The organism is Baaleninema sp. (assembly GCF_049974805.1).
Taxonomy (GTDB): Bacteria; Cyanobacteriota; Cyanobacteriia; order Cyanobacteriales; family Geitlerinemataceae; genus Baaleninema.
Window position 1 is genome coordinate 1 of sequence record NZ_JBNGCO010000012.1, and the last position, 57,671, is coordinate 57,671.

General features: G+C 52.7%; 50 protein-coding genes and 1 tRNA gene (1 of these 51 running past the window's edge). 28 read left to right on the forward strand and 23 right to left on the reverse strand.

Translation table 11 applies throughout. The features are described 5' to 3' along the window. Nucleotides 1–289 precede the first annotated feature (289 nt). The 3 genes from ACP5D4_RS04190 to ACP5D4_RS04200 all read right to left on the reverse strand — a co-directional run bounded on the left by ACP5D4_RS04190 (nucleotide 290) and on the right by ACP5D4_RS04200 (nucleotide 2,059). Nucleotides 290–703, reverse strand: a complete 414-nt coding sequence (locus tag ACP5D4_RS04190; protein ID WP_428010372.1) for an ExbD/TolR family protein — start codon at nucleotides 701–703, stop codon at nucleotides 290–292. Nucleotides 704–735: 32 nt separating this feature from the next. Then, on the reverse strand, nucleotides 736–1,359 hold the full coding sequence (locus ACP5D4_RS04195) for a MotA/TolQ/ExbB proton channel family protein (RefSeq protein ID WP_428010373.1): 624 nt from the start codon (nucleotides 1,357–1,359) through the stop codon (nucleotides 736–738). Nucleotides 1,360–1,435: 76 nt separating this feature from the next. Then, complete coding sequence (locus ACP5D4_RS04200; protein ID WP_428010374.1) at nucleotides 1,436–2,059, reverse strand: TenA family protein; 624 nt, start codon at nucleotides 2,057–2,059, stop codon at nucleotides 1,436–1,438. 253 nt (nucleotides 2,060–2,312) lie between these two features. On the opposite strand from ACP5D4_RS04200, the gene ACP5D4_RS04205 reads away from it, so the two are divergent. Next, nucleotides 2,313–2,849, forward strand: coding sequence for a hypothetical protein (locus tag ACP5D4_RS04205; RefSeq protein ID WP_428010375.1), 537 nt, complete (start codon nucleotides 2,313–2,315; stop codon nucleotides 2,847–2,849). A 25-nt stretch (nucleotides 2,850–2,874) separates the two neighbouring features. Here the strand turns inward: ACP5D4_RS04205 and ACP5D4_RS04210 are convergent, their stop codons facing one another. Next, complete coding sequence (locus ACP5D4_RS04210) at nucleotides 2,875–3,867, reverse strand: Gfo/Idh/MocA family protein (protein WP_428010376.1); 993 nt, start codon at nucleotides 3,865–3,867, stop codon at nucleotides 2,875–2,877. Nucleotides 3,868–3,979: 112 nt separating this feature from the next. On the opposite strand from ACP5D4_RS04210, the gene ACP5D4_RS04215 reads away from it, so the two are divergent. Then, a complete protein-coding gene (locus tag ACP5D4_RS04215; protein ID WP_428010377.1) occupies nucleotides 3,980–4,645 on the forward strand; it encodes a type IV pilin-like G/H family protein in 666 nt (221 codons plus the stop codon). Nucleotides 4,646–4,840: 195 nt separating this feature from the next. On the opposite strand, the gene ACP5D4_RS04220 is transcribed toward ACP5D4_RS04215, so the two are convergent. Continuing rightward, nucleotides 4,841–6,766, reverse strand: a complete 1,926-nt coding sequence (locus ACP5D4_RS04220; protein ID WP_428010378.1) for a protein kinase domain-containing protein — start codon at nucleotides 6,764–6,766, stop codon at nucleotides 4,841–4,843. Between the two features lie 42 nt (nucleotides 6,767–6,808). Between ACP5D4_RS04220 and ACP5D4_RS04225 the strand changes: the two genes are divergently transcribed. Both ACP5D4_RS04225 and ACP5D4_RS04230 read left to right on the forward strand, forming a co-directional pair. After that, nucleotides 6,809–7,084, forward strand: a complete 276-nt coding sequence (locus ACP5D4_RS04225; protein WP_428010379.1) for a DUF6464 family protein — start codon at nucleotides 6,809–6,811, stop codon at nucleotides 7,082–7,084. A 168-nt stretch (nucleotides 7,085–7,252) separates the two neighbouring features. Continuing rightward, nucleotides 7,253–7,840 carry a Crp/Fnr family transcriptional regulator gene (locus ACP5D4_RS04230; protein ID WP_428010380.1) on the forward strand — a complete coding sequence of 196 codons (588 nt, stop codon included), beginning with the start codon at nucleotides 7,253–7,255 and terminating at the stop codon, nucleotides 7,838–7,840. A gap of 129 nt (nucleotides 7,841–7,969) precedes the next feature. On the opposite strand, the gene ACP5D4_RS04235 is transcribed toward ACP5D4_RS04230, so the two are convergent. After that, nucleotides 7,970–9,295 (reverse strand): hypothetical protein, encoded by a 1,326-nt coding sequence (locus ACP5D4_RS04235; protein ID WP_428010381.1) that lies wholly within the window; start codon nucleotides 9,293–9,295, stop codon nucleotides 7,970–7,972. 566 nt (nucleotides 9,296–9,861) lie between these two features. Here ACP5D4_RS04235 and ACP5D4_RS04240 point away from each other — a divergent pair. From ACP5D4_RS04240 to ACP5D4_RS04250, 3 genes are all read left to right on the forward strand, one after another. Continuing rightward, entirely contained in the window at nucleotides 9,862–10,797 is a 936-nt protein-coding gene (locus ACP5D4_RS04240; RefSeq protein WP_428010382.1) for a pentapeptide repeat-containing protein, read from the forward strand. Nucleotides 10,798–10,980: 183 nt separating this feature from the next. Next, on the forward strand, nucleotides 10,981–11,121 hold the full coding sequence (locus ACP5D4_RS04245) for a hypothetical protein (RefSeq protein ID WP_428010383.1): 141 nt from the start codon (nucleotides 10,981–10,983) through the stop codon (nucleotides 11,119–11,121). A gap of 40 nt (nucleotides 11,122–11,161) precedes the next feature. Continuing rightward, nucleotides 11,162–11,347 carry a DUF4278 domain-containing protein gene (locus tag ACP5D4_RS04250; protein ID WP_428010384.1) on the forward strand — a complete coding sequence of 62 codons (186 nt, stop codon included), beginning with the start codon at nucleotides 11,162–11,164 and terminating at the stop codon, nucleotides 11,345–11,347. A 6-nt stretch (nucleotides 11,348–11,353) separates the two neighbouring features. Here ACP5D4_RS04250 and ACP5D4_RS04255 read toward each other — a convergent pair whose 3' ends face one another. From ACP5D4_RS04255 to ACP5D4_RS04265, 3 genes are all read right to left on the reverse strand, one after another. Then, nucleotides 11,354–12,331, reverse strand: a complete 978-nt coding sequence (locus tag ACP5D4_RS04255) for an NAD-dependent epimerase/dehydratase family protein (RefSeq protein WP_428010385.1) — start codon at nucleotides 12,329–12,331, stop codon at nucleotides 11,354–11,356. 121 nt (nucleotides 12,332–12,452) lie between these two features. Beyond that, nucleotides 12,453–15,131, reverse strand: a complete 2,679-nt coding sequence (locus tag ACP5D4_RS04260) for a chloride channel protein (RefSeq protein WP_428010386.1) — start codon at nucleotides 15,129–15,131, stop codon at nucleotides 12,453–12,455. Nucleotides 15,132–15,222: 91 nt separating this feature from the next. Then, a complete protein-coding gene (locus ACP5D4_RS04265; RefSeq protein ID WP_428010387.1) occupies nucleotides 15,223–16,215 on the reverse strand; it encodes a pentapeptide repeat-containing protein in 993 nt (330 codons plus the stop codon). A 397-nt stretch (nucleotides 16,216–16,612) separates the two neighbouring features. Here ACP5D4_RS04265 and ACP5D4_RS04270 point away from each other — a divergent pair, with 397 nt between their 5' ends. The 3 genes from ACP5D4_RS04270 (at nucleotide 16,613) to ACP5D4_RS04280 (ending at nucleotide 18,873) form a co-directional block, all read left to right on the forward strand. Continuing rightward, nucleotides 16,613–17,224: a CP12 domain-containing protein gene (locus tag ACP5D4_RS04270; RefSeq protein ID WP_428010388.1), complete on the forward strand. Its 612-nt coding sequence runs from the start codon at nucleotides 16,613–16,615 to the stop codon at nucleotides 17,222–17,224. A 265-nt stretch (nucleotides 17,225–17,489) separates the two neighbouring features. Further along, the gene (locus ACP5D4_RS04275; protein ID WP_428010389.1) at nucleotides 17,490–18,230 is read left to right on the forward strand and encodes a calcium-binding protein; all 741 of its coding nucleotides are present in this window, start codon (nucleotides 17,490–17,492) and stop codon (nucleotides 18,228–18,230) included. Next, nucleotides 18,223–18,873 (forward strand): SanA/YdcF family protein, encoded by a 651-nt coding sequence (locus ACP5D4_RS04280; protein WP_428010390.1) that lies wholly within the window; start codon nucleotides 18,223–18,225, stop codon nucleotides 18,871–18,873. The genes ACP5D4_RS04275 and ACP5D4_RS04280 overlap by 8 nt, the downstream gene beginning before the upstream one ends. On the opposite strand, the gene ACP5D4_RS04285 is transcribed toward ACP5D4_RS04280, so the two are convergent. Beyond that, nucleotides 18,825–19,103 carry an NfeD family protein gene (locus ACP5D4_RS04285; protein WP_428010391.1) on the reverse strand — a complete coding sequence of 93 codons (279 nt, stop codon included), beginning with the start codon at nucleotides 19,101–19,103 and terminating at the stop codon, nucleotides 18,825–18,827. The two genes, ACP5D4_RS04280 and ACP5D4_RS04285, sit on opposite strands and share 49 nt — an antisense overlap. 379 nt (nucleotides 19,104–19,482) lie before the next feature. On the opposite strand from ACP5D4_RS04285, the gene ACP5D4_RS04290 reads away from it, so the two are divergent. The 4 genes from ACP5D4_RS04290 (at nucleotide 19,483) to ACP5D4_RS04305 (ending at nucleotide 25,000) form a co-directional block, all read left to right on the forward strand. Continuing rightward, nucleotides 19,483–20,487, forward strand: coding sequence for an endonuclease/exonuclease/phosphatase family protein (locus tag ACP5D4_RS04290; RefSeq protein WP_428010392.1), 1,005 nt, complete (start codon nucleotides 19,483–19,485; stop codon nucleotides 20,485–20,487). 94 nt (nucleotides 20,488–20,581) lie between these two features. Then, nucleotides 20,582–22,903: a DNA helicase PcrA gene (gene pcrA / locus ACP5D4_RS04295; RefSeq protein ID WP_428010393.1), complete on the forward strand. Its 2,322-nt coding sequence runs from the start codon at nucleotides 20,582–20,584 to the stop codon at nucleotides 22,901–22,903. Nucleotides 22,904–23,108: 205 nt separating this feature from the next. After that, nucleotides 23,109–24,497: a glycosyltransferase family 39 protein gene (locus tag ACP5D4_RS04300; RefSeq protein WP_428010394.1), complete on the forward strand. Its 1,389-nt coding sequence runs from the start codon at nucleotides 23,109–23,111 to the stop codon at nucleotides 24,495–24,497. 430 nt (nucleotides 24,498–24,927) lie between these two features. Beyond that, nucleotides 24,928–25,000 (forward strand) — tRNA-Glu (locus ACP5D4_RS04305). Between the two features lie 51 nt (nucleotides 25,001–25,051). On the opposite strand, the gene ACP5D4_RS04310 is transcribed toward ACP5D4_RS04305, so the two are convergent. Continuing rightward, nucleotides 25,052–25,654 carry a DUF3611 family protein gene (locus tag ACP5D4_RS04310; RefSeq protein ID WP_428010395.1) on the reverse strand — a complete coding sequence of 201 codons (603 nt, stop codon included), beginning with the start codon at nucleotides 25,652–25,654 and terminating at the stop codon, nucleotides 25,052–25,054. Between the two features lie 510 nt (nucleotides 25,655–26,164). On the opposite strand from ACP5D4_RS04310, the gene urtA reads away from it, so the two are divergent. The 5 genes from urtA (at nucleotide 26,165) to urtE (ending at nucleotide 31,772) form a co-directional block, all read left to right on the forward strand. Beyond that, nucleotides 26,165–27,475 (forward strand): urea ABC transporter substrate-binding protein, encoded by a 1,311-nt coding sequence (urtA, locus tag ACP5D4_RS04315; RefSeq protein WP_428010396.1) that lies wholly within the window; start codon nucleotides 26,165–26,167, stop codon nucleotides 27,473–27,475. Between the two features lie 329 nt (nucleotides 27,476–27,804). Next, entirely contained in the window at nucleotides 27,805–28,971 is a 1,167-nt protein-coding gene (gene urtB, locus ACP5D4_RS04320) for an urea ABC transporter permease subunit UrtB (RefSeq protein ID WP_428010397.1), read from the forward strand. 98 nt (nucleotides 28,972–29,069) lie between these two features. Beyond that, nucleotides 29,070–30,233, forward strand: coding sequence for an urea ABC transporter permease subunit UrtC (urtC, locus tag ACP5D4_RS04325; protein ID WP_428010398.1), 1,164 nt, complete (start codon nucleotides 29,070–29,072; stop codon nucleotides 30,231–30,233). A gap of 31 nt (nucleotides 30,234–30,264) precedes the next feature. Further along, nucleotides 30,265–31,032 carry an urea ABC transporter ATP-binding protein UrtD gene (urtD, locus tag ACP5D4_RS04330; protein ID WP_428010399.1) on the forward strand — a complete coding sequence of 256 codons (768 nt, stop codon included), beginning with the start codon at nucleotides 30,265–30,267 and terminating at the stop codon, nucleotides 31,030–31,032. A 41-nt stretch (nucleotides 31,033–31,073) separates the two neighbouring features. Next, nucleotides 31,074–31,772, forward strand: a complete 699-nt coding sequence (urtE, locus tag ACP5D4_RS04335) for an urea ABC transporter ATP-binding subunit UrtE (RefSeq protein ID WP_428010426.1) — start codon at nucleotides 31,074–31,076, stop codon at nucleotides 31,770–31,772. A 189-nt stretch (nucleotides 31,773–31,961) separates the two neighbouring features. Here the strand turns inward: urtE and ACP5D4_RS04340 are convergent, their stop codons facing one another. Beyond that, nucleotides 31,962–32,549: a (2Fe-2S) ferredoxin domain-containing protein gene (locus ACP5D4_RS04340; protein ID WP_428010400.1), complete on the reverse strand. Its 588-nt coding sequence runs from the start codon at nucleotides 32,547–32,549 to the stop codon at nucleotides 31,962–31,964. A gap of 137 nt (nucleotides 32,550–32,686) precedes the next feature. On the opposite strand from ACP5D4_RS04340, the gene ACP5D4_RS04345 reads away from it, so the two are divergent. Beyond that, nucleotides 32,687–32,899, forward strand: coding sequence for a hypothetical protein (locus ACP5D4_RS04345; RefSeq protein ID WP_428010401.1), 213 nt, complete (start codon nucleotides 32,687–32,689; stop codon nucleotides 32,897–32,899). Nucleotides 32,900–32,901: 2 nt separating this feature from the next. On the opposite strand, the gene aroA is transcribed toward ACP5D4_RS04345, so the two are convergent. Next, nucleotides 32,902–34,257 (reverse strand): 3-phosphoshikimate 1-carboxyvinyltransferase, encoded by a 1,356-nt coding sequence (gene aroA / locus ACP5D4_RS04350; RefSeq protein ID WP_428010402.1) that lies wholly within the window; start codon nucleotides 34,255–34,257, stop codon nucleotides 32,902–32,904. Between the two features lie 97 nt (nucleotides 34,258–34,354). Here aroA and ACP5D4_RS04355 point away from each other — a divergent pair, with 97 nt between their 5' ends. Further along, nucleotides 34,355–34,837 (forward strand): hypothetical protein, encoded by a 483-nt coding sequence (locus ACP5D4_RS04355; RefSeq protein ID WP_428010427.1) that lies wholly within the window; start codon nucleotides 34,355–34,357, stop codon nucleotides 34,835–34,837. 184 nt (nucleotides 34,838–35,021) lie between these two features. On the opposite strand, the gene ACP5D4_RS04360 is transcribed toward ACP5D4_RS04355, so the two are convergent. Together ACP5D4_RS04360 and ACP5D4_RS04365 are read right to left on the reverse strand one after the other, a co-directional pair. Beyond that, nucleotides 35,022–35,735, reverse strand: coding sequence for a DUF928 domain-containing protein (locus tag ACP5D4_RS04360; RefSeq protein ID WP_428010403.1), 714 nt, complete (start codon nucleotides 35,733–35,735; stop codon nucleotides 35,022–35,024). Between the two features lie 187 nt (nucleotides 35,736–35,922). After that, entirely contained in the window at nucleotides 35,923–37,968 is a 2,046-nt protein-coding gene (locus tag ACP5D4_RS04365; RefSeq protein ID WP_428010404.1) for a CHASE2 domain-containing protein, read from the reverse strand. A gap of 154 nt (nucleotides 37,969–38,122) precedes the next feature. On the opposite strand from ACP5D4_RS04365, the gene ACP5D4_RS04370 reads away from it, so the two are divergent. The 3 genes from ACP5D4_RS04370 (at nucleotide 38,123) to ACP5D4_RS04380 (ending at nucleotide 39,952) form a co-directional block, all read left to right on the forward strand. Next, a complete protein-coding gene (locus tag ACP5D4_RS04370; protein WP_428010405.1) occupies nucleotides 38,123–38,878 on the forward strand; it encodes a MotA/TolQ/ExbB proton channel family protein in 756 nt (251 codons plus the stop codon). 42 nt (nucleotides 38,879–38,920) lie between these two features. Next, nucleotides 38,921–39,625, forward strand: coding sequence for an ExbD/TolR family protein (locus tag ACP5D4_RS04375; RefSeq protein ID WP_428010406.1), 705 nt, complete (start codon nucleotides 38,921–38,923; stop codon nucleotides 39,623–39,625). A gap of 105 nt (nucleotides 39,626–39,730) precedes the next feature. Beyond that, entirely contained in the window at nucleotides 39,731–39,952 is a 222-nt protein-coding gene (locus tag ACP5D4_RS04380; RefSeq protein WP_428010407.1) for a DUF4327 family protein, read from the forward strand. A 543-nt stretch (nucleotides 39,953–40,495) separates the two neighbouring features. Here ACP5D4_RS04380 and ACP5D4_RS04385 read toward each other — a convergent pair. Then, complete coding sequence (locus ACP5D4_RS04385) at nucleotides 40,496–41,164, reverse strand: phosphoribosyltransferase (RefSeq protein ID WP_428010408.1); 669 nt, start codon at nucleotides 41,162–41,164, stop codon at nucleotides 40,496–40,498. A 371-nt stretch (nucleotides 41,165–41,535) separates the two neighbouring features. Between ACP5D4_RS04385 and ACP5D4_RS04390 the strand changes: the two genes are divergently transcribed. Next, complete coding sequence (locus ACP5D4_RS04390) at nucleotides 41,536–42,921, forward strand: ankyrin repeat domain-containing protein (protein ID WP_428010409.1); 1,386 nt, start codon at nucleotides 41,536–41,538, stop codon at nucleotides 42,919–42,921. 134 nt (nucleotides 42,922–43,055) lie between these two features. Then, on the forward strand, nucleotides 43,056–44,165 hold the full coding sequence (locus ACP5D4_RS04395) for an AI-2E family transporter (RefSeq protein WP_428010410.1): 1,110 nt from the start codon (nucleotides 43,056–43,058) through the stop codon (nucleotides 44,163–44,165). 32 nt (nucleotides 44,166–44,197) lie between these two features. Here ACP5D4_RS04395 and ACP5D4_RS04400 read toward each other — a convergent pair whose 3' ends face one another. From ACP5D4_RS04400 to ACP5D4_RS04425, 6 genes are all read right to left on the reverse strand, one after another. Beyond that, nucleotides 44,198–45,298, reverse strand: a complete 1,101-nt coding sequence (locus ACP5D4_RS04400; RefSeq protein ID WP_428010411.1) for a TRAP transporter substrate-binding protein — start codon at nucleotides 45,296–45,298, stop codon at nucleotides 44,198–44,200. Nucleotides 45,299–45,381: 83 nt separating this feature from the next. After that, nucleotides 45,382–46,650, reverse strand: a complete 1,269-nt coding sequence (locus tag ACP5D4_RS04405) for a methyltransferase domain-containing protein (RefSeq protein WP_428010412.1) — start codon at nucleotides 46,648–46,650, stop codon at nucleotides 45,382–45,384. 44 nt (nucleotides 46,651–46,694) lie between these two features. After that, nucleotides 46,695–50,657 (reverse strand): glycosyltransferase, encoded by a 3,963-nt coding sequence (locus ACP5D4_RS04410; RefSeq protein WP_428010413.1) that lies wholly within the window; start codon nucleotides 50,655–50,657, stop codon nucleotides 46,695–46,697. A gap of 499 nt (nucleotides 50,658–51,156) precedes the next feature. Continuing rightward, entirely contained in the window at nucleotides 51,157–51,954 is a 798-nt protein-coding gene (locus tag ACP5D4_RS04415; protein ID WP_428010414.1) for a class I SAM-dependent methyltransferase, read from the reverse strand. Between the two features lie 52 nt (nucleotides 51,955–52,006). Further along, a complete protein-coding gene (locus ACP5D4_RS04420; RefSeq protein ID WP_428010415.1) occupies nucleotides 52,007–53,413 on the reverse strand; it encodes an ABC transporter ATP-binding protein in 1,407 nt (468 codons plus the stop codon). Nucleotides 53,414–53,483: 70 nt separating this feature from the next. Further along, nucleotides 53,484–54,332, reverse strand: coding sequence for an ABC transporter permease (locus ACP5D4_RS04425; protein ID WP_428010428.1), 849 nt, complete (start codon nucleotides 54,330–54,332; stop codon nucleotides 53,484–53,486). Between the two features lie 445 nt (nucleotides 54,333–54,777). Between ACP5D4_RS04425 and ACP5D4_RS04430 the strand changes: the two genes are divergently transcribed. Both ACP5D4_RS04430 and ruvB read left to right on the forward strand, forming a co-directional pair. Then, nucleotides 54,778–56,331, forward strand: a complete 1,554-nt coding sequence (locus ACP5D4_RS04430) for a hypothetical protein (protein ID WP_428010416.1) — start codon at nucleotides 54,778–54,780, stop codon at nucleotides 56,329–56,331. Between the two features lie 96 nt (nucleotides 56,332–56,427). Then, on the forward strand, nucleotides 56,428–57,498 hold the full coding sequence (gene ruvB / locus ACP5D4_RS04435) for a Holliday junction branch migration DNA helicase RuvB (RefSeq protein WP_428010417.1): 1,071 nt from the start codon (nucleotides 56,428–56,430) through the stop codon (nucleotides 57,496–57,498). Nucleotides 57,499–57,511: 13 nt separating this feature from the next. Here the strand turns inward: ruvB and ACP5D4_RS04440 are convergent, their stop codons facing one another. Beyond that, nucleotides 57,512–57,671: the 3' portion of a DUF937 domain-containing protein gene (locus ACP5D4_RS04440; protein WP_428010418.1), read on the reverse strand. 365 nt of this gene lie beyond the right edge of the window; only the last 160 of its 525 coding nucleotides appear in the window; its start codon lies beyond the right edge, outside the window; it ends in the stop codon at nucleotides 57,512–57,514.

Below are 57,671 nucleotides of genomic sequence, written 5' to 3' on the forward strand. Positions count from 1 at the left end.
TCCACCCCGCGCTAAAGCGACGGGGCTACCAAGCTCCCGGACTTTTTACGTGTTCTTCGTGGAGGCGATCGCGTGTCATGCGTTCGCGGGCGCGTTCTCGAGGGTTCATAGTTAATTATCCTGATTTGCTATCACGTCTGGGATCGATCGTACTGCGACTTCACAAAGTCTTTCTCAAATCCGTAACAAAAGTTACAGATTTTTTTTAGAATTGCGGTGTGGGCGAAGATGCGAAAACGAGAACCCCAGTATCTCAGCCATACCGGGGTTCTAAGCCGTTGGAAGTCGGTTAAGGTTCTTCGCGATCGTCGGTGAGAATGGCTAACTGAAGCCCCTGAATTTGGCGTAATTCGTCGATAACTTCGATAAAACGCCCGTGAGACACCGCCATATCGGCGTTTACGGCGACGAGCGCCATGTTTTCTGTTTCCATCCGTTGGCGAACCTGGGCTTGTAACTGCGAGAGATCGATCGAATCCTCCCCCAAAAACACCTCGTTATTCTCCGCAATCGTCACCACCAACTGAGTTTCTTGCTGAGATTCTCCCGTTTCAGCAGAGGGTAAATTCACCGAAAACCCTTCTGTTTTCGTGAGATACAAACTCGAAATCACGAAAAAGGTCAAAATTGCCAAAATAACATCAATCGCAGAAACGATATTAATCTGAGGTGGAATATCGCGATCGTCGTCGGGAAAATTCATAGAAACCTACCTAAAACAGAAGTTTCAAATAATCAATAAAACTCGCGATGTTTGCGACGATAAATCAACTCGAGCCGTCCGCCGTACTCGCGAATTAACGCCGATTGACGGCGGTAAAAACTGCGAAATGTATTAGAAAACAACAGCGTGACGATCGCCACCACCAACCCCAACACCGTCGAAGATAACGCCTCGCTAATTCCGCCCGTAACGCCGACTGCATCGCTTTGTCCGATATCCCCGAGGGTGAGGGACGAAAACGACGCCATCAATCCCAACACCGTCCCCAACAGCCCCAACAGCGGCGAAACAGCGACGATCGAATCCAGCACTGTCGAAAAGCGTCGCAGCATGGGAAGTTCCGCCTGGGCTGCACTTTCGAGAGCGAGGCGAAACTCTTCCGGTGTCGGTTGTTGGAGTTCCAAGGCTTCTAAAAAAATGCGAGGAACCGGTAAATCCGTCTGTTTTTGTAACAGCTTCATCGCTGCATCTTCGTTGGTTTGCAACAAACGCAACGCCTTTTGAATCACTGTATCTTGTCGCCGCCACAGGCGAAACCAAAAATAACAGCGTTCGCCGATAAGCGTCAGCGACAAGACTGAAAATACCAGCAGAGGAACCGCCACAATTCCCGCCGAAGCAATCAAATTGCCCATACCTATTTACCTATTAATTGTCCCTTCTTCCAAAATCTGGCTCTGTTCTCCCCATCTTCCTCTCTCCCTTACCTCTTTACCGAGCTTGCCATGCCGACTCAAAAAAGTCTAACTCACACTGCATGGCGTAGCGATAGGTGTCGCGAAGGGCTGGGGTATCGATACCGTAGCGATCGACCAAAGCTTCCAAGCGCGTCGCCAGCGGTTCAAACTCGTCGCTTCCGTAAGTGCTAATCCACTCCGAATACTGATGGTCGGGAATGCCGTCTTTCGATAGCTCCCGTCCTAAAAATAGATACAATCGCATACAGGGAGACATGGCCGCTGCGGTAGTTCCCACATCGGCAGTCCAAGCCGTGGCGGAGAGGAAATCGATATAATGGCGCGTCGCCAGTGTCGGTTCGATCGCCTCCAAATCGACGCCCCACTTTTCAGCATAACTCCGATGGAGCGTCATCTCCTCTAAAACCCCTTCCGCGAGGCGGTGGAACGTCTGGAACCCCGTCCAGTCAGGAGATTTTGCGGCTGCGACGCTGTAGGCGCGAGCAAAGGCTTTCAGGAAAAAGGTATCTTGTCCGGTGTAGGTGGCGAACTTTTCCGGCGGTAGCGTTCCGGAGGCTAACCCCTGGACGAAGGGATGTTCGAGACAGGCTTGGGCGAGGTCGCGATTGGCATTCCAAAGGAGATCGGAGAGGGTCATAATTGAGAATTGAGAGGCGATCGCATCACACACAGGCGTTACACAGAAACGGCGCGAACCCTGGCGCGTTCCGGATGCCGTCGGGTTCGGCAGAATACTTAATGTAACACTTCGCCCAAACCGCTCTCTAGAAAGAGTTCAAAGAGGTCTCAACGGGAAATTGTCAAAACCCGTTGACAGGGCTTTCAGGGAAAAACGACAATTCGATCGACCCCTTCGATCGACCCCTTGCGATGATATCGAGGAGAACCGCGTGATTACTTGTAAAGCGATCGACGTTCGGAAATTAGTCGAAGCGGACGAACCGCGCTTCGTCGTCACCGTAAACGACGTATTAATGGCGGTGACAGATCGCCGTAAAATCTCGAAAGACTTCCCCTGGGCTGTGCAAATCTGGGGGGAAGAGTTGCCGGAACTGGACTATCGCAGCGATCGCTGTCTGGTGACTTGCAGCCAAAAAATCCCCGCCCCCCTCGCCCACGCTTACGGAAACGCCGCTGTCGACACTTGCAAAGCCTTTCTCGAGGAGTTCGGTAGCGATAGCATTCCTGAAATTTTCAACTTTATCGCCAGTATCGGCCGCGACAGCAGCTTTTACACCGACGAACTGCGATCGCGCTATCCCATTCCTTCCCAACAACCGCCGCTAGAATTGCGAAAATATCTAGTTCGGGCTTACGAACAGGGTCAAGTGTGGCAAGACAAACCCTCTCCCGTGTCTCCCGACGAACCTTGGGAATGTCAGCTTCCGACGAAGTTGGAAAAGATGACGGCGGCGGTTTCGGTGTAATTGAATCGAGCGAATCGAGTTGAGTTCACACCAAATCGATCGATTCTCCCGTTTCCGTCGCCCGTCGCACCGCATCGGCGACGGTTAACGCATATATACTGTCTTCGGGCGTGACGTACAGGGGTTTGTTCTCCGTCAGGCGATCGAGTACCATTTGCGTATCTCGGGCGAACAAGCCCCGTCGCGACGGAACCTCAACAGGCGTTACCTCATCGCCGCGAATCAACTGACCGCTGCCGTTTTCCAAGATTAACGTTCCCCCTTCGCCGCAGACTTCCAAAACCCTGGCTTGGTGGGCAAAGCGATCGCCCTTAGCGTACACCACATCCGCCAAAACGCCGCTGCAAAATTCCAGTTGAGCTTTACACAAACAGGCGGTGTAATATCCCGGTTCTTCGCTGTCCCAAAACCGCGCCTGTCCGCTAACGCGGCGCACCCGTCCGAAGGCTGAAATTAAGCGGTTGAGGCGAGAGAGCGCCCCCACCAGCGGGAAGCCGAACAGTTCCCGATGATACGTCCAGTTGAGAGAAACGGGCTGTTTGCCGTTCGTCGTGGCGTAGCGCACATAAGAGACGGGTTCGAGTTGGGGGAGACGTTGCAAAAACGTCTGATGTAAGCCGCTCAACAGTTCGATATGTTCGATGTGAAGCAGTGTTCCCCGCTGGCGGGAGCGTTCCCACAGCGTTTCGGCTTCCGTGGGATGGAGACAGGGGGGGTATTCAGCGACGACGTGCTTACCGCTATCGATCGCCGCGCCAGCGATCTGGCCGCGATCGCGGTTAATTCCGCAGAGAAATACCACGTCGATATCCGATCGATCGATTAAATCTTGCCAAGTTTCGAGGTGTTCGGCACCGTGGCGTCGGGCGAATTCCTGAGTTTGTTGGGGAGAATGTCCGACGACGGCTTTAAGCTGCGATCGCCGATCGTCGGTGAGGGTTTCCGCCCGCAAATTCGCCACAAAACCCGTTCCGACGAGTCCGACAGCGATAGTAGAAGCAGGGTTGTCAGTTGACATAGCGATCGAAACAGAAGAGAACTCGAACGAAAGAGAAATTGCGTATACTGGAGGTCGTCTCGTGGATTGCCGAGGGCGATCGCGAGTTTCACTCCATTCAAGCAACAGCATCATGGCTTCAAACTTAGCGAAACCGAAATTCTGGCTGGCTTCAACGGCAAGCCTGTTACTTGCTGCAGGATGTTCGGGAACGCAAGGAGGCTCGAACTGGGCGGGAACCTGGGAAATTCAAGATCCTGGAACCCAGGATAGCGTGACCATCGTATTGACGGAAGACGGAAAAGCTTACGTTAACTCTCCCTTAGCCGCCCCAGACGCGCCAGAATATCTCGAACTGCCGCTGACTCGAGTTTCCGACGAGTCGGCACTTCCGGAAAACGCCCAAGTGGTGACGCTGGAAGAAGCGATGGCGCAGTCGATGGAGGCAGCCCGAGAAAGCGAAGGTCAAACCTATGTGGGAGCGTTGGCCCGGGCGCAACAGGCGTATTATTTAGAAAACGAACGCTTTGCCGAGTCCCTTGAAGAGCTGCAACTGGGATTGCAATCGGAAACGGAAAATTATCAATACGAGATTTCTTCCGTGGAAGGAGATACGGCTTATATGACTGCCACGGCGAAACAGGACGATTTGAAGAGTTTCGGTTCGTTTGTGTACGTTGAAGACAGCGGTACGAAAATGGTCTTGTGCGGCACGGACGATTCGTCGAAAACTGCGCCGGACAAACCGGAAATCACCGATTCTGGTATGGCTTGCCCCGCTGGTTCTTCGCAAATGTAGCGGTTCGATCGCCCCTCGGTTTGGGTTAAAGAAACCCCGTAGCGTCGTTGTTATGGGGTTTTTTATTATATTTTTGCTTATTTGTCAAGCTGTATTCAAAAAAATTTACAAGTATTCACCACAGGGGGGATAGGGGGCGAAGGTGGGATAGGGGGCGAAGGGGGTGGAAAAACTGCTGTTCGAGAGGTGGATTCTCTATCGATCCAAATACGCCGCATCGTCGTAAACCCATCGATCGTTATAGCGATCCCAAATCCAACGAATTCGCAAAGCGTCCGTACTCGTCTCCCCGGATTTCATAAAATATTGCAAGTGAACGTCCACTCGGGCTGTGTCTTCTCCCGCTTCCACCAATCGCAAATCCTCCACCCGCACGGCGTTGACCGTATCCCACCAAGCTTTATAGTCGCGAAATCCGTTGGGGTGCAACTCGTCATCCTGCTGCAACTCCCGAGAAAGAGTGTTCCAAGCCAGGACGATATTGTTGTCGTTAATCGCGGCGTAATAATCCCTGGCCGCATCCACGGGAGAGGGTCGATCGCTGGGAACTTGGGGCGGGTTTTGGGGGGTTTGCGCCACCACCACCTCGGAGGCGGCGATGCGTTCGTTAGGGGCGTTCGGGTTAGTACTGGCGAGGGCGCAGTACGCATCGGGAGTGTCAAGTCCATACTCTCGCAACTGTTCGATACAGGCGTCGCGAGACTCGAAGCGATCGACATAGACTTGTCGGTAGGGTTTGTTCGATAAATTGGGATAATCCGGCACCCAAAAAGACCCGGCGTCGTTGTAACCTTGACGGCGCAAGGTCGCGAGGCGCTTGTCCGCGTTGTCTAGCTGGGCGTAAGCCGAATCCGCCAGAAAATAAAATTGACGCACTTCTGGCGTTGGCGTCGCCGTGGGTGCGGGGGTGGGCGTCGGCGTTGGGGTGGGCGTCGGCGTCGGGGTGGGAACTTCCGTAACCTGCGATTGCTGAGACTGTCTCACCGCCAATATCGCCACCACCGACCCCCCTACAATTCCCGCCAAGATCGCCCCCGCCAGTAACAGAGTGGCGTTTGAGGATTTCCTCGAAGGTTGGGGGGTGGCGGGAGTCGCCGCAACGGTAGAAGGGGGAGGAGCTGCTACAGTGGGAGGGGTCGATCGATCCCATCCTGGCGCCACGGCGACTGTGGCTTCCGTCGTCGGCGTTGTAGGAGTTGGTAACAGGGTTTCGGGCGATCGCAACGCCGCCAACATCTCCGGTACGGAGGCGAATCGATCGCGCGGATGGGGTTCAATGGCTTTCTCGAGAACCCGTCTCAACCCCTCCTCCACCGTCCCGTCGCGATTCCACAGCAGTTTTCCCGTGCGAGGATCGGTGGGGATTTCTTGCGGGTATTGCCCCGTCAGGGCGAAAATCGCCGTCAAACCCAAGCTGTAGAGGTCGCTGGAATAGGTCGCCCGTCCCGCCGCCTGTTCCCCGGACATAAATCCCGGCGTTCCGATAACGATGCTGCTGGTAGGATGTCCCGAAGAACTCATCACCGTTCCCATGATTTCCCGTACCGCCCCGAAATCGATGGGAACCGGGAGACCGTCGCGATCGCGAACGATAATGTTATCGGGTTTGATATCCCGGTGAACGATACCTCGACTGTGAACGAACTCGAGGACGGGTAAGAGGTGGAGGAGAAGTTGGCGCACCTCCGTATCGGGGAGTTTACCGCGCGATCGCACCCGTTCGGAGAGAGTTTGTCCCTCAATCCATTCCTGAACCAAATAAAACTGGTCGTCTTCGTTGAAATAAGCGTACAGCGTGGGAATTTGCGGGTGTGCTTCGCCGAGAGATTCCAAGGTGGCGGCTTCCCGTGCAAACCGTTCTCGTACTAACTGTGTCGTTTGAGGATCGGTCGTCGTGGGTTTGAGTTGCTTGAGAACGCAACGACGCCCCGATGGCATTTGAGTATCTTCGACGAGAAACGTTTCGCCAAACCCGCCCCGTCCGATGGAGTGGAGAATGCGATAGCGTTGGTTTACGAGGCTCATGGCAGCAGGAGAGGGAAAACAACCGTCCGGCTTTAATTGTACGAAACCGCCGCCAAGAAGGGGATCGATCGCAGGAGAACAGTCGATTTCTGCCAATCTTGTTAGATTGAAATTCGAGCTGTTCGGTATGTCTTGGCGATGTGGTTAGAAATCCTAGTCGTTCTTGGTTTGGGCTTAACCCCTCCGATGTTGTCCCTGTGGTATGCCCGCAAAGCACAGCGGGAATTTGCCGATCGCGCGCGATCGTCCCGAGAAACCGTTCCTCGGTCTCGAGTCGTTCCTCCCGTCGAACCGATTCCCCTGGAGCTTCTCGGCGATCGCACCTGTCGCTACAACGCGCGATCGCCCTACATCCGTTGCGCCGTCAATCCCGAAGGTCCCTGTCAAGGTTGCCGCCATTACGAAAAACGGTGAAGACCGTTGAGCGTCGATCGTTTCACCTCATCTTATCCTCTCCCCATCCCATCGTCACCTGACCTCCTAACCGTGACTTAACGTTGAGTCGTTACGGTTGAGAGAGGAGCCGTATTGTGAGTTCGTCGCATCCGGCTCGTCCTTGCGAACCTCACACCTTCAATCATTATGCAATCTACAATCGCCCTTCACCGTCCTTGTCGGTTCGTCGAACGGGGTGGCGCAATTCCCGTTTCGGGAACGGGAGTTTGGCAAGTATGCCAAGGCTGGGTACAACTGAGTACTTGGATGGCTATGGGTGAAGAACGAGTTCTCGGTTGGGTTGGACCTTCGATGTGGTTCGGTTCTGGCTTGACGACTCGCGCTCACCATCAAGCTCGCGCCCTTTCTGATGTGATGGTCATTTGGTATCCTCAGCCAGAGATTGAAAAGACTCCCGAACTGGGGTTGAAACTGTTGCAACAAAAAGCGCGACGGCTATGTCAGTTAGAGGAATTACTCGCGATCGCTTCTCAACGACGGGCCCTCGATCGACTCTCTCATTTGTTTCGATTGTTAATTGCTGAAATGGGACAGTCTACCCATGACGGTGTAAGGTTGGGAGCGCGGCTCACTCACCAAGAAATCGCCAGTGCGATCGGCACCAACCGCGTCACCGTTACGAGAATGTTAGGGGAACTCAAGCGTCAAGGAATTGTTGCGCTCGACTCACAGAAACATTGGGTAGTCGTACAAGCGGATTTTTTTAAAAATTGAGCCAGTCCAACTGATACGGAATCCGTTAAGCTAGATTTCAAGAAGCCTTCACCAAATCCGCTTATTACCTCAAATTCAGAAGACCCATGATGTTTCTCAACACTTTCTTCTCAAAAATCCGTTTTAAGCTTATACTTTCTGTCCTTTTATTCGAGTAAAAATCTGACAACCCTCTAAATCTTCTGTTCGGTGAATTTCCACATATTCCCGACCTTTAACCAGGCTGTATTCTACATCTCCGGAACAAACCGCTAGGGCAATTTTTAGAATTTCAAAGAGAGGAATAACTCGCTCGACCATCAAGGGAGGCTGTTCTTCGTAATATTCAATCAGGGCGGCGATACAGCGATCGAGATGAGCGATCGAAGCTGGGGAGATGGCAACGAGTTTCATCAGAATTGCCACCAGCGTTAAAAATTTACCGCGCTCGACGACCATCTCGAAAAGTGGTGAGGGAATCCTGCGGTCTTCTGTCGTTAACAAACCGATGGTGCGATCGCAAGCTGTCAATCGTAAAACATCGCTGGAAAAACTTTCGTCTTGTGAGGGATAGAGATGCGATAGCATTTCCGACAAACTGGATTTAAAAGCTCTGACGAAATCGCTATTTCCTTTAGAAGACAGGGCGTAAGCTTTCAGCAGTTTTTTATACTCTTTGTAATTGAGGTTGTGGCTGGAAAACTTAAACACCCGCGCTTGACGTTGGTGTTTGACGCTCATAGCGCTGGCGACAATTGTTTTTAATACCCGCAACACCTCTTCTCCAAAGATAGTTGGATTGTGGGGCAACGCACAACTAGAGGCTTGAGAACGCGCGACATACAAGGCTAAGTCAATTTTAAATTGATATTTGATGAGATTGGCAATTTCAAACGCAAGTTGTCGTTTTTCAACAAGCTGGTTGCAATCGAGATAAATTGATATTAACCAGGTATCGAGGTAGCGATCGCTCCAATTGCGGGGTTCGGTTTTGGTTTCAAAACTGACGTAAGCTTCGACAATGCGATTGAAATCCCAATACTCTTGCGTGTGATAGAGCGTATTGCACCAGTTTTGTAGGTAACAGGGGGAACGAGAAAACAGAGGTAAACTCTGAGAAGGGAAATCTACAGTTGAAGAGCGTTGAAGTTTGTCTTTGAGTTGCTGTTGGAAGTGTTGGAACGCCTGGATATCTCGCTGAGCCGTCCAAGTTTCTAGCAAAATGTAAACTGATTTCCAAAACGGCGGTTGCAATGCTTCAAAGTTTTGTTGGCGAAGGGTATCGCGAACGATTCGGTTCGCCGGGATTTCCGGCGAATTTGGCGCTGGAAACCACAAGGTTTCAAACGCTTCGAGGGTGGTTTCAGATGATTGTGCGTTCGACAAGTCTCGGAAATATTGGATAACCGCCTCGGATGCTGAGTATTGGCGAGACGGGTTGGGATTTCCGTCGCTAAAGTCAGTGAATTGATTCATACGGAGTCCTGAGAACTCGATTTCGGCGAACTCGATTTCGGCGAACTCGATTCCGGGCGATCGCACCGATCGACGATTTCGAGTCGTTCTCGCCAATAGGGTGTCTACTTAAATGTTCGCCCCTGACTACGTAAAAATATTGATAAAGTAATCTTTGCTCATAAAAATTTACATAATTTTGCGAAAGCCATCGATCTCTAATTTTCCGAATTTTACGTGAAAATATTGAGATTTGAACCCAGTTTGCCCGATCTTTGACCGAACGCCGACGATCGATCTTCCGTAGAATCTTCTATCCAACGAGGAACGGCTTGAGATTTCTTCACGCCCCGAGTTGAGTAAAATTACGCAGAAACCGCGCGATCGCCCGAAACGAGATAGGGCGATTTCAGGGAAGGAACAAACCCCTCAGTCTGCTCGGCGACGGCTCGTCGATTTTTGAGGTGAAGTTGGCAGAAGCAACCGTCAAAACCGACAGAAAACCCGGATTTGGCGATCGCTCTCGGTGATTTTACAGGTCATCGCGCGTAGAATAATCGGCAGCAGCATCTATCCGACGCCCCTCGATGGCAACCACTCAACCTCTCACGCCAACTGAACTGATCGAACGCGGTGTCCACGCCTGGAATCAGTGGCGCGAGAACCAACCCAAGAGTTGCCCGATCTTGCAGGGAGCAAACCTCACGCAGCAACACTTGCGCGAAATCGACTTTAGCTATTGCAATTTAAGCGATACCCAACTCGCCAAAGCGGACTTATGCTTGGCTAACCTCGAATACGCCCTCCTCGATCGCTCGGACTTGTCCGACGCCGTTCTCTACACCACCGATTTACGATACGCATCCCTCAAAGAAGCCAACTTAACTCGAGCCGATCTCACCGAAGCCAGTCTCGTCAAAGCCGATCTCTCCCTGGCGAAACTCCAACAAACCAAGCTCGATCGCGCCGACTTATCCGACGCTGTTCTCTACACCACCACGTTACGACAAGCAGATTTATCTGACGTAGAATTAATCCGCGCCGACTTGCGAGAAGTCGATTTAACCATGGCAGCCTTGGGAGAAGCGGACTTACGAGACGCCAATCTGAGTTTCGCCGTCTGTTCCCTCGCCAAGTTCGTCGGGGCGACGTTGTGTCACGCCAACCTATATCGAGCGAATCTGAGTTTGGCGAACCTCTGCGTCGCCAATTTAATGGGAGCGAACCTCACCAAAACCAGTTTTATCGGGGCGAACCTCATCGGGGCAAATCTCTACTTAGCCAATATGCGATTTGCCAATCTCGCCCAGGCGGATTTACGAGAAGCCAGTCTCCGCATCACCAACATGACGGGGGCGAACCTGGCTGGGGCGAACCTAAGCATGGCGAACCTTACCGAAGCGACGTTGTGTCATGCCAACTTAACGGGGGCGAACTTGTCGCGGGCAAATCTCTATCAAGCCAATCTCAACGGTGCGATCCTCAAAGGTGCCATTATGCCCGATGGTAGTCGTCATCCTTAGCAGGGGAGAGGGGGAGAGGGTTGAATATTAGCTCTCAAGTATCAACGATCGATGGTTAATTGTCTATTCTTATCGACCTGTTAACCTACGGCACTTGTCAAATGGTTATGATAGAACAGAAAAAACTGTGTAATTTGTTACAGACTTTTGTGAAACCTTAGTAAACCCCTGGAGGTTCGCTCGATGAATATGCAAGAAAAAGCTCGGATGTTAACGGCACGTCGTCGCCACACGAAAACCCATCGCCGGAAAACGCTGTTCTGTCGTTCGGCGGCTGAGGTCGGCGTGTCGGAGACCTCTCGATCGAACGAATCTTTGCAATAGCGGCGTAACCGTTAAACGTTAATTCGAGGGCAAAAACTCCATGAAATTCTGTTATCGCGGCGTTTGGTACGACAGCAGCCCTTCCCCGATAAAAACTCAGGAAGGGCCGACCATTGGCAAATATCGCGGTGCGACCCTCAGAGGGCGATCGATCTCTGAGATCCCGACACCGACGAGTTGCGTCAAAGGGAAATATCGCGGCGTCGAAGTCAACGTATCCTTTTAACGGTCGTTAATTCGCTACCGTTTGGCAGGACTCGACAATTTCGCGGAGGGTCTGTTCCACCGAACGAGGCTTCCAGCCGAGAACCTGTCGCGCCTTACTGCTATCGACTCGCACGCAGCGATCGTAAACATAGTGAACCCGCTCTCGACTCAGAGGCGGGTTCCATTGTGCCAAACGTCCGATGGGATCGAGGAGGTTTCCTACCAACCGCACCAGTGGTTGGGGAATTTCCCGAGGGGGACGCACGCCAGAGGCTTGACTGAGAATCTCGAACATTTCCCGCGTGGTGAGATCTCCGGCAGAGATGATGTAGTGTTCGCCGGGATCGCTTTTTTCGGCGGCGAGAATCATCGCTTCGGCTAAATCGTCCACGTGAACGATCCCCGTGACGCGATCCCCACCGGCCCAAACCCCCAATTTGCCCTGGAGGAAGTTTTGAATCACCGGTCCGAAATGGGGATCGTCGGCGCCGAAAATCCCCGAGGGCATGACGCTGACGACTGGCAAACCGTCAGCAGCGGCGCGATCGACCAACTGTTGGGCAGCGTATTTGGTTCGATCGTAAGCCGAGGAAAAATCCACTTGCGTCCGCTGAAACGTCTCGTCGATGGTGTTGCCCTGAGTGTCGCCGTAGACGCCGATGGTACTGCAATAGACCATCTTAGAAACTTGCGAGGCTTTAGCAGCGTTCAATACGGCTCGGGTGCCTTCGACGTTCGCCCGTTCCATCTTGGCTTCGTCCACGAGTCCCAATTCCACGAAAGCGGCGGTGTGAAACACCCAATCGACGCCGGCCATTCCTGCTTTCAACACCTCTTCGTCCGTTACGTCGCCGTAAACGACGTTGACTTCATAATCCTCGAGACGAGATAGATTGGGTGAGGTGGGACGGGCTAAGCCGGTGACGGTATGGCCGCGATCGCGTAACGCTTTGACAAGGTGCGATCCGGTAAAGCCGGTTGCCCCGGTAACGAATGCTTTCATAGCTGGTTTTTAATGTTTCGTGTTCGTGCGCGGAAGCGGTGCGTCGGGGCGAAGATCCCTTCGCCCCTAGCCCTCGGTTCACCATCATCGCATTTCGACCCAACGCCGCGAACTCCCCCGGTCAACCCTCCTCCTTGTCGTCGGCTGCTGCCCGAACCAACACCACCGTACAATCGCAGCGTCGGGCGATTTCCCGAGGAATACTGCCCTGAAACGTCCGATACAGCAAACTGCGGCGACTGGCACCGATTAACACTGCATCGTACTCGTGCGATCGCGCCAACTCCACCACCGCATCGGCCACCGACAGCCCAAACGAGGGCAAAGCAAACACCCGACCCTTCAACTGTCGATCGAGTCGTTGCGCCGTCGCATCGAGAAAGCGCGTATCCGGCTTTTTCGGCTTCGGCGGAAACACCTGAGTCAAGCGGATTGTCGGATGCTCTGCCAAAGACACCAACGCCGGAAGTAACTCCAACCCCGCCGAGGCGTTGACACCACCGCCGACGGAAACCAACCAGCGATCGAGCGGTGGCAGAGTCGAACGGCTTTGAAGGAGGGGGGAATACTTACCCCATTTCACCAAAATCACCTCGCAAGAGGCTTGATGGAGGAGCGTATCCGAAACGTCGCCGAATACCCGTCCCGGCGTGTGAGTTCCCCCCTTCCACCCCATCACCACCTTATCGATATGACGTTCCTGAATCGTCTCCAATACCGCCGCCGCCACATCGTGGCCGACGCGAACTTGAGTGTGAACGGGAACCTCCCACTGACGGCCGATGCGGGCGGCCGTTTTCAGCAGGCGACGACTTGAGGTCGTGCGGACGGGGGTTTCCGCCGGGGAACGGTGCGGGGGAACTGCCAACACTTGCAAACATTCCAGTTCGTAACGGTTGGCTTTGGCGATGGCAGCGGCAAACTGCAACAGCAACGGGGCAGTATTGGGATTGGACAGAGGCACCAACAGCCGCCCCTGGCCCACGGCGGGATCTCGCGTCAGATAGACCGGATAGGAGGGTTCGACTTTACGAAACTCGTCCCCTTGTCCCGTGAGTTTCTTCGATTCCGCTTGAATGATGTCGCTGCGGGTGATGATACCCACGAGTCGCCGTCCGTCCACCACCGGAAGCCGACTGACCTTGTGGCGTTCGAGGAGATACAACACCTGGGTTAGGGTATCTTCGGGACGGACGACGGCCGGTTTCGGCGTCATCAACTTTTCCAGGGGCGTAGTATCGGGTAACTGGCGCGTCGAGAGATTGGTCAAGTCGGCTTGGGTGATAATGCCCACCAATCGCTGGCCGTCCACCACTGGAAAGCCGCGATGGTTCGATCGAGCGAAGGCGTTCAAAACATCTTTCAACATCATATGGCTGTCGAGGGTTTCCACCTTGCGCTGCATGACCTGCGCCGCCACCAATTCCGAGAGGACTTGACCTTCGACGCTGGCGGTGGGCATCTCCCAACCGCGCATTTCCAGCAGTCGATCGTACAGCGACCCGCTCGAGACCTGTTCGGCCACCACGTAAGCCGTCACCGACACCACCATCAACGGCAACACCAAATTGAAATCCGTGGTCATCTCGAACACGATGACGATGGCCGTAATCGGCACCTTTGCCACCGCCCCGAAAAACGCCCCCATCCCCGCCAAAGCGTAGGTGGTCGGGTCGCCGATGCCAAACAGGGCGTCGGTACAGAGTCCCACCAACCGCCCCAAGGCAGATCCTAAAACCAGGGTGGGGGCGAACAGTCCCCCCGATGCCCCCGAACCGTAAGCCAGCAACGTGAGAACGAACTTGACCACCAAAGCAATGGCAACGATTTCGATTTCGGCTTCTCCGGTACTGAGAAACTCCCGCAGTCCCGTACTATCGCGAAACGGCGCGGGTAAACTGGCGATAGCGATGCCCGAAATCAATCCGGCCAGGGCGATGCGAAAGGGTAAGGGGAAGGGTAAACGGCGGTGGAGTTCCAAACTGGCGAAAATCCCCCGGTTGAACCAGCCACTTAACACCCCGGTGACGATGCCTAACAGCAATAAAAAGGGAATGTCCCAAGTGGAAAACTGCGCCAGGGATGAGGTGGGTTTCAGGTTGAGATCCCAATGGCTGCCGCCGAGAATGCGGGAAACCACCGCCCCGACGAAAGAGGCGAGGATTGCCGTTCCCAAGGTGAGACTCGAAACATCGTGGAGGAGTTCTTCGACTACGAACAACATCCCGGCGATGGGGGCGTTGAACCCGGCCGCGAGTCCGGCGGCGGCACCGGCGGCGATGGTTTGACGGCGGTAGGTGGGGGAGGTGGGAATCCAGCGACTCATGGCGGCGGCCAGGGCTGCGCCTACGTGAACCGTGGGGCCTTGGCGACCCAGGGCGAGACCGGAACCGGCTACGAGAATCGTACTGAGGAGTTTGACGGCGGCCAGACGCAGGTTGAGGGTAAAGGCTTGATGGTTGAGTTGGGGCGAGGACAGTTCGGCTTTGACGTGGGAGACGCCGCTTCCGGTGGCTTGGGGGGCGAAGGCGGCGATGAGACTTCCGGCCAGCAATCCCCCCATCGCTCCGAACAGGGGGAGTTTCAGCCATAGGGGAAATCCTTCGGTTTGCTGGACGCGCAGTCCGCCCAACAAGCCGATGCCTTGTTTGAGGAGAACGGCGGCGAGACCGGAGACCAATCCGATGAGACAGGCTTCGAGGAGTGCCACCCGTCGGGGGTCGAGTAGAGAAATCCAAAACCGACGGGGAAATAAATTCTTGGCCAGACGAGCTATCTCAGAATATTGTTTGAGCCACACGGCTTTCTTGGGGGCGATCGATCGACAGGTCTGCCCTCATTATGTCGGACGGCGGGCGATCGATCTCAAAGCGGCCTCGCAGTGAGGACTTTCAGGCGAACAACTGACCGTCTGGTAAGGTGGCGTCTGTCCAAATGGCTTCGAGTTGGTTGATGGCGTTGAGGGTGGCGTTGCGAAGGCTGGCTTCGCGGAGGTTGGCGCGAAAGAGATTGACGCGATCGAGGTTGGCTTTCCACAAATAGGCTTTGTGCAAGCGGACTTGGGTTAAGTTCGCTCCTTCGAGGTCCGCCAGGTTTAAGTTGGCTTCGCTGAGGTCCGCTTCGCTGAGGTCGGCGTGGCGAAGGTCGGCTTTGGTGAGGTTCGCTCCGCTCAAGTTCGATCGCACTAACAGGGAATCCGTTAAGTTCGCCGCCCGCAAGTTGGCCTGTTGCAGCATCGCCACCCGCAGTTGAGTTTGACTGAGGTTGGCTGCGCTCAAGTTCGCCCCTTGGAAATTGGTTCCGCTCAGTTTGGCTTCGCTGAGATCGACGCCATCTAAATCCACCCCGTGCAGGTCAGCACCGTTGAGGTAAGTCCGGCTGAGATTCACCCCCGTGAGGCTGGCTCCCTCCAGGTTCGCGCCGCTCAACCGCGCCCCGGTGAGGTTCGCCCAGCTTAAGTTGGCGTCCCGCAAGTCTGCCCCCCGCAGGTTGATTTCGGTTAGGTTCGCCCCGCAGAGGTTCACCCTCTGCAAGTTCGCCCGTCGCAGGTTCACCCCCGTTAGGAGAGCGCCGCTCAGTTTCGCCCCCGTTAGGTTCGCCCCCACCAAATAGGCGCCGCTGAGTTTGGCTTTGGTGAGATCGGCTTCGCACAAATTGGCTTCGTAGAGTTTGGCGTAACTCAAATCGGCACCGCAGAGATAGGCGCGGTACAGGTTGGCGCGATCGAGTAGCGCCCGCTTGAAATCCGTTGAATTGAGATAGGACTCGGATAAATCGATGTCTTTGAGATGACAGCTCGAAAAGTTCCCACCGATGAAATTTCCTCCGCCAAAATCACGTTTTCCGATTTCGTAACTTTTGATGAGTTCCGCGCAGCTTTCCATTTTAACCCCCTCAATCCTTGACTTCAATGCCAATAGCTATAAAAAATTTATATATACAAAAAAGCTATTTCAAGACTCTCTAAAAAAAACAAAAAATTCGTTCGATCTTGAAATAGTGGCCAGCCAAAAACGAACGTCAAAAAAATCAAAAAAACGCTCGCATTTTAAGACTTGCTTGAGTGCTTTTAATTATTATAACGCGACCATATAAACCGGGATAGTCTGATGGGCGCGACTGTTATAATTATTAAAAAACGACCGTGCCAACCGACTGGCTAGACCGTTAGCGCCTTGGAAATTCTTCTGAGATCGATCGAATCAGCCGCAAGTCTCGATCGACCCCCCCCGAACGGGCTAAGCTAGTTGAGGTCTTTTGATTAGGGGAACAAACTTGATTATGAAAGCTATTGAGATCGCGCAAACCAACATCGTGACCGTGCGGGGATCTGCCACCGTCGCCGAAGCCGTGCAGTTGATGAAAGACAAACAGGTGCGGGCGCTCGTGGTCGAACGCCGCAGCGATGACGACGCCTACGGCATCGTCACCGAAACCGACGTAGCCTATAAAGTCATCGCCTTCGGAAAAGATCCCAAGTCGATGCGGGTCTACGAAATCATGAGCAAACCCTGCATCGTGGTCAACCCGGATCTCTGCGTCGAGTACGTCGCCCGTCTGTTCGCCAACACGGGCATCCATTTGGCCCCGGTGATTAAAGACAAACTGCTCGGAACCATCTCCATTTCCGACATCCTCGAAAAAAGCAACTTCATCGAAGCGCCTCGTAGCGTCTTGCTGCAAGATCGCATCCAGAAAGCCATCGAAGAAGCTCGCGCCGTTTGCGCCGACAAAGGACCGCGATCAAAAGAATGCGCCGCCGCTTGGGACGTCGTAGAAGAACTACAAGCCGAAGCCGCCCACCAAAAAGCCGAACGCCTCACCAAAACTGCCTTCGAGGAATACTGCGAAGAATATCCGGATGCTCCCGAAGCTCGGGTGTACGATAACTAGCTCTTCTCAGGAGAGGTGAGGAGATGATGGCATGATGAGGTGATGGGAGCCGTGCGTGACGCGGAAAGGCCGTTGCCAGGTCTAAATCCAAAATTTTGGAGCCGCGTCACGCCCCCTTGTCTGTTGGCGGTTTACGTTGGCGGTGCGTGACGATTTCTCGGTTTCATTGCGACACCTGAGTTTTCAAGTCACGCACCCTCCCCTCCCATCGAGCCTCTCCCGAGGGGCAGGATGCGAATCGTTGCAAACAGAGGATAATTTGAGGATGGACGAGTTTTTAATGGGCGACGCCAATGCTAACGCCCTCGACGGTACAGAACTGGCCGATACGATTATCGCCCTCGGCGGTGACGATACCGTTGACGGCGGACTGGCCGACGACGTATTGGCGGGAAATGCCGGACGGGATATGCTCTCGGGAGATGAGGGAAACGACCTCATCGTAGCCGGACGGGACGAAGATACCGTTCGCGGCGGTGCAGGAGATGACGTTCTCTCGGGGAATATCGGCTTCGATATCATCTTCGGAGACGAGGGAAACGATTTGCTCCTCGGCGGTCAAGATGAAGATATCCTCGATGGGGGCGTCGGAAACGATACTCTCATCGGCGACTTTGGGGTTAACGGCTTAAACGGTGGCGAGGGTGCCGATGTATTTGTCATCCGTACCGATGTGGCGCGAACCGATCCCAGTCGCACCGCCATCAACGGACAAGTTCCAGCGGATGTCATCATCGACTTCCAGGCGGGGATTGATAAAATCGCCTTGACGGAAGGATTGACGGAAGCGAACCTCGCCTTTCAGGAGTTCAGTTTCCCTCTGGCCGCAATTGGCGATGAGATTATCGACCCGGAGATACAGGCCGCTCTCGATAATTTGAATCTCGACCCGGACGGAAACGGATCTCTGGAAATGACCTTCGTTCGCGAAATTAACGGCGCAATGTTGGCGGTGACGCTCAATACGACGGCGGCGGAGTTAAGCGGAAGCTTTATCAGTGTTTAAACGGACTCTAGATGCCCTGTCAATATCTTCGATTTTGGGGATCGTTTTGCTGTTACTGGTAGCGATCCCCGTTTTGTCGTTTGTTTATGCGAATTGGGCCACCCGTCTCTATCGCTTTGGGGATTTGGAAAATATCGAATCGCACCCCGTCGCTATTGTGTTTGGGGCGGGGGTGTGGGACGACGGAACGCCGACCCCGATGTTAGCCGATCGCGTGTTGGCGGGGGTGGCGCTTTACCAACGGGGAACGGTTGAAAAGCTATTGATGTCCGGTGACAATCGATCGCCCGACTATAACGAAGTGGACGCTATGCGCCGTTACGCTGAAGCGCGGGGCGTTCCGCGAGAAGATATTTGGCTCGATCGACTGGGGTTGAGTACCTACGACACTTGCGTTCGCGCCCAACGGGAATTCGGGATCGATCGCGCGGTTCTGGTCACGCAACGCTATCATCTCCCCAGAGCCGTTTACATCGCCCGCCACTTGGGAATCGATGCGGTGGGGTTCGGCGTCCCCGACTGGGGTGTTTACACGCGATCGTCGATGGTCTCCTACAGTTTGCGAGAAATTCCCGCCACCCTCAAGGCGATGGTTCAGGTTTCGCGCAGGTCTTCCGGCGAAACTCGCTCTGAGGAGACTTGAAACGTCGTGGTGGGCGAATCCAGGGGAGAAAATCCGGTCTCGGGTTCGACGATGAGGGTGATGTCATCGCGGCCGATGACGCGAACGCGATCGCCCGGATTTAACGTCATTGCTCCTCGACAAGTGGCTTTCCACCAGGAGCCTTTAAAGTGAACCCGACCGGGTATCGAGGGACTGATGGGTTTAGAAACAATTGCGAAACCTTCAATAAATTGAAACGGGTAAGTCATACGCCCTTAACCTCTTCCGTCTACAGTGGTTTTCAAGAAATCGTTGCCCGCGATCGAGCCTCGCACCGCTGTCTCGAATGGGGAAATACAACTCCTTTTAGAATTTTGGGAACCTTGGTCTTTCTACTAATCTCTCGGGATCGCAAGGGGCTTTTTTACGGGGCGATCCGGAAATTGTCATAAATTTTCACATTCGTGGTTGGCACGAGATCGACTTCAAAGACGCTCGCTCGATCGCTATCTCCTGGCGAAAACCCGTCAATTTCCATCTGAAAATCCCGCTCGTTTCATTAAATTCCAGCGATCCGGAGAACGTTTCGAGCCATCGAGAACAGCGATCGATTTCTATCCCTCGTTCTGAGGAAAACCTGCGTGACTTATGGATTTTCAAACCGCCTCAAACTCTCGAATTCGCGCGATCGCACTGGCGATCGCCAATTCGGCCACCCTCGGCGTCACCGCTTTAGCCTTCGTCGCCTCTCACTACGGTTGGTCGCCCTATCTAGAACTGCTCTCCCACTTTCAACTGCAATACTTCGTCATTAGCGCCATCGCCCTGGTGGTGTTAATCCTCAGTCGCCGCCGCAGCTTCATCGCCATCGGCTTGTTTTGCAGTGCGCTGTTAGCCGTGCAAATCGTACCGTGGTATTTACCCCCGCTGCGGCTGTTGCCCCAACCCGAAGCCAACTTGCGAGTTCTCGTCAGCAACCTCCACGATCGAAATACCCAATTCGATCGCGTGGTGTCCTTGGTCCGAGAAGAAAACCCCGATTTCGCCGTCTTCATCGAAGTCAACGCCCGCTGGGCCGAACAACTCGATCGCCTCCGCGACATTCTGCCCTATCAATTCAGTCCCGATCGCGTCGAAAAGCGTGGCGTCGCCGTCTACAGCAAGCGTCCCCTACTCGATCCCCAGTTAAAACAGTTCGACAGCCACGAAACCGCCAGCATCGTTAGCGATTTAGAAATCTCCGGTCAACGCCTGTCCGTCATCGCCACCCATCCCATGCCCCCCGTCAAATCCTGGCGGTTTCGCCTGCGGAACCAACACTTCGACAATCTCGGGGATTACGTGCCAACCTTAACTCAACCGACCCTGGTTCTCGGCGATCTCAATACCACCATGTGGTCGCCCTATTACCAACGACTCGTCCGACGTACCGGACTCGAAAACGCCCGTCGGGGATTCGGCATTTTACCCAGTTGGCCGACGCGCAACAACTTCAACGCCTTACCCCTATTTGGGGCGCGACTGCTTTCAATTCCCATCGACCACTGTTTGTTAACGCCGGATATCCAGGCGATCGACGTGCGCACCGGACCCGATATCGGTTCCGACCATCTACCGTTGTTAGTGGATTTACTTGTCTCCCCGCGCAGTTAAAATATGAAGGTCGCACGCGATCGACCCTGACGGGGAAATACAATTCCGAAGAAAAGGCGATCGCGCCAATTGTCTTTATCCGAGTCCGAAACGAATGGCAACTGCCGATTTTATCCGTCAACTCAACCCCTCTCAACGTACTGCTGTCGAACACTTTTGCGGTCCGCTTCTCGTCGTCGCGGGGGCAGGTTCGGGAAAAACCCGTGCGTTGACCTATCGCGTTGCCAACTTAATTCTCAAACATCGAGTCTCCCCGGACAACATCCTCGCCGTCACCTTTACCAACAAAGCGGCGCGGGAAATGAAAGAACGGATCGAAACCCTCTTCGCTCAGACGATGGCCGTCGAACGGCACGGTCAAGCCTTAGAGGTCTTGCCCCCGGACGAACAAACCCGGATTCGATCGCAGGTTTGGCGCACCTACATCAAACATTTATGGATTGGCACGTTTCACAGTTTGTGCGCGAAAATTCTGCGCTTCGACATTAACAAATACCAAGACGAAAACGGCCGTCAATGGACGCGCAACTTTTCCATTTTCGACGAGTCCGACGTACAATCCCTGGTGAAAGAAATCGTCACCAAGCAACTGAACCTCGACGATAAGAAATTCAAGCCAAAAACCGTTCGCTACGCCATTAGCAACGCCAAAAACCGAGGCTGGACGCCCTCGGATTTAGAACGCAACGAACCGAACTATCGGGGTCGCACCATCGCCGAAGTCTACCGGGTGTATCAAGACAAACTCGCCGAAAACAACGCCCTGGATTTCGACGATCTCATTCGCGTTCCAGTGGAGTTGTTCCGCCAAAACGAGTCGGTTTTGGGATATTGGCACTCGAAGTTTCAACATATCCTCGTGGACGAGTATCAGGATACGAACCGCACCCAGTATGATTTGATTCGGCTGTTGGTGGCCAACGGGGAAGAACCGCGATCGTTGGAGAATTGGGAGAATCGATCGGTGTTCGTCGTCGGCGACGTGGATCAGTCTATTTACAGTTTCCGCATGGCGGATTTCACCATTTTATTGGAGTTCCAAGAGGATTTCGGCGACGGTTTAGCGGACGATCGCACCCAGACGATGGTGAAACTCGAGGAAAACTATCGATCGACTGAAACCATTTTAGAAGTCGCCAACACCCTCATCGAACGCAACACCGAACGCATCGATAAAATTTTGCGCCCCACACGAGGACAAGGGGAACCGATTTATATTTATCGCGCTGATGACGACCGAGAAGAGGCTGACTTTGTAGTTGGACAAATTCGCAATCTCAACCAAGAAAACCCAGAATTAGACTGGGGAAAATTTGCCATTCTCTACCGGACTAACGCCCAATCTCGCAACTTTGAAGCGGCGTTGATGGGGGCGAATATTCCCTATAAAGTCATCGGCGGCTTGCGCTTTTACGATCGCAAAGAAATTAAGGATGTATTAGCATATTTGAGGCTACTTGTCAACCCTTCCGATACCGTCAGTCTCAAACGAATTATCAACACGCCCAAGCGGGGAATTGGGAAAACCACCCTGGAGAAATTCGACAACATGGCGCAACAGTTAGGAGTGCCGTTGTGGGATATCATCAGCGACGAAACCTCAGCCAAAACCATCGCCGGGAATCGATCGAAAGCCATTTTAAAATTTGTCGAGATGATTAAAACCCACCAAGAACAGGTGGAAAAACTCGACGCGACAGATCTGTTTAAAAACATCACCAACGCTTCGGGTTATATCGACGCCTTAAGAGAAGAAGGTACCGACGAAGCCGAAAACCGCCGACAAAACGTCGAAGAGCTGTACAATGCAATGGCGCAATACGCCGACGACAACGAAGATCCCTCGTTAGAAGGCTTTTTAGGGACGGCTTCCCTCGCCTCGGATTTAGACAATCTCAAGGAGGGGGATTCGGCGGTGTCGTTAATGACGTTGCATTCAGCGAAAGGATTAGAGTTTCCGGTGGTGTTTGTGGTGGGGATGGAAGAAGGATTGTTTCCCAACTTCCGCAGCAAAAACGACCCTCGGGCGTTGGAAGAAGAGCGGCGACTCTGTTACGTTGGCATTACGCGGGCGCAAGAACAACTGTTTATTACTCATGCCTTGAATCGCAGTTTGTGGGGGTCGTATCAAACGGCGTTACCCTCGCAGTTTTTGGACGAGTTACCGCCGGAGTTTTTGGTGGGAAATACTGTTAACGCCAAGCGTCGAGGAAAAGTGGTAAAATCTTCCGGAAATACCGCCCTGTTGACGAAGGATTGGAAAGTGGGCGATCGCGTCGTTCACGCTCATTTTGGGACGGGTGAAGTGACGATGGTTTTTGGCAAAGCCCCGAAAATTGCTATGGCGGTAAAATTTGCCAAAGGCGGACAAAAAATTCTCGATCCCAAACACGAACCCATCGAACGCTTGCGTTAAAAATTCAGTATCCCAATAGGGTAAATAAGCGATGATTCCCAAAACCTGTTTGCCTCCGAAGTGGTTGCGTGTGTGGTTGGTGTTACTCCTGGTTTTGGGGATGGGCTTTCGCTTCTTACATCTCGATCGTAAGGTGTACTGGCACGACGAAGCTTATACGTCGTTACGCATTTCCGGAACCTCTTCTGCCGAACTGAACGACAATGTGTTTAACGGTCAGGTGGTTTCGGCCGCCGACATACAGAAGTACGTGGGAAATCGATCTGAAACAACGGTTATCGACACCTTAAAATCTTCTGCTTTCGACCCCCACGTTACGCCGCTTTACTATGTTTTGGTGAGGTTTTGGGCGCAACTTTTCGGCGATGCGATCGCAAGCCTTCGCAGTTTTTCCGCCTTTTTAAGTCTGTTGTGTTTGCCTGCGCTGTATTGGTTGGCCATGGAACTGTTTGCTTCTTCTACCAGTGCCAGTCTTGCCGTGGCGTTGATGGCCGTCTCTCCGTTTCATGTCATTTACGCCCAAGAAGCGCGAAACTACAGCCTTTGGACGCTGACCATTCTGCTATCGAGTGTTCTGTTATTGAGAGCGATAAAGCATGCGAATTGGAAAAATTGGTGTTTTTACGCTCTCGCAATGGCGGCGTCGCTTTACGCTCATCTTTTCTCTGTTCTTCTGTTCGCCGCTCACGGAATTTATGTCGGTTGGTACAAAGGCTGGAAACCCTTAGACACTGTTAAAAAGTTTGCGATCGCTTCGGGAATTTCTCTCCTGTTATTTTCTCCCTGGATTTTAATAATTATCCTCAAAATAACAACGGTTCAAAGTGCGACGAACTGGATGAAACAGCCTCTAGGGATTATCCAGCAAATACAAACTTGGCTGGGAAGTGTTTTGACGGTTGTTTTTGATAATGGTTCTTACGTCGGACAGACGGGAAGCCTCTTGAATGTTAACAGTCGTATTTTTGTTATTATAATCCTGTGGTCTTTTTGGGTGTTCTGGAAAAAGAGTCCTCAATCTTCTCGAAAACTGATTGGCGCGATTACTATCGTTTTTATGGCACTGAATATTCTACCCTTTCTCAGTGCTGGATACGCTCTCTCAGGAATTATTCGCTATCAAATTCCGTTTTTGATTTCTATTAATTTAGTACTCGCTTATGCTTTCGCTTATGCTTTTCCTAAAAATCCCACGATTTGGAAGCTTGTTTTGAGCTTTATCCTAATTTCTGGGTTTGCATCCTGTCTGAAGTACAGTCAAGCGGCTTCCTGGTGGAATAAAGGAAATGCTTATCACCATTGGCAAGCTGCTCAGTATATTAATCAACAAAATAATTCGTTACTCGTCTCTAGAATAGATAACAACAATCGAGGCAAATTAATAGCTATAAGTTATTACTTAAAACCTCAAGAAAAACTTTTGCTGTTTTCCAAAAAAAACAGTTCACATTATCAAATACCAGACAATTTTAAAAATATTCTTGTCTTCAATCCCTCAGATTATTTTCTTGAAAATCTCAAAAAAAGCTATCAGCTCGATCGCGTCAAGCCGGAGTCTCTGAACCTCTGGAAAGTTCGAGCGAACGCCCAATAAAATCCGAGAGATTAGATTGCGATAACGCAGCGATTCTTCTATTTGATGTTTGTCGTTCCTGAAATTTCTCCCGGCGCACCGCATGGACTCTCTTCACCGTTCTGACCTGTTCCCTCATCCTCGTGACGGGAATTTAGCCAATGCGAGATCGGCTCTTCCATATTCCATCCTTTTCTCAAACAGCCGTTTGGCCAAACCTGACACTCCTCAACCCCCCTTTCCAAGAGGGGCTAAGGGGGATGTACCCCTGTGTTGAAGACTTCTTTAAACTCCGCTTCTCGGCCAAGAATGGAGTATGAGGTGCTTTGCCGCTGCCCTCAAAAAAATTGGGGAGAGGGGGTTGACAGCCCGAGAAATCACAGCTATATTGGTAAACGCTTGAGCAATCAAGCCGCGAGGCAAGACAGCTCGAGCAGCTACCAAAATACCTGCCCCCATCGTCTAGAGGCCTAGGACACCTCCCTTTCACGGAGGCGACGGGGATTCGAATTCCCCTGGGGGTATTTTACAGCGAGCAGTAAGACTTACTGCTCGCTTGTTTGTTTGGGCAAAAATTAAGTGAGGCCGAGGTCGTCGGGGTTGCCGATGCGGTAGAAGAGCCAGATGGCTTCTAGGGTGCCGATGAAGTGGGCGGCGATTCCGTTGAGGTTGGCCACCATCACCAGGGCGTCTAGGGCGCGGACGGCGTGGCTGGCTTGGGTTAAGGTGGTGCCGGGGGGTTGAGAAATGGTTTTGGCCACGAGAACGCTGGCGGTGATTCCAGCCCCGAGAAGGGTGACGATCGCACCGACGACGCCGACAATTGCCCCGATTTTCAACCATCTTACAGTATTCGATTTTTTGGGGTTGCGATCGACGCGGGGATCGAGAAGTCGTTTTCCGACGCGGGCGAAGCGAAAGGATAAGACGACGCAAAACGCAGCCCCGACCCCGCCAAGGGTCGCCAGAAACATCCCCATTCCGATACCGGGGTTCGACTCGTCAGCCACCCCGCGGCCGGTGACGGCGAAAATCAGAGATAACACGATGGCGAAGGTGGCGAACAGTTGCAGCCAAAAACTAATCCATCCTGTAATTCGTAAGGTTTTGGCTTTGTCGCGGACGGTTTGAGACAGGGCGAGACGGTGTTCGGGTTGGGGAGAGGTCGTCGAACTCATAATAATCGGTTTCGGGAGTCTTGTCGGGCGATCGCGGCGCGTTCTCCTTCAGCGATCGTTACAAGAATTGGCAACAATGGCGATCGCGTTGGGATCGGGCAGCCTATTGCTAACCTACTCAACTCCATCCCGTCCACGACTCTATCGATCGAGATAAATCGAGCGATCGCCGTCAGAAGACTTTTCAGCCAGCGATCGCAGGGATCGCAAGGGCGATCGTACCTTTCCCGCAATCCCCACCGGACAAAACGTTTTTTGTAGTCCTCGTTACAATTACTACCTTTAAATTCCTCTAGGATACATCAGCGAAAGGGCGTTCTTGTTACGGTTTTTTTCAATAATTTCCTACTGCGCTCGATCTGAGATGATGCCACATCGCACCTCGCGAACGCTGCCAAATCTTGGAGCGTTCCGAGGGTCTTTTCTCGTCTCTATATTTTTTCTAGAAAAGTCTCTCGTTTCGAGCGTTTGCCCTGCTTAACGAATTTAACTTTTTTCACAGAATTAACTATGAGCAATGGGTTAGGTCGGCGTAAATTTCTCCTCTACGGCTCTGCTGCGTTCGGAACGAGCTTGCTGTTAAAAGCCTGTAGCACCTCTCCGGAAACCGGAACGGAGGCCGGCAACGGTGGCGCAGCAGGGGGCGAAAATGGCGACACCATTAAAGTCGGCATTCTCCACTCCCTCAGCGGCACGATGGCCATCAGCGAAACCACCGTCGTCGAAGCTGAAAAACTCGCCATTAAAGAAATTAACGAAGCCGGGGGCGTTCTCGGCAAACAAATCGAAGCAGTTGTCGAAGACGGTGCTTCCGACTGGCCGACATTTGCCGAAAAAGCGGAAAAACTGATCGACCAAGACCAAGTGGCGGTAGTTTTCGGATGTTGGACTTCTGCCAGTCGTAAAGCGGTCAAAGACGTTTTCGAGTCGAAAGACCATATGCTGTGGTATCCCGTTCAATACGAAGGACAAGAATGCTCGAAAAACATTTTCTACACGGGAGCCGCACCTAACCAACAAATCGAACCGGCGGTAACGTGGCTCCTCGAAAATAAAGGAACGGACTTCTTCCTCATCGGGTCGGACTACGTTTTCCCCCGCACCGCCAACACCGTCATTAAAGAACAACTGAAAGCTGAAGGCGGAAACACCGTCGGAGAAGACTACCTTCCGTTAGGCAGTACGGAAGTTACCCCGATTATCACCAAAATTCAACAAGCTCTTCCCGACGGCGGCGTAATTTTCAACACCCTCAACGGTGACAGTAACGTTGCTTTCTTCAAACAAATGCAAGGGGCGGGTCTGACGCCGGACAAATATCCCGTGATGTCCGTCAGTATCGCCGAAGAAGAAGTGCGACAAATCGGGAAAGATTTCCTCATCGGTCATTACGCCGCTTGGAACTATTTCCAAACCGTCGAGACCCCCGAAAACGAGGAATGGGTGAAAGCCTTCAAAGCCGAATACGGCGAAGACCGCGTGACCAACGACCCCATGGAAGCGGCTTATATCATGGTCTACCTGTGGAAACAAGCCGTCGAACAAGCGGGAACCACCGACCTGGAAGCGGTACGTCAAGCCGCCATCGGTCAAGCGTTCCAAGCCCCTGAAGGACTGGTGACGGTCAACCCCAACCACCACCTCTCGAAGACGGTTCGCATCGGTCAAGTTCGCGATGACGGCTTGTTCGATATCGTCTGGTCTACCGACCAACCCGTCGCCCCGCAAGCCTGGAACCAGTACGTCCCGGCGACTAAGGGGTACGCCTGCGATTGGTCTGACCCCAGCAAAGGGGAGAAATTCAAAGCGGAAGAGGTCTAACCGTCTTGGTCTGTCGGCTGAATCTCCAAGTGGTCTAAATGGACCGTTTGGGAAATCGGGTATCTTGAATCCTTCAGCTTTCGGATTCTCAAGGTCTTGAAAATAGCGTTTGAGATCCTATGAGATCCTCGGCATCGGTGAGATCCCCGGCATCTTGGAGATGCCAGGGATCTGGAGAGATGTTGATTTTCCAAGTCTTCAAAAAACACCCGGTATTTAGACGTTGGTCGCATTAAGGATTTTCTTGTTGCTGGGTCTTATTTCTCCTTTTTAAATCCTCATGTAAGGAGAAACAAGCCTTAATCTAAATTAAATCTAGTTTCTCAAAAATGCTAGAACTTGCAGTTGGTATATTTAACGGTTTCAGCATCGGTTCCGTATTGTTACTCGCCGCCTTGGGACTCGCCATCGTCTTCGGTTTGATGGGGGTGATAAACCTCGCCCACGGCGAATTAATGATGCTTGGGGCTTACGCCACTTTTGTGGTTCAAAATATTTTTCAAGGCTTCGGCGAAGGTGCGTTTAGTGTTTATATTTTCGTGGCGCTTCCCGTGGCGTTTATCGTCTCCGCCATCGCCGGATTAATCCTCGAACGGGGTGTCATTCGCTTCCTTTACGGACGCCCTCTCGAAACGCTACTGGCCACCTGGGGAATCAGTCTGATTTTGCGTCAGTTCGTCCGCAGCGTGAATTGGGTCTTAGTCCTGGGAATTGTTTTATTTTGTCTGTTGTTTTTTGGCGGACTTTGGTTCCTTCGCAAACGTACTGATTGGGAGCGCATTCGTACCGCCACTATTTCTGCTTTGCTTCCACTTTCGTTAGCTATTTCTGCGGCGGTGGGGGTGTTGGTGTCGAACACTGGTGTAGAATTCCTGACCCAGCCCTGGTTTAGCGCCCGCAACGTCGATGTTACGCCTCCGGCTTGGTTGCGAGGTGGGTTGTCCGTGGGGATTTACCAACTTCCCTATTCGCGGATTTTTATCATCGTTTTAACGGTGCTGTGTTTGCTGGGGATTTACTGGTTTTTGAATCGATCGATTTGGGGTTTGCGCATTCGTGCGGTGACGCAAAATCGGCAGATGAGCGCCTGTTTGGGAATTCCAACTGATACTGTAGACGCTCTGACGTTTGCGATTGGTTCCGGGTTAGCGGGAATCGCCGGATGTGCCATTACTTTACTCGGTTCGGTCGGTCCGAATACGGGGCAAAATTACATTGTCGATGTGTTTATGGTGGTGGTTGTCGGCGGCGTCGGTAACTTGTTGGGAACTGTTATCGCCGCGTTAGCCATCGGAATCGTCACCTATTTAATTGGTTCGGGAACCTTGGCGCTGTTGTTTGCCAACAGCGATTCACTGCAAATGTTGACGGATTTCTTTACGTTTTTTGCTAACACCAGTATGGCGAAAGTGATGGTGTTTGCGTTGATTATTGCCTTTTTACAGGTCAAACCTTCGGGGATATTTCCACAAAAAGGACGCACCGCAGAGCTTTGATGAAACTCGAAAGTCTCTCGTTTTCTTGAGTTGACTTTCGAGCGGACTATCCAGCAATCTCTGAACCGAAAAAAACCCAGGCTGTCTAGGTATTCACAATGAACGCGGAAGTCGGCAATTTTGCCAAGCGACAACAACAGAAAAAACGACAAATTATCGAATTGGCGATCGCCCTCGGTTTGGCGTTAGTCTTTGCCCTCGTTATGCCCGCCTTACTTCCAGCATTTCGATTGAAACTTTTAGGGCGGTTTGTTGCTTTATCCATCGTCGCCTTGGGCATCGATTTAATTTGGGGATATACCGGACTCCTGAGTTTGGGACATGGTATCTTCTTCGCCCTGGGCGGCTACGCTTTAGCCATGCACTTGAAACTGCAACTGCCCGAGGGACAAATTCCAGAATTTTTCACCCTCTACGGCGTGACGGAATTACCGTGGTTTTGGCAACCGTTTTATTCTTTTCCGTTTACCGTTTTGGCTATTTTTACGATTCCTGCAATCGTCGCGGGATTGTTGGGCTATTTGGTCTTTCGCAACCGCATTAAAGGGGTCTATTTCTCTATTTTGACGCAAGCGGCATTGCTGGTCTTTTTTAACTTTTTTAACGGGCAGCAAAAGCTCATTAACGGCACGAACGGACTCAAAACCGACACGGAAACCCTTTTTGGCGTTTTAGCCGGGTCAGAGGGCGCACAATTGGCGTTTTACGAACTATCTGTGTTGGGGTTGGTATTGGTCTATTTCCTCTGTCGATGGTTGACGACGGGGCGGTTCGGACGGTTGCTCGTTGCGATTCGCGACGACGAAACTCGGGTGAGATTTACGGGATACGACCCCACGGGATATAAGGTGTTGGTCTTTGGTATTTCGGGGGCGATCGCGGGAATTTCCGGGGCGTTATACACCGTGCAAACGGGCATTATTACCCCCAGTGTGATGGAAGTGGCGTTTTCGATCGAAATGGTGATTTGGGTCGCTGTAGGCGGTCGATCGACCCTCATTGGTGCGATTATTGGCACCCTGTTAGTGCGGTTGGGACAAACTTTTCTCAGCGAACAGTTTCCGGAAGTGTGGTTGTTTTTCCAAGGGGCGTTATTCCTATTAGTCGTTACCGTTCTTCCTAACGGACTCTTCGGCTGGGCGCGAGATTGGGTAATTCCCAAGGTGCGATCGCTCCTAGGATTACAGGAACAACTCATTACCTATCCGGCTCTTGAAAAAGACCCAGAAATTCAACAGGAACGGGAAGAAATCGAGCGTTAACTTCGAGCGTTAAAATTCCTCGAAACGAGCTATGTCAGAACAAACCGCCGCCAAAATTCTAGAAATCAACAATCTCACCGTCAGTTTCGACGGCTTTAAAGCCCTCAACAACCTCACGTTTAGTATGAAGGTCGGCGAGTTGCGGGTCGTTATCGGTCCTAACGGGGCGGGAAAAACCACGTTTCTAGACGTGATTACAGGAAAAGTCAAACCCACCGAAGGACAAGTTTATTTCAAAGGACAAAACTTGCGTCCCTATAACGAACACCAAATCGCCCGCATGGGAATCGGACGCAAATTTCAAACTCCCCGCGTTTATCTGAACTTGACGGTTCGAGAAAATCTCGACCTGGCCTGTAACCGCCAAAAAGGGGTGTTTCACACTTTATTTGGAAAAGCATCGAAAATCGATCGCCGTACCGTCAACGGACTTCTCGAAACTATCGGTTTGACGCCGAAAGCAGAGTTACAGGCGGCGTTGCTGTCTCACGGGGAAAAACAACGGTTGGAAATCGGGATGTTGGTGGCGCAATCGCCGGATTTGCTGTTGGTGGACGAACCGGTGGCGGGTTTGACGGACGAAGAAACGGAAAACGTGGGAAATCTTCTGTTGGCGTTGGCGGAAAGTCATTCCATTGTCGTCATCGAACACGATATGGAATTCGTCCGACAAATCGCCCGAACGGTTAGTGTTTTACACCAAGGATCGCTGCTGTGCGAAGGGAGTATGGACGAGGTTCAACAAGATCCTCGCGTGATTGAAGTGTATTTGGGACAACAAGAGGAAGAAGCTGCATGACGAACGCAACTCTGAAGCCCCCCGTTACGGCGTCCGATTTAATGTTGCGGGTGTCGGGATTGAATGTTTACTACGGCGAAAGTCATATTTTGCGAAATGTCGATTTGAGCGTTCCTTGCGGACAAATGGTTTGTCTCATCGGTCGAAATGGTGTGGGAAAAACCACCCTGTTGAAGACCATTGTCGGGTTGTTGAAACCGAGAACGGGCGCGATCGCATTGATGGACTCTCCTATTAACGATCTTTCCCCGGACAAACGGGCGAGATTGGGAATTGGCTACGTTCCTCAAGGACGAGAAATTATTCCTCGCGTGACGGTGAAAGAAAATCTGTTACTGGGATTAGAAGCCCGTCCCGGGAAACGACGCAACGCCACGATTCCCGAGTCGATTTTCGAGTTGTTCCCGGTTCTGAAAACCATGTTGGGGCGTATGGGAGGCGATTTGAGTGGCGGACAGCAACAGCAGTTAGCGATCGCCCGCGCGTTGGTGGGAGAACCGAAACTTCTGGTGTTAGACGAACCGACGGAGGGAATTCAACCCTCGATTATTTTGGAGATTGAAGCGGCGGTGCGTCGTATTATTGAAGAAACCGGAATTTCGGTGTTGTTAGTGGAACAACATTTGCATTTCGTGCGCCAAGCCGATCGCTATTATGCCATGCAGAAAGGGGGAATCGTCGCCTCGGGAGATACTAGCGAGTTGAGTCGAGACGTAATTCAGAAGTTTTTGGCGGTGTGATTTTGGGGTTTCTGACTCCCAATTTTTAAAAAACCGGTTAAAAAACCGGGTTGCTTCAAGAAACCCGGTTTTAAGCGAATTTAAGGGGTGTTTAAAAGTGGCTCGAACGCCGTCAGAGATTCAATGGAAATCCCCTGTCTGTGAAGGGCGTTCCATCGCAATTTTTCGTTCCTCTTGAGAATCGCCTTCTCAAGAGGCGATCGCAAAGTGTTTGCGCACGCAAGCCGGAACGTCTTCGGGACTTAATTTGCCGTAACGGGCTTTATCGGGAAGCACGACGGCGTTCGGGGCAGCTTTACAGCGTTTTAAGCAGCCGGTGGCGCAAACTTTCACGGATTCGCCTAATCCGTGTTCTTCTAAGGTGCGTTCTAAGGTGTGATAAACGTCTTTTCCGCCCCGTTTGCGACATTTGGATTTTTGACAGACGAGGATTTTTCCTTTGGGTTTCTCGGGTTTGGGTTTCGCGGTTTCGGGAGTTGAGGCGACGGACGGCGAAACTGATGTCAGGGTGACGGGAGTTGAAACCGTTAGGATTTGCTTGGCTTTGCGTTGGGTTTTTCCGGTTTTACGGTTGTGTCGTTCGCGGCCGACGATCGCGATCGAATCCCCGACTTTGAGAACGGGAAACTCGCGACGGAGGGATTTACTCAGTTTGATGCTTTCCGTTCCCTCGGGAGTCGTCAGTTGAATTTGCTTGGGTTTCCCCTTGTCGCTGCGTTTGACGCCGAGAAACTGTCCTTCGAGACGAAAGCCGGTTTTGGTTTTGGAACGACCCATGCTGTTTTCCGTGACAGGGTTTACTGACAATTATATGCAATTATAGGGGAGAATTTTCAAAACGGCTGCTACACCGTTGCAAGTTTTATGAAAATTTAAGATTTTCTAAAAGGCTGAAATTCCTATTTGAAAGAGGTTTGAGTTGGCTCGAACGCAGTGGTGGCGGCGAGTTCTGTGCGATCGCGGGGGCGATCGCCTCGATCGAAGCCCGTCTTTTTTTGAGAATGAAATTCAACAGCTTCGCGAAAACTGCACGCAAAAACGGGGAACCCCATCGAAGGTTCCCCGCCGGGGCGATCGTGCGTACAGATAGGACGGTTACAGGCTTCGAGCCTGTGGTAACGGAATGAACTTAAACCTCGTCTCCGATAACCTGTCGCAGCGTGTCGATAAAATTGGGATAAGAAATCGAGGCCGATTCCGCCCGATAAATCGTGGTGGAGGTTTTCGCCAGCAAAGCCGCCACCGCCAAACTCATCGCCACGCGGTGGTCGTCATAACTATCCACTTCCGCCCCAGTCAACCCCGTTCCGCCGACGATTTCCAAGCCGTCGGGACGTTCGCTGACATTAGCGCCCATTTTCGTCAGTTCCGCCGCCATCGCCGCCAAGCGATCGCTCTCTTTCACCCGCAATTCCGCCGCATCGCGAATCACCGTCGTTCCCTGGGCTACCGTCGCCGCCACCGCCAAGATGGGGATTTCGTCGATGAGTCGGGGAATCACGTCGCCGGAAATCTCGCAGCCTTTCAGACGACTCGATTTCACCCGCAAGTCCGCCACGGGTTCCCCGGCGATTTCCCGTTGGTTTTCCAAAGTAATGTCAGCTTCCATGCGATCGAGAATTTCCAAAACCCCCGTTCTCGTGGGATTGACGCCAACGTTTTCCACCACCAACTCCGACCCCGGAACGATGGCCGCCGCCACAATCCAAAACGCCGCCGAACTGATATCCCCCGGAACCACCACCGTTTGACCCGTCAATTTCGCCGGCCCCGTCACCGTGACGCTGTGGCTGTCCGCATCCACGGCGATATCTGCCCCAAAAGCCCGTAACATCCGTTCGCTGTGGTCGCGGGACAAGGCGGGTTCCGTGACCGTGGTTTGTCCTTCCACACTCAACCCCGCCAGCAACACGCAGGATTTCACCTGGGCTGAGGCGACGGGAGAATGATAGTGACAGGGGTTGAGTTGGCGTCCGTTCACCGCCAAAGGTGCCAGTTTTCCGCCGTCTCGTCCCCAAATTGTCGCCCCCATTTTTTCCAAAGGCGTGACGACGCGAGACATGGGGCGCGATCGCAGGGATTTATCCCCCGTCACTGCAAAAAAACGACCCGGTTGAGAGGCTAACAATCCCAACATTAACCGCAGCGTCGTCCCCGAGTTTCCGGCGTTCAAAATATCGGCGGGTTCCTGTAGGTTTCCAATTCCCAATCCCCGCACTAAAACGATGTCTTGGTTGAGGTCAGAAATTTGCGCCCCCATCGCCCGAAAACAGTCGGCGGTACTGCGGGGATCGTCCCCGAGAAGTAAACCGCGAATTTGCGTTTCTCCTTCGGCGATCGCCCCCAGCATCAAGGCGCGGTGAGAAATCGACTTATCCCCAGGAACGCGGAGTTTTCCGTGGAGTCCGACACCAGACGGCGGCGGTTTGATAACCAAATCTTGACGATCGCGATCGATTTCGACTGTTACGATGGGGGAAGACATAGATTCCACTTCACAAGCATTCAAGTGGAACCGATTTTACACCCTTGAGATTGCCCTCGATCGACTGTTTGCGTCCGCTTCTACACCTTTACCCCGTATGCTGACCCACCGCAAGCCTGCGTGTCTGTCGCTGATTTCGACCGATTTACCCGTGTGGTCGGTTGTTGAAACCACGGCGACGTTATATCAAAAAGATCGACAACGGTTTCATCTACTTCTCAACGAACCGGCGGTTCTCGGCTGGGAACCCGACACAGAAGACCGTCCCGCCGCATCGGACGCGGCATCGTCGCGGTTGCTGTGGTTTGAAATTTCCCCCTCTCGCGCCATCGCAACGATGCAAGGACAGGGAAATTTAAGCTATCGCCATCTTTGGGAACGGGGAATGTACGGTATCAGTCGGTATTGGTTGCGCGGTGAGGGCGTCGAGTCTCCCGGTCAAATGCGACTGCGAAATTACACTCGTCATTTGGAACTGTCGGGGTATCCGCTTCCGGAACATCTGCGCCTAGAATACGAACTCTGGACGGGAAAACTGCAATTGGGGCGTTACGTTCTCAACCTCGACATTCATCCTTGAGACTCCCACGAAGAGAATTCCCAATTGACAGATCCCCGGCATCTTGGAGATGCCGGGGATCGAGCTGCCAGCCCCCGATACAGAGGGTCTGGCGAGGAAATCTACGAACTTGCCTGGGTTAGATGAGTTGAGTTAGATTGGCTTGAAAAATTCTGGGTTATTTAAGTTAGATTCGCCGAGCCGCTTATTCCGGGCTGTTGGCAGCGGCTAACCGTTCCGATCGCACCACTTCCAAACGAGCGTCGTCGCTGTTTAACACCGACAGGGCATCGTACCAAATCCCCGCTTGTGCGTAGGCTTGAGCGGTTTCTTGTTCGGTCGTGGCGGCGGCGAGACTGGCGTTCAACGCAGCCGAAGGGGAGACCCGTTCGATCCAGCTTTGCGCGAAGACATCGCTCGATCGCCGTTGGGGATTACACACCACCGATACCGTCCAGCGGTAGGTTTTCCCTTCCTCGAGTTCGCGACCTTCGGGTAACGAAACCCCCGTCACACCGGCCGGGCTGTTCTCGAAACGTTTGACATAAACGGGATCGGGGTTGTCGTCTTCGACGAGGGTAAACTCGACGGGAACGGACACGGCATTTTCCAAATGCCAATAGAAGGTAGGACGGGCTGAAACCGTCAATCCCGTATGGTTACTCGGGGCGAGTAACGAGAGATCGATCGACTCCGCCGTATCTTCGCAGCCACGAGATCCCGTACCTTGCGTTTGACGGGGCTGGCCGCGGTTGGGGGGAACGTAGGTAATCGGCGAGGCTTGTGCCGTTGCCAAGACCCGCAGCGACTCCGAGGACAACAGGGAATCGATCGCAGGCGTCGTCACGGCAAACGCCTGTGTCAGCGTCAACGCCGCCGTACCTGTGGCCACGGTCAAAACTTTACCGAGATGTAACATCGTTTTTTTTGCTCCAACGAGGAAATCGCAAAGAGCGCTTTCGCGAACAAAGGTTAGGAAAGGGCGCCAAGGTTAACCCAAAAACCGAATCAATGCGATAAGATGCACCGAGATATTTGTTTAATGGTTAATGTAAGGGTTTTGCCCCAGCCTAACATACGCTATTTTTCCATCGCTATCCGAAATTTTACGGAATTTGTTTGAGGGGGTGAGTCTGGGGTGGGTTGGATGCTTCCCACATCACTTGATAAATTTTGACGGGTTTCTGTCGCCCTTTAAGCAAGGCGCTGCCGAGGAGTTGAATCGAAAACTGTCCTTGGACGTAGCGATAAGTAGATTCACCGATGAGGATGCGACAGATCCCCCCGTCGAGTTCCTTATCGAAACTTTCTAACCGGGCGGCCACGTTGACGCTATCGCCGATAATCGTATAATCCTCCCGTTGGGAACTGCCCAAACTCCCCACCACCAGCGGCCCGGTGGCGATACCGACGCGCATGGAAATAATCGGTTGTCCGCTGCGTTTCCAGCGTTGGTTGAGTTCCCGCAACTTCTGCCCCATCCGCACTGCGCAACGCACCGCCGCCACCGCGTCGGCGGCGATTTCGGCTTCCGACTCCCGCAGTAGGGGAACCCCAAACACCGCCATCACCGAATCGCCGATAAACTTATCGATCGCGCCGTGGTGTTCGAGAACCACTTCTGCCATACCTTCCATGTACTCGTTGAGCCATCGCATCAAGGGTTCGGCGTCGATTTCCTCAGCTAAGGTACTGAAATTTTTAATATCCGTAAACAGTACCGTGGCCGTGGCTTTTTGTCCCACCAAGCGCCCTTCCTGTAGGATTTGATGGCGCTGTCGCCAAATTTCCTCGGCGACGGTGGAAGTGACGTGACGACCGAACAAGTGCATCATCAACTGTCGGTCTTGGCGTTCGAGATGGGCGATATAACTGGTCAAGGCCACCGACGATCCTACAATGCCCAACAGCGGCGGCGCGATGGGAATCCACCACCCCAGCAGAAACGCCCCGTAAGCGATGCCCCCCAACAGGAGACCCGAACCCATGAGGGCAAAGACCATCCAACGCTGTTGGCGCAGCGTCCAAACCACCACGCCCCCCCACAGAGACCAGGCGAGAATCCACAGCGTCTCGAGAGGTTCGGGCCAGACGCGAATGAGGGGGCGGCCGTCGAGGGCGGAACTGAGAATTTGACTGGTTAAGTGGGCTTGTACTTCCACGCCGGCCGTTTCGTCCGGGGAGGTGAAGAAATCGGGAAAGAGACTGTGACTGTAGGGGGTATAGAAAAAGTCGTTGAGACTCGGGGCGAGGGGGCCGATGAGGACGACGCGATCGCGGAACAGGTCGCCGTCTGCGTTGCCTTCGAGAACGTCGGAGACGGAGACGGTGGCGAAACTTCCTGAAGGTCCGCGAAAATTCAAGAGAATTTGATAACCTCCTGCGTCGGCCCGCACGTAGCCGCCATCGTTGGCTTCAAAGGGAACGAAAACTGCCGGACCCAATTGCAAGTATTCCGGGTGGGTTTGGGCGGCGGGGTCGAAGTTGGGTTCGGCTTCGAGGTACAACCAGGCGAGGACGAGTCCCAAACTCGAGTGATTGACGCCGTTTTCGTCGGTGAGGAAGAGCAAACCGCGCCGTAAGTTGCCGTCGGCGTCAAGGGTTACGTCGTTGACGGCTACGCGGTTGTTTTCAGCCAGAACTGGGGGCGGACCGATGGCTTGGCCGCGATCGTCGGCGACTTTTTTTTCGATTCCGAAGAGGTTGGGGGTGGACTCGAAGATTTCCACGAGGCGATCGTAACCGGGTTCGACGGGAACGTTGCGATAAAAGTCGAGACCGATCGCTCTGGGTTCGAATTCAGAGAGGGTTTCGATGAGGGTGGCGAGGTCTTCATCGGAGATGGGAGAACCCAAGGCTTCGATGTCTGCTTCCTTCAGTCCCACGATGGTGATGCGATCGTCGGGAGGTTCTGGAGGACGCAAGAGGAACATTTTATCGTAAGCGCCCCATTCGAGGGGTTGCAACCAACCCAGCGCCCGCAACCCTAAAACGATCGCCCCAACGCCCAAGCCGCCGACAGCTACGCCGCGCCACTCGAGCAACTTTTCCCAAAAGGGTTGGCTCAACTTCGCCCCAAACATCTCCTGCTCCTTACGGTTGACGGTCGTACCGACACCTGGCGATCGACCTTTCTCGATCGTAAGCGACAAGGGTACGAAATGTCGGCTTTGAGAATGTCGGCTTTGAGAATGTCGGCTTCGAGATTCGGTACAATCTCAAGCAATACAGCAGTGACGGCGTGGAACAAGCCCGATCGCGCTGCGAGATCCGGTTTGTCGATCGATTCGGAGGAAAGTATAGCGGGTGAATATTGTAGAACTGTTCGACAAAGGCGGAGTTGCGATGATTCCGCTGCTGGTTCTGTCCGTTCTCTCTGTCGCGACGGTGGTGGAGCGATTGTGGTTTTGGAGTCGCGTTTTACGGAAGGAACGGGAGTTGGTCGATCGCGTGTTAGACCGCGCCAAACGGGATTGGGGACTCGCGGAAGAAATCGCCCGTCAAGCCCGCAATCGCCCCATCGGACGGTTTTTATACGCCCCGTTGAAGCTGCACGAGGCCGACCCGGAACTTTTTAAACTGGCGTTGGAATCCGCTGCTGACGAGGAACTGGCCAATATGCGGCGGGGGGATAAAATCCTCGAAGGGGTCATCGCCATCGCGCCGCTGTTGGGGTTGTTGGGGACGGTGTTGGGATTGATCGAGTCTTTGGGATCGCTCAGCATCAGCGATTTGGGAACCACCGCCACCAGCGGGGTCACGCTGGGAATCGGCGAATCTCTCATCAGTACGGCGACGGGGTTGATCGTGGCCATCGTCAGTTTGGCCTTTTACCGATTGTTTCAAGCGTTTGTGTTCAACCAGGCGAAGCTGTTTCGCCGCAGCGGGAACGAATTGGAATTACGCTATCGTCAGTTTTGGTTGCAAAAGGTCGATCGAAACGCCCAGGATGGAGACGCCTCGGATACGAAAGCCTCTGAAGAGTCTGAGGCGTCGAAAGATTCCCCAGATTCTCAAGAGTCTGAGAAGTCGAAAGATTCTGAAGCCGTCGGCGATCGATAGGGGGTTCTGCAACTCCGACTCAGTCCGGTTCGATCGAATTGCGTGACCTTTTCGAGCCTTCTCGACCCTCACCACCTCGACCTTCACGACATCATGAAAATCCATCTCGACTCTTCTGGCGACGACGTTCGCATCGAAATTATTCCCTTGATGGACGTCATCTTTTGTATTTTGACGTTCTTTATTTTGGGAGCGGTGGGATTGAGTCGCCAACAGGCGATTTCTCAAAACCTCCCCCAAGCCAGTACGGGACAAACGCAACTGGCGGAAAGTTTTCGCGTCAGTATCGATCCCATCGGCCGCATTTTCGTCAACCGGGATGCGGTGACGTTTGAGGAACTCCCCCAACGGCTGGAAAATTATTTGCAAGCCAATCCTAGGGGATCGGTAGTGATTTACGGCCATCCGATGGCGCAGTACGATGATGTATTGCAGGTGATGGATTTGTTGCGCTCCATCGGGGGCGATCGCGTGTCGTTGGGGGTGCGTCCGAGTCAGACGGAACCGCTAGAACGCAACCAACAACGTCGCAGTCCCTTCGAGGTGACGCCGACGACGCCGCCGACTTCGGGGACGCGATCGCCGATTCCGGGGTTAACGCCGTCTCCGACAGAAGACGCCACGCCAGCAGACCCGACTTTGGACGAGACCACGCCTGACGAGACCACGCCTGACGAAACCACGCCGGAAACCGAGGAGGGAACAACGTCGGAAACCCCTCCAGAAGAAACGACATCGCAACCGTAAGGGAGGTTACAGAGTGTGAAGGCGGTTTCCCAAGCTCGAGAAATCCAAGGACAATAGAAAGGGAAGCAGATTTTACAAGTAAAAAGTCCGGGAGGAGGTCACACTATGATTACCACAACTGGCTATTCCATCGACGTTATCGTGGCGGAAGCTCGCGATCTCGTCTCCCGGGGGCTTCTCGGCCGCCATCAGCCGATTTATACGTTATGTCAGTACATTCCCCAACGGGAATGGGAAACCATCGAACGGGAACTCGAACGCAACGATTTCCTGTTGCGCGATCCGATTATCGATTTACTCGGTTGCGAAACTTGGGAAAACGATTGAGTCGCGTCCGTTTTTCGGCTCTTCCGCCAATTTTAAGAAATTGGGTATCTGCGAGCGATCGAACCTCGGAAACCGCGCTTTTTCAAGAGACTCGGTTTCTGAAATCGCTTCATCTTAATGGATGTAATACTCCATCCTATTCCGATAAGCTAGGTTTCAAGAAATCTTCACCACAACCCCCCTTCGCGGAGGGATGGCTTCCCTTGGTCAAAACCGATATTTGAGATTCGGATTCCCTATAAAAACATGAATCTCTGGGTCGGTTGTGCGGACTTCCGTAGAACCCAACAGCCGCTCGATAGAATACGGAAGCTTATCTCGAATCAATTTTATTTTTGAGATGTCCCCTTTCTGTATTTTTTGTGTCAGTTAAAACTCTGATTTTTTAATATGACAACAAAAAATAAAGCGGCTTTTCCCCTCGTTTTTAATGGCTTAAAAACTGTTTTTCGCCAATCCAAATCAATTTGAGATAATACAAAAATCAAAATAAAAGGCAATAAAACAAATATAAAGTGTCAAAAAAAGCGAGGAATCGTTCGTCTATTTGGAAGCAGAAGAGTGGCAGTAAGACCGGGCAAGGTCGAGCAAGGAACAGACTTCATCATCCGTCGTTTGCGAAAAATCGGCGTACCACAACCCGAGAAAATTAAACGGTTCCGGTTCCAAAACGCAAACCAACTCGTCCACTTTTGCCCGTAATTTCTGACAGACGACTGGAGCGGCGACGGGAACCGCGACGACGATTTTCGCCGGATCGCGATGTTTGAGGGTAGCGATCGCCGCCATCAACGTCGCCCCCGTCGCCACGCCGTCATCAACGAGAATTACCGTTCTCTGACGAAGCTCCAATGGCGGACGGTTGCCGCGATATCGTTTTTCGCGACGTTCCAACTCTTGACGTTCGCGGTGGACGACAGCTTCAAACTCTTCCTGATTCACCTGAAGCGACTGCACGACGTTCTCGTTGGTGGTGATATCGCCGTAACTGCCGATGGCCTCCATAGCCAGTTCCGGGTTGTTGGGGACGCCGAGTTTGCGAACCAAACAGACATCGAGAGGGGCTTTGAGTTCGCAGGCGATTTGGAAGGCGACAGGAATTCCCCCTCGGGGCAAACCCAACACCACAACGTCATCGCGGCCAGCGTAACCTTGGAGACGGGACGCGAGGACTCGACCCGCTTCGATGCGATCTTGAAATACCTGGGTCATCGTCGATTCCTCCGCTGCAATGGCCATCGAGACGTTGAATTTCAGTAAACGTCTCCACTTCCATATTGCCGAGAAATCAAGGAGATCGATCGCCATCTCTAGAATCTCGATATAAATATTGACTTTTTTAAAATTTCTTCTCCTCGAGTTCTCCGTTTGATTCGACTTGAGAACCTCAGCCCCCTGTATCTTGGCGGTGTATGTTGGCGGTGGGTGAGGATTTCTCGGTCTGAGGTTCGCCACCGGATTTTTTAAGTCAGGCACCCTACAACTTTTGTCTCAAAGCGCGATCGAGCGATCGCGGACGGGGTACAGTAGTCCTAGTTTTTTTCGGGCATTATTCAGACGAATTTGCGACAGGAGCTTCACCCGTGGCTTACACTCCCCTGACTTCCCGGCTTCTCGAAGCAGTCAAAGGCAGCGATATCGAGAGCGTCAAACAGCTACTCAAACAAGAGGCAGACCCCAACGCCAGCCACGCCGACGGGACGACGGCGTTAATGCTGGCCGCCGAGCAGGGCGCTAGCGAAATCGCCCGACTGTTAATCGAGGCGGGTGCTGAGATCGATCGCACGCGCAAAGTCTTTGGCATTACCGCTCTCATGGTGGCAGCGGCCAACCATCGCACGGACACCGCGAGCCTGTTGTTAGCCCAAGGCGCCAACGCCAACGCCCGCAACGAAGACGGCAGTACGGCGTTAATGGCAGCAGCGTTAAAAGGAGATACAGCCATCGTTCACGCCCTGGTTGAAGGCGGTGGCGATCCCAACGTGCGCGATCGCGACGGCGATACCGCCCTGCATTTGGCGATCGCTCGCGGCTACCCCCCCATCGTTGAAACCCTCCTCAAAGCTGGTGCCGATCCCAATACCGAAGCCCCGGACGGTTCCCCCGTCTTAATCGAAGCCACGCAGCGGGGGGATGTGGGTATCGTGAAACTGCTGCTCTCGAAAGGCGCGACGGTCGATCGCCCGGACAAAGACGGCGATACCGCCTTAACTCTGGCCACCGATACCGGAGATCTCGACCTGGTTAAAGCCTTAATCTCGGCTGGAGCGAACCCCGACACCCACAACCGAGACGGGAGTACGCCTCTGATGGCGGCGGCGGCGAACGGAAATCTCGACCTCGTGAAAGCGCTTCTCGAGGCCGGCGCGACGTTAGACATCGAAGACGACAACGGAGATACAGCCCTCAACTGGGCAGTGTTAGAAGGTCAAACCGAAGTGGTCAAATATCTCCTCGACCGGGAAGCGGCCATCGAACGGCGAAACCAGCTCGGCGACACGCCCTTATTGGTGGCCGCCCTCCACGGCCATGCTGAAAGCGTGCGTCTGTTGCGCGATCGCGGCGCGAACCTCGACGCCGACAACCGAGGCGAAACCCCGCTCTTCGTTGCCATCCACAGCGGCCATCTCGAAACCGTGCGCCTGTTAGTTGAAGGAGGGGCCAACGTTAACATCGCCAACTCGGAGGGCCAAACCCCCCTACATCTAGCTGCCAGAAAAAACAACACCGACGCGATCGCCGTTTTGTTAAATTCCGGAGTAGACTGCAACCTCACCGATCGCTCCGGCTCTACCCCGTTAATGTGGGCTGCCCGTTTCGGCAACCTCGCCGCTCTGCGCCTACTTCTCAACACAGGAGTCGATCTCCACATCAAAAACCAAGGCGGACATACCGCCCTCTCCATTGCCGAATACAATCACAATCGCGGCGCCGCCCAACTGTTACGAGAAGCCGGAGCGACGGAGTGAGGATGGGGTGATGAGGGGGTAATGAGGTGATGGGGTGAGGAGGGGGCGGTACGTGGCGAGTTCTCGGTTTCGCGTTCAACACCCGATTTTTCAAGTCACGTCCCCTACAGATGCCGTGTTCAACCGTTTAAATTATGCAGCGATCGATTTCACTTTCTCTGTCTAATATCTTGTTGATTGCGGCGGTGGTGCTGCTGGTATTCCTGCTGTGGCAGCTCCAAAGCCTGATCGTCGTTTTGATGATTTCAGTGGTTCTCGCCGCCTCGATCGTGCCAGTAGTCGATCTGTGCGAGCGCCTGTTGCGGTTGCCGCGATGGTTAGCCACGATTTTCGCCTATTTTGGCTTAATTGCCGTGGTGACTGGGGTGGTTTTGATTATCGGACCGCCCGTGTTCGACCAAATCGAACGGTTAGCCCGCCAACTTCCCAAGTTTTCCGAGGACGTGCTGACTCTGCTCGAATCCACAGTAATGCAAGCCACCGACGCCCGGCCGGAACTGCTTTTAGAACTGTTCGACGCCCAATCGATTACCGGTTGGATTATTCGATCGTCCCAACAGCTTGTTTTGCGCTCTTACGGCATCACGCGGGGCATTCTCGGGGCAGCCTTCAGCCTGATTCTGGCCTTGTTTATTTCTGGCTACATGGTAGCCGACAGTAAAACCCTGATTCGCAGCATCGTGCAACTGTTTCCCCAACCCTGGGAAGACCGACTCGCCGCGCAAACGCCCATCGTCAGCCAGCGGATGGGGGGTTACATTCGCGGGCGACTGCTGGTTTCGACGATTTTGGCCGTAGCCACCGCCGCCGGATTGACTCTTCTCGGGCTGCAAGATTTTGCCTTGGGTTTGGGTGCGATCGCGGGCGTCACCAACTTAATCCCATTTTTGGGGCCAATTTTAGGGGCAATTCCTGCTTTAATCGTCGCCCTTTCTCAAGGAGGTTGGTTAGTATTATGGGTGTTAATTTTATTCGCCATCATCCAAAATTTAGAAACCTACGTTCTCGACCCTTTGTTGGTAGGAACCTCCGTCGGCGTACACCCGTTATTTCAGCTTTTATCCGTTCTCGGCGGCGCTCAAGTGTTAGGAATTATCGGGGCGCTCATCGTTCCGCCCTGGTTTGCAGGTGCTTCGGCGTTAGTGGAAAACCTCTATTTACGACCGAAACAAATCGCCCAAGCGCAACAGGAAAGCGAGGCATTAACAGTAATTGCAAAACCCGCGCGATCGCCTGAGAGTTGAGATGATGGGATGGTGAGAAACTGTTCGCTGTATTAATTGCCGTAACTGAATTGAGCGAAACTCAATTCATTGATGCTGTTCCAACGGTAAACCGCTTCGCGGAAGGCGTTCCAATTGTCGTAAACTTCCTTAAACGTTGCGTTTTCGATGGCATTTTGTTCGTACAAATCGAAGGCGACTTTCTTCGCTTCCGTCATAATTTCTCGACTGTATGCCGTTAAAATCGTGCCGCCGTCTACTAAGTCAGCTAACGCCTGACCGTTCAGGGTGTCGTACTGCGCCAACATCGTCATATTGGCTTCCACCGTCGCCGTTTTGAACACCTCTTGATACTCTTTCGGTAAGCGATCCCACTGCGATCGATTCACGAACACTTCTAGCGTCGCACCGGGTTCCCACCAACCGGGATAGTAATAGTATTGCGCTGCTTCGTGGAGTCCCAATTTTTTATCGTCATAGGGGCCGACCCACTCCGCTGCATCGATCGCACCCCGTTCTAAAGCTAAAAATACCTCCGAACCGGGCAACACCTGCACGTTGACCCCCAATTCTGACATGATTTTGCCCCCCAAACCGGGAATTCGCATTTTTAACCCGTTCAAATCCCTGAGGGTTTTGACCTCTTTTTTAAACCATCCCCCCATCTGCGTCCCGGTATTTCCGGCGGGAAAGTTGATGACGTTGAAATCGGCGTAAATCTTCTGCATCATCTCCAAACCGCCCGCTTCGTACAGCCATGCGTTTTGTTGCTGGGCGTTCAAGCCGAAAGGCATGGCGGTGGCGAAGCCCAAGGCGGGGTTTTTGCCGATGTAATAGTAACTGGCGGAATGGCCGCATTCGACGGAACCGGATTGAACTGCGTCGAGAACTTGCAAGGCGGGAACCAGTTCTCCGGCGGCGTAGGGGGTGATGGTAAAGCGTCCGTCTGTCATTTCGCTGACGCGGCGACAGACGGTATCGGCACCGCCGTAAATGGTATCGAGAGACGGCGGCCAACTGGTTGCCATACGCCAGTCGATGCGAGGTAGCGATCCCGCTTGGACAGAGGGGCCGGAACTTTGGGTGCAGGCGGCGAGGGCGGTGGCACTGGCGGCTCCGATACCGGCTTGGGTGACGAATTTACGACGTTTCATAAATTGACTTTGGAGCGATCGATCTAAAGGTTCTTTAAGGTTTTTGTAGTGTACGTCACATTGAGGCGGTTCGATCGATCCTGTTAGGGTTCTTCGCAATCGGTTTCGGGGTCTTCAAGGGGTTTTCGGGCAATGAGATAGTTGGTCGAAGCGAGTTCTTCGTTGGTGGATGCCGCTAATTCTTTGACGAAATCTTCTTTGAGATAGTTCAAAGGATTGTCTAATAAATCGGAAATTTTCAGGTTTTTGAATTTTCGGGCTGTGTCTTCTGGCAATCCTCGAATATAGGAGTTTAAAAACCAGGTCAAACACCAAATCGGAACCCCGGAAAGTGGCACACCCGCTTCGATGATTTCTAAATCTTTGTTAAATAAGTTTTTAAGTCCGCTACTGGTCATGTTATAATAGTGATCTGGGTAGCCGTGAAATGGCTGTAAAAATGGAACTACCACGTATAAAATTCCGCCCGGTTTGAGAACTCTTGAAATTTCCCGAGCGCATTCGACCGGGGTTTTAACATGCTCGAGAACGGCGAGGGAAAATACGGCGTCGAAACTGTTCGATTTAAACGGCAATTTTTCCCCAATTCCTAAAACATCAGTGGTGGGATAGTTGACGATTTCAAAATTCACCACGTTGTCGTAATAAGTCTGACGCAAACCGCAGCCGTTATCGAGAATTAAGCCGTCTCGAAACCGTTCGATGAGTTCTAAGGCGGTGGGGTCGTAGGCGTTGGCGGAGACGTTTTCTGTGGTTTTAACGCTTCCGTATTCTTTCAAGCTTGGGGGGAGAAAATTGTAATGCTGGGGGTCGATGTGGAATTCGCCGCCGCACCGGGTACAGTGTAATTGGATTGGGGATTGAGTTTCTTGTTGTTCGAGTCGATCGCACCCACAAAGGGGACATTGTAAAATCTCGCTAATTTTGGCGAGTTTTGCCGTTTTTTTCTGCCAAAAATCCTCGATTTGCTGTCGATCGATCTCAAAAGAAAGCGGAATATCCTGACGGGTTCCATCCAGGTCGAAACGCACCCACCACTGTTGAGAAGGGGGTAAGTCCGCCACCGCCACAGAACCGACAAATCCCAACGCCATGCGATCGGGATAAACAGCTTGAACGTCCGGACGATCGATCGTGTCTAAGGAATAAGAAAAACTCCCCTCGTCGCACAAACGAAAATTGGTCGCCCTCTGAGATTTCTCCGTTGCAACCCAGCCGCTAACCGATAAATACCGAGATTCGATCGCCTGGTTGGGTTGGGGAAAATCGATACAGAAGAGAAACGGCGGCTCTTGACGGTTTCCCAAAAACTTTTTTAAGGCGCTTTTAATTGGATGGTTCGATTCGCTCACGGTCGTTACTCGTTAAAACAAAATACGAGACTTTATACGAGACTTTACACGAGAAGTTTGTTCGATTTCATCAAGGGATTCGTCACCGCGAGGCTGTAATCCTCGTGTTCGCGACTCAAATGGGGACTGTAACAGGGATCGTTCTCAATATACTTGGCCCACTGATGTTTCATATAATCGATCTCCTGCTTGAAGCGAATCTGCTTCTCCCGGGTATCCTCGTGGCCGCGACTCTTCGATTCGTAGTGGTACAGTACCACATGAGACAAACAAACATTGCGATAGCCGCGATCGACCAACCTCAAACAAAAATCCACATCATTAAACGCGATCGCCAACCGTTCCTCAAAACCCCCCACCTCCTCAAACACCTCTCGACGACACATCAAACAAGCCGCCGTCACCGCCGAATAATTGTTCGTCGTCTGTAACTGCGCGAAATAGCCGATCGCATCCTTGGGATAAGTTTTGTGACTGTGACCCGCCACACCGCCGATTCCCAGCACCACCCCAGCGTGTTGAATGGTATTGTCAGGATAGAGCAGCGTCGCCCCCACCGCCCCAATCGAAGGACGTTGCGCCTGTTCCACCATCGCCTCCATCCAATCTTCCGTCACCACTTCCGTATCGTTGTTGAGAAACAACAAATAGTCTCCCTCCGCTTTCGAGGCGGCGAAATTATTCAATTGAGAATAATTAAACGGAATATCCAACAATTCCACGCGGAAGCGATGGGGTTGACGCTGGCGCCACTTCTCGAACAACTGGTGCGTTTGCGCCTCCACACTTCCGTTGTCCACCACCATCACCTCATATTCGGCGTAAGTGGTTTTCTCGAAAATCGACGTCAAACAGGTATCGAGAACGCTGGCTAAATCCTTCGTCGGGATAATCACGCTGACTTTCCCCGGTTTCTGGATGTTATACCGAACGATCCAATGACCGCTATCAGTGGGTTTGACGATTCCCGGTTCTCCCCGTCGCTGCAAACTCTCCGTAATCGCTTTAGCGGCGGCTTCGGCGGCGTAAGACTTACTGGCTAAGCGACTCGCCGTCGATTCCGGGTGACTGCGCCAGTGGTAGAGAATTTTGGGAATATGGAAGATGCGATCGCTCTTTTCCGTAAAGCGCAACACCAAATCGTAATCCTGCGCCCCTTCAAACCCAACCCGGAAGCCGCCAATCTCCTCGAGGATACTGCGGCGGTAGACTCCCAGATGACAGGTGTACATTCGCGAGAGGAAGGAATCGGGACACCAATCCGGTTTGAAAAACGGATCGCGCAGTTGGTTGCGTTCGTCCACCTTATCCTCGTCGGAATACACCATATCCGCCTCCCGGTGGCGGTTGAGGAGGCGCACCACCTCGAAAAGCGCGTCTGGCGTCATCAAATCGTCGTGGTCCATCAAGGCCACGAATTCCCCGCAGGCCAACTCTAACGCCGTATTGGAGGCGCGAGAAATATGACCGTTTTCCGTGCGATAGGCCACTTGAATACGGGCGTCCAGGGTGGTGTACTTGTCCAGAGTTTGGCGCACCTGGGGGGCGCTGGAGGCGTCGTCGGCGATGCAGAGTTCCCAGTGGGGATACACTTGATCGAGAACCGAGTCGATCGCCTGTTCCAAATAGTCCGCCGGGGTGTTATAAACGGGCATGACGATGCTAATCGTCGGCTGAAACTCTAGCGTCTCCAAGTCTTCCGCCATCCGTTCTAAATCTGAGGGACGGGGGTAATGTTGACTCAACCACCACTGATAGGGATTCTCTTCGGGAACGGGAGGCGTCGGCGAGGTGGGAATGGGAACGGCGGCGGGGGGGTCTTCTTTCAACAGCCCCAATTTCCGCATCACAGGGGTTTTCACCTTAAACCACTGCTCCCGCAGTTTCCAGAATTTCGTGTCCTCCATCGCCGCGATGGTTTCTTGGGCGGCGGTTTCGGCCTGTTGCACCCGCATCAGTTCGCCCTGTAAGTGGGCTTGCATCGCCTGGTATTCGGCCTGTAACGCCTGAATCTGTTGTTGGGCGGCGATGAGTTCTTTTTGCAGTTGTTCGTTGGCGATGGTCGAGTTTTCTTTGACGGCGTTGAGTTCGGTGGTCGTCGCCTCGAGTTGTTGCAAGGCCTCGAAAAGCTTTTGATGGAGTTGGCGGTTTTCGTGGCGGAGGTCGTCCGCTTCGGCGTGGGTGCGTTTTAATTCTGCTTCGGTGGGAAACAGTTGCGCTTGGAGTTGCTGGATTTCGAGGTTGGATTGGTGGAGTTCGCTTTGGAAATGCAGCGAGTCAGTTTGCTGAGTAGTGACTTCGGCTTTCAGGTTCTCGATTTCCGTTTTCAACTCTTCGACGCGCAGTCGTTCGGCGAGAAGTTCGCTGTCTTTTTTGGCGAAAATGCTGGGAAAGTTGGTGACGTACAGACTCAAGTGTTTCGCACAGAGATAGTGCATCAATCGCTGTCGGTTGTCGGGGATGTTGCAGCGACTGACCATCGAATCGCGGCGGAAGCGATATTGGAACAGGACTTCTGAGACGTGGTGGAATTTCCAGCCTCTTTCCGCCGCACTCAGCCACAGGTCCCAATCTTCGTAACCGAGTTTTTCGGGGATGTCGGGGTCGTAGCCGCCGCAGTCTTCCCAGAGGGTTTTGCGGACGACGGCGCAAGCGTCGATGTAATTCCCCACAGCCAGGCGGTTGATATCGAATTCCGGGATTTCCCAGACGCCGATTTTGTCGCCGATGTATTCGCAATCGCCGTAGACGACGCCGAGGCGGGGGTCGCGATCGAATAGGTCGATCGCCTGTGTGATATAGTTCGGCTTAATTTTATTGTCGGCGTCCAGGGGTAGCACGTAACGGCCTCGCGCCAGACGAAATCCGGTATTTCTGGCTTCGGCGAGTCCCCGGTTTTCGGGATGGTCGATGACCCGAAACCCTCGCTGTTTCAGGTAGTCCAGAACTTTTAAGGTGCGGGAGTCCGTGGAGGCGTCGTTAATAATGAGAATTTCGTAAACGGCCGCTTGACAGCTTTGCACGCTGGCGATCGCTTCGAGAAGATATTCTCCTTGGTTGTAACAGGGAATCACCACCGACACGGCGATGTCGCCGTCGTTTCTCGGTTCGGAAACGGCTTTTACTTCGGGAAGTTTCGCCGCCACCGCCAGCGGTAAGGGCGGTTGAAAAGACGGAGAAGATAACGCCTCGCGTCCGGCTTCTCCTTTTCTCTCTTTTTCGCCTTCTGAGGGGATTTCCGCCGCGCGATCGAGTTCCATCAACCACATCCAATGACGGGAGGCGCGAGTGCGGATGCTTTCAGCGAAGGGATGGTTCCAATCTAGGGTTTGTAACAGGTTGGGATCGTAAATTTCAGCGACGTTTTCCGTTGTTAAGGGGCGATCGAGTTCTAGGTTGAGTTTGGTTTTTAAGAGTTTGCTGAGATGTTCGGGGTGATTTAACGCCGTGTTAGTGTGAACTAACAGACATTGCTGGAAATGGCGTTTGTAAAAGTCGAGAATGTGGCGGTTGTAATAGGACCAAATTCGTAACGCCCAGTCGGGTTTGTCGGCGAAAATTGGCGCGTTGAGACGGGCGATCGAATCGGCGACGTCCCAGGGATAGCGGTAGACAAACAGATATTTGGCATCGGGGATTAACTCGTGCCAAAACTCCAGCAGCAACGCGGTTCTCGGGTCTTTCCAGCCCCAGATTTTTTCGCTTTCTTGACGGGATTGGATGAGGCGTCGGGCGATTTCTTTATAGTCCTCAAATCGGGAGCGATCGAGCCGTTCGCTTACCGTCCATCCCCAATCCGGCCAGCCTTCTTCTCCTTCTACGCAACAGGCTTGTAAGATCGATCGCTGAAATTCGAGAAATTCTCGATCTTCAAAATAGCCGTGACGGTTGCGATCGTCGGCTTCTAATAACTCGTCGCCGATGTGAACGCCCACTTTTTGAATCAGAGACGCCATTAGGGACGTTCCCGAACGGTGCATTCCTGTGACGATGAGAGTTTGGTTCATGGAAGGGATTTTCGAGATTTCACAGAGGGGGAGCTTTCATAGAGGGGGAGCTTTCACAGAGGGGGAGAGGAAATCGCCTTATTGTCTCATCTGTTTTGTGCGATCGACGAGTTTTTTGAAATTCTTTTTTTTATTTATAGAAATTGCGCCAAAACCCGGTTTTTGACAAAACTCCCCTATTCTATCCCGAAAGTCGGGATTCAAAAACTACCTTACTTGACTGATAAGTTAGTAACTCCGCCAATTTAAAAACTCCAGAAAAAACGATTAACATAAAATCCAATATTTGTCAAGGTTTTATAGTAGGAATCGAGGACAAAAATTGACGGTCGAGGTGTTTTTCTAGGGTGCATCTCAACACTGTAAATCGATCCGATCGGAGTTTCAGCACCGAATTGAGCTGTTGTTGGGTTTTGCGATCGCTCCACCCAACCCACTGCAAACTCTACCGCAAACTCATCGTTTTACATCCCTTGAGATGCAGCCTTTTTCTAAGGGATTAACCGTCGGCTAAATCGGTCGTTTTCAGAAAAATCGATCGATTTTTGACGGCGATAAAGGTCGAGCGATCGGCTTGTTTGTTTGATCGCAGTTCCACGTACTTGGGGACGACGGGCAAGTGACACTCGTAAACCGAGGCGAACCCTACGTCATTCAATAAACCGTACAGCGAGGGTCGCGTCAACCAGGCACTCTCTTCGTTGTCGATCGAACCCCAGGCGGTATGATCTTCGGTGTACGATCGCCCTTCGTACTCTCGTCCCCGGTATTCATAGGTTCGATCGGCGGTTTGGCTGACGTGAGTATCGAAAATCGCCAACCGAGAACAGACCTCGGAAATATCCTCCGCAAAGCGAAAAACGTCCGGGGCGTCCAGGTGATAGAAAATCCCGATACAGAGTACCACGTCGAAGCTGCCGTATTTCTCCCGCGACAGGTTCCGCACGTCGTCGCAGTAAAACTCGATATTCTCAATTCCCAAAGTTTCTCGGACGAATCGGGCTTTAGCGAGGTTGCTTTCCCGTCCCTCGATTCCCACCACCTGCGCCCCCTGCATCGCCAGTTCCAAGCCGTAAAGCCCTTCCAAACAAGCTAAATCCAAGACTCGCAGCCTCGAGAAATCCTCCCCGAAGAAATCCGAGACGATTTGCATAAACCGCTTTAACTTGACTTCAGCCCCTGACGGCGACGCCCCCATCGTGTAGAGATTGGGGGCGAGGCGGATGTTGTGGTTCGTCCAGGGTCCGAACTCTTCGACAATGGCCTTGAGGCGTTCTTCAGTGGCTTGAATATCCATCTCGAGGTTTTTTCGATTTTATTTCGATTGTATTTCGATTCAAGTAAAAGCCTTACAGGGATTCCACCTTCGGTTCCCGGGCGGGGTTCGATCGCATCTCCACCGTCTCCACCTCCGCATCAAGACTCACGTGGGGGTCGATGAGTAAATCCACAATTCCGCTGGCGAAGGAGTCGTTATCGGGACGCACGCGGAACATGGCGATATCGATTCCTCGGGCGAGATAAGTAAACTGACCCTCTACGACGCCAGACACCCCCGCGTTGAGGAAATACGCCCCCGGATTGAGCAAACATTGAAAGCGGAAACGCACAGTGACGGTAGTGTTGGCTTCGACGCGATCGATCGACTGACTGGAAGCGGTAAACGACGCGCCCCCCAGTTCCAAGCCGCTGACGGTTTTCACCAACATTCCGAACCGGACTTTCGTAGCGGTTTTATAAAACGTCACCTTGTAAGTGTAAACGTACTCCTGACGCCCGGTCAGGTGGTTGACCGTGCGCCCGTCCGGGGTCACAATCTGCGGATTGGCGATTTTCGCCCCCCGAGGAATGTAGGAAATGGTGTTTTTGGGGACGAGGTGGGGGTCGAAGAAGTCGCCGTCGCTGGGGGACTCCTCCGGCGTTTGGGGGGTCGGCGTTCCGCCGTCGTCGCGGTCGAGTTCGGCGTGGGGGTCGAGGTTGGGGGTGTGGCGAATCTCCTCGCGGAAACTCTCGCAAAGGTCGGCGGGGGCGTAAATGAGTTTGTGATAGCGATCGATGGTGAATTTCGGTTCGTGAAACAGGAGCATTTCGCCGCGATCGAGTAACAGGGCGCGATCGCACAGTTCCACCACCTTCGAGGCCGAATGGGACACAAACAGCGTCGTTCCGCCGCGAGATTGCAAGGCTTCGATACGGGAAAAACACTTCCGCTGAAACGCCTCGTCGCCGACCGCTAAGGCTTCGTCCACCACGAGGATATCGGGATCGACGCTGGTGGCCACCGCAAAGGCCAAACGCACGAACATCCCGCTAGAATAGGTTTTCGCCGGTTGGTCGATAAAATCGCCGATATCGGCAAACGCGACAATATCCTCGAAGCGTTCTTCAATTTGCTGTTTGGTCAATCCCAACAGTTGACCGTTGAAAAAGACGTTTTGGCGTCCCGTAAACTCCGGATTGAAACCGCTTCCGAGTTCCAGCAGCGCCGAAATCCGTCCGTTGACGTTCACCTCGCCGTCCGTAGGCATCAACGTCCCGACGATAATTTGAAGTAAGGTACTTTTCCCCGACCCGTTGCGTCCGACAATCCCTAAGGTTTGACCTTTGGGAACCTCCAAACTGACGTTTTGCAACGCCCAGAACTCCTGATATTTCTGATGGCCGGGAAAGAGGAGTTCCTTGAGGCGATCGGTGGGATGTCGGTATCGCCGAAAACTCTTAGAAACATTGCGAACGGAAATTGCGAAATCGTCCATTGAATTGCGGTTTGAGAGCGATCGAAACAGGGAAATCGGGAAACCTTGGGCTGAGGCGAAAACCAAGGGGCTACAAAACATCAGCAAAGCCAGATTTGAGTTTTCGATAAGACCACAATCCAGCTAAGAATACCAACACCGACACCACCGACGCCATCGCCCATTCTGCCCCATGTTGAACGCTGCCCACTAAAATCGCGTCGCGGTAGGCGGCGGCGAACGCCGCCAGGGGATTGAGCCAGAATACCAGCGTTCGCAGAGATTCGGGAATGCTTTCGGCCGGATAAACGATCGGCGTCAGGTAAAACCAGAGGTTGAGAACGACGGTGATGGTTTGGGGAATGTCTCTTAAGAAGACGGTGAGTCCGGCGGCGAAGTATCCCAACCCCGCCGTCAGCAGGATTTGCGGCAGCCAAATCAAGGGCATCAGCCACAGCGTCGCGTGAAGGGTTTGCGTCGCCATGACCACGAAAGCCACTAATACCATCAATCCCAAGGTACTTTCTACGAACGCCGCCAACACGGGAACCAGGGGCAACAATCCCAGGGGAAAGACCACTTTTTTGACGAGGTTCGGTTGGCTGACGACGGAAGACGCCGCTTGAGAAAAGCCGTTCGTGAAGGCGAACCAGGGTAACAACCCGGCGAACAACCACAATCCATAGGTTAAGTTGTTGGCGGGAACCCCGGCGAGGCTGAGTTTGACTTTCAGGACGATGGAAAAAACGTAGGTATAGATAAGCAGTTGTGACAGTTGCGTTAACACCGGCCACAAATTGCCCAATACCGAGCCTTTATATCGGGCTTCTAATTCTCTCTGAACGAGGGTTTTCAGCAGTTCGAGTTTGAACGACCAAGGATTTGCCGAGTCCCTCGTCGCGTTTGCCGATCCCCCTGGCGAGATCGATCCTTTTAACATACTACGCAACAGTCTTTTCCTCACCTACAACCGAAAATTCGCAGCAAGATCTCGATAAACAGGCTAAATCACTTTCGGCCGATTTTCTAGTTTCGGCACGACCATCATAGCGCGATCGGGTTGGTGGCTCGAGCGGACGCGCCGTCTGGGACAGAGATCGATCTTGAGAGGCTGTCGTCGAGTGCTTCCCAGGATAGAATTTTTATAGCGTTTCTAACCTTCGATCGATCCCAATCCTCTCTCAACTCCCCCAGGTTCGCATCGACGGCCTCTTTTTCCCCTCGACGCCTTACCTCGAGTGGGGGTCGATCGTCTAACTCTACATTTAGATACATTTCAACTCGACATTCAGCCTTTTGTACCGTCTTTTGTACCGTTGAGCTGCGTCAGTTTTCTCTATTTCCCAGATTCAACTCATCATGACTTCCTAGAGAGATAGATTGAAATGACCATCAAACTCATCAAAAAAAACGAAGATCGCTGGATTTTTCGAGAAGGAAATTCCCCCCTTTTATCAAACTTAAAAAATGGGTTATGGATGGGGGGTATCTTCGCCCTATTATTTGCGATCGCCTATGGCTGGCGCGTCGATACCCTAAAGTGCCAGCGCAACCGCCAAAATCGCACGAATTGCTACTACGAGTCTAGCAGCTTTTTTGAAACGCAAGAACTCTCTATTTCACCTTTACCAAGGGTCGCGCGTGCAGAATACCAACAGTCTAAAATCGAATATTCTGCTACATGCCTAGCCCCACATTACCACAAATTTTATCTTGTTTTTGAGGATGAAAGCCGTCAAGAAATCTTTCCATCTTCAATTGATTTTAACTGCCAAGCTGGTTATCCAGACTGGATTCAAGAACAGGTCGATCGACTCAATCAATTTATTGATTCCAACCAAACCGAATTAGAAATCCGTCGCAATCTAGCCTTGTACTTACTGATTCAATTCAAGGATAAAATTCCGCCATTAGAAGCTCCACTCTTTATCCTGGTGGGATTCTCCGCCTACGCAATCATTTTTACCCTGTTCAAAAACCCCCTGCGAATTTCTTGGCACTTCGACAAAACAACACAATTTTTATACTATTGGAAAACCCAACTTTTCCGTATCGAACATTTATCCTACCCCTTTACGGCGATCGTTCCGGTCTGTCGAATCCAGAAAGACCTGTGGGGTAACGTTTTTTTTACCGCCGAGGTCGAGCTGTCTTCTGGGGAATCGATATTGGTTTGGAAGAAATCCGTTCGAGAAGCAGAGATTCTCGAGGCTTTACAGGAATTTTCTGAATTTGTAGAAGCAGAAATTGTAGAAATCGACGATCGCCCGAAGGCTTTCGTTGTGTACGAGCTGGTCAAATGCAACGATACGGATCTTTCCAAGGTTCCGCCAGAGGTATTCGAGACTTGTCGAAAAGTGTTCTCCCATCGTCACCAATTGGTTCGAGTAACGCAGGATTCCTCGCGGCTTTCTCAACTGAATTTTCGGGGGATAGAGAAAACTCAAAAATCCTTAGAAGCCAACGGTTTTCAAACCTTAGTCGATATTGAAGACCAGACTTTAACTGAAGTCAACCACCGACGAGTTCCGAGGGTAATTCGACTGATGCTCAGTCGAGATCGTCGTACCATCGCCGCCATTCACGTTACTCCCAAACCCGCCCTATCCAACCCTATTAGATCCTTGGGCGATATTGAACCCGTCAAAGGGTTCGAACTGCAATCGGACCTCGGCGATGGAACTTTTCTCATCACCGCCACCTTAAAAGTGGTAGACAAAACGAGCGAAGTTCCGGGAATCGATCGCCGTCAGTACGCCCACAAAACTTCGGTAGATGAGTTAATTTCTATTCATACCGAAACGCTCGATCGAAAGATTTCAGGCCGCCATCCCGTCTATTTCTTCCACGAGCGCGACGCCATCGAACTCCAGCATCGCATACAAGACTATAAAAACCAACATATGCAAGCTGTGGGATATGTTAGGGACGGGAATTGATATCTTCAGAGGCTGAATTTCGATCGATCCCAAGTCGTGAATTACTATAAACTTGGACGCCCCCAGTCATCCCAAGCGCTTTTTTATATTTTTCTCATGGCGATTCTCTCATCTCACCAACCCTCTCCCAAACCGGAACGAGAGCGAAACGAACTGCTCTCCCCAGAAGAAACCCTCGAGGAACAAACCGCCATCCAACCGGACGAAAAACTACGGCCGCAACGACTGGCGGACTACATCGGACAGCGGGAGTTGAAGGAAGTTCTCGAAATCGCCATTCAAGCGACGCAATCTCGCGGCGAAGCCCTCGACCACTTATTACTCTACGGACCGCCGGGTTTGGGGAAAACCACCATGGCCGCGATTTTAGCCTCGGAGATGGGGGTCGGGTGCAAAATGACCACTGCACCCTCGTTAGAACGTCCCCGAGATATCGTGGGGTTGCTGGTGAGTCTGAAGCCGGGAGACGTGCTGTTTATCGACGAAATTCACCGCCTCAGTTCCATGACGGAAGAGTTACTGTATCCGGCGATGGAGGATTTTCGCGTCGATATTACTATCGGAAAGGGAAAATCCGCCCGAACTCGCAGTTTGGAGTTAAAACCCTTTACCCTGGTGGGGGCGACGACGCGGGTGGGGGCGTTGACTTCGCCGCTGCGCGATCGATTCGGGTTGGTACAGCGGTTGCGCTTCTACGAAACCGAGGAACTGACGCAAATCGTGAAACGGACGGCGAAACTGTTAGAAACACCGCTGACAGCGGAGGGAGCGACGGAAATCGCCCGTCGATCGCGCGGAACGCCTCGGGTCGCCAACCGCTTGCTGAAGCGGGTTCGGGATTACGCCCAGGTGAAAGCGGGCGGAACGGTGACCGCAGAGGTGGCGCGATCGGCCTTAGAGTTGTTTAATGTGGATCTGATGGGTCTCGATTGGACCGATCGACGTTTGCTAACGGTGGCCATCGAACAGTTTGGCGGTGGTCCGGTGGGGGTGGAAACCCTCGCCGCCACTACGGGAGAAGACCCCCAAACCATCGAGGAAGTCTACGAACCCTATTTAATGCAAATCGGCTATCTCTCCCGAACCCCACGCGGTCGCGTCGCCACGCCAGCAGCCTGGAAACATCTCGGTTACGACCCCCCGGAACGCCAAATGTCTTTATTTTAGCGGGGTTGAGAGGTTAGCGATCGACCCACTGACTGGCCAAGCGCAACGCATCCCCCATATCTACATCGCCATCGCCATCGGCGTCGAGAAATCCCGACAACACGGGATTGGTTTCAACATCGGGATTTTGAGCGTTACTTCCCGTTTTCAGGAAATTCAACACCAACGGAACC

What these genes read in the sequence shown, in the direction of transcription:
- ACP5D4_RS04200 (WP_428010374.1), bottom strand. Translation starts at nt 2,059, where the DNA reads ATGACCCTCTCCGATCTCCTTTGGAATGCCAATCGCGACCTCGCCCAA.
- urtB (WP_428010397.1), top strand. Translation starts at nt 27,805, where the DNA reads ATGCTAGAACTTGCAGTTGGTATATTTAACGGTTTCAGCATCGGTTCC.
- ACP5D4_RS04415 (WP_428010414.1), bottom strand. Translation starts at nt 51,954, where the DNA reads ATGGATATTCAAGCCACTGAAGAACGCCTCAAGGCCATTGTCGAAGAG.
- ACP5D4_RS04210 (WP_428010376.1), bottom strand. Translation starts at nt 3,867, where the DNA reads ATGTCAACTGACAACCCTGCTTCTACTATCGCTGTCGGACTCGTCGGA.
- aroA (WP_428010402.1), bottom strand. Translation starts at nt 34,257, where the DNA reads ATGTCTTCCCCCATCGTAACAGTCGAAATCGATCGCGATCGTCAAGAT.
- ACP5D4_RS04245 (WP_428010383.1), top strand. Translation starts at nt 10,981, where the DNA reads ATGAATATGCAAGAAAAAGCTCGGATGTTAACGGCACGTCGTCGCCAC.
- ACP5D4_RS04425 (WP_428010428.1), bottom strand. Translation starts at nt 54,332, where the DNA reads ATGTTAAAAGGATCGATCTCGCCAGGGGGATCGGCAAACGCGACGAGG.
- ACP5D4_RS04190 (WP_428010372.1), bottom strand. Translation starts at nt 703, where the DNA reads ATGAATTTTCCCGACGACGATCGCGATATTCCACCTCAGATTAATATC.
- urtA (WP_428010396.1), top strand. Translation starts at nt 26,165, where the DNA reads ATGAGCAATGGGTTAGGTCGGCGTAAATTTCTCCTCTACGGCTCTGCT.
- ACP5D4_RS04270 (WP_428010388.1), top strand. Translation starts at nt 16,613, where the DNA reads ATGAAAGCTATTGAGATCGCGCAAACCAACATCGTGACCGTGCGGGGA.
- pcrA (WP_428010393.1), top strand. Translation starts at nt 20,582, where the DNA reads ATGGCAACTGCCGATTTTATCCGTCAACTCAACCCCTCTCAACGTACT.
- ruvB (WP_428010417.1), top strand. Translation starts at nt 56,428, where the DNA reads ATGGCGATTCTCTCATCTCACCAACCCTCTCCCAAACCGGAACGAGAG.
- ACP5D4_RS04250 (WP_428010384.1), top strand. Translation starts at nt 11,162, where the DNA reads ATGAAATTCTGTTATCGCGGCGTTTGGTACGACAGCAGCCCTTCCCCG.
- ACP5D4_RS04265 (WP_428010387.1), bottom strand. Translation starts at nt 16,215, where the DNA reads ATGGAAAGCTGCGCGGAACTCATCAAAAGTTACGAAATCGGAAAACGT.
- ACP5D4_RS04430 (WP_428010416.1), top strand. Translation starts at nt 54,778, where the DNA reads ATGACCATCAAACTCATCAAAAAAAACGAAGATCGCTGGATTTTTCGA.
- urtC (WP_428010398.1), top strand. Translation starts at nt 29,070, where the DNA reads ATGAACGCGGAAGTCGGCAATTTTGCCAAGCGACAACAACAGAAAAAA.
- ACP5D4_RS04225 (WP_428010379.1), top strand. Translation starts at nt 6,809, where the DNA reads ATGTGGTTAGAAATCCTAGTCGTTCTTGGTTTGGGCTTAACCCCTCCG.
- ACP5D4_RS04285 (WP_428010391.1), bottom strand. Translation starts at nt 19,103, where the DNA reads ATGACTTACCCGTTTCAATTTATTGAAGGTTTCGCAATTGTTTCTAAA.
- ACP5D4_RS04230 (WP_428010380.1), top strand. Translation starts at nt 7,253, where the DNA reads ATGCAATCTACAATCGCCCTTCACCGTCCTTGTCGGTTCGTCGAACGG.
- ACP5D4_RS04355 (WP_428010427.1), top strand. Translation starts at nt 34,355, where the DNA reads ATGCTGACCCACCGCAAGCCTGCGTGTCTGTCGCTGATTTCGACCGAT.
- ACP5D4_RS04340 (WP_428010400.1), bottom strand. Translation starts at nt 32,549, where the DNA reads ATGGGTCGTTCCAAAACCAAAACCGGCTTTCGTCTCGAAGGACAGTTT.
- urtE (WP_428010426.1), top strand. Translation starts at nt 31,074, where the DNA reads ATGTTGCGGGTGTCGGGATTGAATGTTTACTACGGCGAAAGTCATATT.
- ACP5D4_RS04310 (WP_428010395.1), bottom strand. Translation starts at nt 25,654, where the DNA reads ATGAGTTCGACGACCTCTCCCCAACCCGAACACCGTCTCGCCCTGTCT.
- ACP5D4_RS04275 (WP_428010389.1), top strand. Translation starts at nt 17,490, where the DNA reads ATGGACGAGTTTTTAATGGGCGACGCCAATGCTAACGCCCTCGACGGT.
- ACP5D4_RS04400 (WP_428010411.1), bottom strand. Translation starts at nt 45,298, where the DNA reads ATGAAACGTCGTAAATTCGTCACCCAAGCCGGTATCGGAGCCGCCAGT.
- ACP5D4_RS04235 (WP_428010381.1), bottom strand. Translation starts at nt 9,295, where the DNA reads ATGAATCAATTCACTGACTTTAGCGACGGAAATCCCAACCCGTCTCGC.
- ACP5D4_RS04395 (WP_428010410.1), top strand. Translation starts at nt 43,056, where the DNA reads ATGCAGCGATCGATTTCACTTTCTCTGTCTAATATCTTGTTGATTGCG.
- ACP5D4_RS04255 (WP_428010385.1), bottom strand. Translation starts at nt 12,331, where the DNA reads ATGAAAGCATTCGTTACCGGGGCAACCGGCTTTACCGGATCGCACCTT.
- ACP5D4_RS04240 (WP_428010382.1), top strand. Translation starts at nt 9,862, where the DNA reads ATGGCAACCACTCAACCTCTCACGCCAACTGAACTGATCGAACGCGGT.
- ACP5D4_RS04290 (WP_428010392.1), top strand. Translation starts at nt 19,483, where the DNA reads ATGGATTTTCAAACCGCCTCAAACTCTCGAATTCGCGCGATCGCACTG.
- ACP5D4_RS04360 (WP_428010403.1), bottom strand. Translation starts at nt 35,735, where the DNA reads ATGTTACATCTCGGTAAAGTTTTGACCGTGGCCACAGGTACGGCGGCG.
- ACP5D4_RS04215 (WP_428010377.1), top strand. Translation starts at nt 3,980, where the DNA reads ATGGCTTCAAACTTAGCGAAACCGAAATTCTGGCTGGCTTCAACGGCA.
- urtD (WP_428010399.1), top strand. Translation starts at nt 30,265, where the DNA reads ATGTCAGAACAAACCGCCGCCAAAATTCTAGAAATCAACAATCTCACC.
- ACP5D4_RS04410 (WP_428010413.1), bottom strand. Translation starts at nt 50,657, where the DNA reads ATGAACCAAACTCTCATCGTCACAGGAATGCACCGTTCGGGAACGTCC.
- ACP5D4_RS04420 (WP_428010415.1), bottom strand. Translation starts at nt 53,413, where the DNA reads ATGGACGATTTCGCAATTTCCGTTCGCAATGTTTCTAAGAGTTTTCGG.
- ACP5D4_RS04385 (WP_428010408.1), bottom strand. Translation starts at nt 41,164, where the DNA reads ATGACCCAGGTATTTCAAGATCGCATCGAAGCGGGTCGAGTCCTCGCG.
- ACP5D4_RS04195 (WP_428010373.1), bottom strand. Translation starts at nt 1,359, where the DNA reads ATGGGCAATTTGATTGCTTCGGCGGGAATTGTGGCGGTTCCTCTGCTG.
- ACP5D4_RS04380 (WP_428010407.1), top strand. Translation starts at nt 39,731, where the DNA reads ATGATTACCACAACTGGCTATTCCATCGACGTTATCGTGGCGGAAGCT.